The sequence below is a fragment of the Pleomorphomonas carboxyditropha genome (genome assembly GCF_002770725.1).
Classification (GTDB): domain Bacteria; phylum Pseudomonadota; class Alphaproteobacteria; order Rhizobiales; family Pleomorphomonadaceae; genus Pleomorphomonas; species Pleomorphomonas carboxyditropha.
The window spans coordinates 514422-571167 of sequence record NZ_NQVN01000002.1 but is presented as its reverse complement, the minus strand read 5'-3'; the positions used below and the strand labels follow the sequence as shown (position 1 = coordinate 571167).

Below are 56746 nucleotides of genomic sequence, written 5' to 3'. Positions count from 1 at the left end.
AAGATCAGGCCGAGGCGGATTTCGTCCATGCTCTTGAACGACGTGACGAGCATCACGTAGAGCGGCAGCAGGAAGAACAGCGCCAATACGCCGAGGAAGGCGTAGATGCCGGCGCGGCCCCAGACCTCCTGATAGGTGAGCGGGCGCTTGGCGGCGGCAGCCGGTTTTGCCTGGGGCATCATGCCGCCCTCCCGCTTTTCCGGAAATACTGGGAATAGATGACGGGAGCCATGACCAGCAGGACGGTGATCAGCATCACCGTCGACGCCGCCGTGGCGAGGCCGATGTTGGCGCGCTCGAACAGGTTGTCCATGATGAACTTGGCCGGCACCTCGCTGGCCGTGCCGGGGCCGCCGTTGGTCATGGCGACGACGACGTCGTACATCTTGACGATGCTGATCGACAGCAGCACCAGCGAGGTGATGATCATCGGCCTCAGCATCGGCAGGACGATCGACAGATAGACGCGCCAGGCCGGAATGCCGTCGATGCGCGTCGCCCGCCATATCTCGCCGTCGATGCCGCGCAGCCCGGCGAGGATCAGCGCCATGACGAGGCCGGAGCCGTGCCAGACCGTCGCCAGGATGACGGCGTAGAGCACCATCCTGGGATTGACCACCCAGTCGAGGACGAAGCCGGAGAAGCCGAAGCCGCGCATGGTCGCCTGGATGCCGAGGTCCGGATTGAGGATCCACTGCCAGATCAGGCCGGCCACCACGAAGGACATGGCGTAGGGGTAGAGGAAGACGGTGCGGAACAGGCTCTCGGCGCGCACGTTCTGATCGATGAAGATCGCCAGGAGGCAGCCGAGCACGAAGCAGATCAGCAGGAAGAAAAAGGCGATGACGGCGAGGTTGCCGAGCGAGGTCAGCCAGCGCGAGGTGTCGAAAAGGGTGACGTACTGGGCAAAGCCGACGAAGTCGTTCCTCGGCAGCAGCTTCGAGCTCGAGAACGACAGCCGGACCGACCAGGCCATGGTGCCGAGATAGGCGAAGATGACGACGGCGGCCATCGGTAACAGGGCGATATAGGCAACGAGGTTGCGCCTCACATGCCGGGTGAATTCGGCTCCCACGTGATCCTCCCGTATGCAGTGGCGGGAAGGCGGACGGCCACCTCCCCGCGTTCTTTCCCGAGGCGGGATCAGCCCTTCAGGGCCTTTTCGAAGCGGTCGATCGCCTGGTCGACGGTCATCGGGGTGTTCCAGAGCTCGGTGACGATGTCCTGCACCGAGCCGTAGACGAACTCCTCCATCATCTGGGAAGCGTCGGGCACCTGGCGGGCCGGGTCGGACATGATCTTCATGCCGAGCTGGGCGCAGGCGTCGAGGCTCGACACGTCGACGTCGGAGCGGATCGGGATCGAGCCCTTGAGATTGTTGAACTTCACCTGGACGTCGGGATCGGTCATGATCTCGACCAAGAGGTGCTGGGCCTTCACCTGCTCGGCGTCGTCGGTCTTGGGGAAGACGAAGACGTCGCCGCCGAGGACGTAGGGCGCATCGGGACGGAGGCCGGGAATGCAGCCGTAGTCCTTGCCGATCTCCTTGTTGGCCTGCTTGAACTCGCCCTTGGCCCAGTCGCCCATCACCTGGAAGCCGGCCTCGTCCTTGATGAGCAGCGCGGTGGCGTCGTTCCAGTTGCGGCCCTGCGAGGCCTGATCGACGTAGGGCTTCAGGCTGACGAAGGTCTCGATGACCTTGCGGAACTCCGGCGAGCGGATCGCCGCCTCGTCCTTGTCGCCGTAGACGGACGTCCACAGCTTGGCGCCGCCGACGTTGGTGAGCACGGCCGAGAACAGCGAGTTCTCCTGCCAGCGCTGGCCGCCGAGGGCGAGCGGGATGATGCCCGCCGCCTTGAGCTTGTCGAGGTCGGCGAGGAACTGCTCCATGGTTTCCGGCGGCTTGTCGATGCCGGCCTTGTCCAGGGCGGCGACCGAGTACCAGATCCACAGGGGCATGTGGATGTTCACCGGCGCGGCGTAATACTTGCCGTCGACCTTGACGGCGTTGGCGATCGGCGCCGGCAGCACCTTGTCCCAATCGTTCTTCGAGGCGACGGCGTCGATGTCGTTGAGCAGGCCCTCGCCGATGATCTCGTGATACTGGCGCGACGTGTTGAACAGCGCGGCGGTCGACGGATCGCCGCCGATGATGCGGTTGATGGCGGCGCTGCGGGCGGCCGAACCGCCGGCGACGGCATTGTCGACCCACTTGCCGCCGGCCGCGTTGAAGGCGTCGGCGAAGACGGCGATGGCGGCGGATTCGCCGCCCGACGTCCACCAGTGGATGACCTCGGCGTTGAGCGGCTCCTCCGCCCTGGCGATGCCCGTCGCGGCCGCAAGGGCGATCGCCGACACGGCGACCATTTGCTTCATTGCAATCATGGTTCCTCCCAAACGAGTAGCGCCGATCCCGACTCTCCAAATCGGATGGTCGACGGTTCCTGATCCAAAAGTGGGATCGGTTCCATTTTTGAACCGAGCGCCTTGATTTTGTCAATGCTCCTTGCGAGAAAAGCGGGGACGGCAAACCGGACAATCGGTGGGAATCATATTTCGATCATTTGAAAACAAAAGGATAAATGCTATCGTGCGGGAAATCAGGGTGAGCGGAGTTGCGAGATGGCAACCGTAAAGGATGTGGCCAAGCTGGCCGGCGTGGGGTCGGGAACCGTTTCGCGCTATATTTCTGGAACCGGTTCCGTCTCGCGCAAGTCGGCCGAGAAGATCGCGCGCGCCATCGAGCAGCTCAACTACCGGCCGAACAGCATGGCCCGGTCGCTGTCGTCGCGCCGTTCCGACTTGATCGGCGTCTGGGTGCCGTCGCTCGAAGGGCCCTACTACCACATGATGATCCGCACCATCGAAAGCGCGCTTCGCCTGCAGGGCAAGCACATGATCCTCGCCAATGCCGAGGATGCGCGATCGAACGACGACCGCCTCGCCCATCTCGACTACCTGATCAACCGCGACTGCGACGGCATCCTGATTTCCAGCTCGCTGCAGAGCGAATTCGAGCTGGCGCGCTACGCCGAGAAATTCCCCAACCTGGTGGTGATCAACCATCGCACCGACGAACTGGCCGGGCGCTCCTTCTCGATCGACCACGACCTCGGCGGCCGGCTGGCGGCCCGGCACCTCGCCGAACTGGGGCACAGGCGGGTGGCGACGATCACCGGCCGGCTGTCCGCGCAGGACGCCCGGCAACGCCACGTCGCCTTCCTGGACGAGATGGCCAAGCTCGGCCGCCCGGTGGCTCCGGAACGGATCATCGAGGGCGCCTTCTCCTATGCCGGCGGCGAGAGCGCCGTGGCGGCGCTGCTTGCCTCGGGCGCCGACTATTCGGCGGTGTTCTGCGGCAACGACAAGGTGGCGATGGTGCTGATCGCCGAGTTGCACAAGCGCGGCATCTCGGTGCCGGGCGAGGTGTCCGTCCTCGGCTACGACGACGTCGACTTCACGCCGTTCACCGCCCCCGCCCTCAGCACGATCCACGCGCCGATCGAGGAAATGAGCCAGTCGGCCTGTCACCAGCTCCTGAACCTCACCTACGGCTTCGACCTGCCCTACCGGGAGCGCTTCGAGCCGTCGCTGTCGGTGCGGCAGTCGACGGGGCCAAGCCGCTCCTAGATCGTCGTGCGCCCTAACGGACGCAAAGTGACGATCTAGTTTTTTGTTATCGCATCGGATTTTCCGAAAACCGGATTCCACTTTTCGGTCCGATGCTCTAGCCGAACAGTCCTATCCGAGAGACAACGATGCCCTCCTTCATCGACAACGGAACCCGGTTCCATCTGGACGATCCGACGCTGGCTCCCAACGCCGCCGGCTATCTGTGGAACCGGCGGATGATGATCCAGATGAACGGCCGCGGTTACGCGGTGAGCCAGTACATGGATCCGGAGCCGCGCAAATACGCCTATCCGCCGACGATCGCCGCCCAGACCTTCATGCAGCCGGAGCAGGGCTATTATCCCAATCACCCCGGCCGCTTCTTCTACGTCCGCGACAACGGCACGGGCGCGCTGTTTTCGGCGCCCTATGAGCCGGTGCGCGCCCGGCTCGACCGCTTCGCCTTCGAGCCGGGCCTGTCGGATATCCGCTGGCTGGTGGAAAAGGATGGCGTCCGGGTGGAGCTCCGCCTTTCCCTGCCGGTGGACGACGTCGCCGAGCTCTGGACGGCGAAGGTGACCAACATGACGACCGCGACGAAGAACCTCTCCTTCGTGCCGTTCTTTCCGGTCGGCTACATGTCCTGGATGAACATGGGCGGTCACTTCGACCCGACGCTCGACGCGGTGGTCTGCACGTCCGTTACACCCTACCAGAAGGTCGAGCAGTATTTCAAAAACCGGCACCTCAAGGACATCACCTTCCTTGCCGCCGATCGCCGCCCGGACCATTTCGAGGCGGCGCAGCAGGCGTTCGAGGGCGAAGGCGGCCTGCATGCGCCGTCGGCGCTCGCCGATGGCGGTCCTCTTCATGACGGCGAGGCGCTCTACGAGGTGCCGGCCTGCGTCATGCAGTGGGATCTGGAGATCGCCGCCGGCGCGAGCGAGGAGTTCCGCTTCGTGTTCGGCCCGGCCAAGGACGAGGCGGAGATCGCCGCGCTCCGGGCGAAATACATCGACGGCGACGCCGAAGCGGTGCGGCGGGCCTATCATGCCTACGTGACGGATGGCGGCCGCAGTTGCCTGGAGATCCGGTCGCCCGACGAGACGTTCAATCATTTCGTCAATCACTGGCTGCCGCGCCAGGTGTTCTACCACGGCGACACCAACCGCCTGACCACCGACCCGCAGACCCGCAACTACCTGCAGGATGCGCTGGGCATGCTGTTCATCCGGCCGGAAGCGACGCGCGAGGTCATCCTGCACGCCGCGAGCCAGCAATATGCCAGCGGCAAGATGCCGGACGGCATCCTGCTGAGGCCGGACGCCGAGCTGAAATACATCAACCAGGTGCCGCATACCGACCATGCCGTCTGGCTGGCGATCGTCACCAAGGCCTATCTGGACGAGACCGGCGACCGCGCCGTTCTGGAGGAAACGGCGGCCTGGGCCGACGACGACAGGCCGGCCGGCATCCGCGAGCACGTGACGCGGGCGCTGCGCTTCCTGGCGGCGGCCATCGACGAGCGCGGGCTGCCCTATATCGACCAGGGCGACTGGTGCGACCCGATGAACATGGTCGGCTACAAGGGCCGCGGCGTTTCCGGCTGGCTGGCCGAAGCGTCGAGCTATGCGATGTCGCTGTGGTCGGAGGTGTGCGCCGCCGAGGGCGACGGGGAGACGGCCGGCTGGCTGAAGGCGGAGGCCAGCGCCCTGATCGAGCGTATCAACCGCCATCTCTGGGACGGCGACTGGTACGGCCGCGGCATCACCGACGACGGCGTCGTCTTCGGCGTATCGACCGACAGGGAGGGCCGCATCTTCCTCAACGCCCAGAGCTGGGCGCTGCTCTGCGGCGCCGCCGACGAGGACCGCAAGGCGCGCCTGCTCAAGGCGATCGACGAGCAACTGGTCACGCCCTACGGGGTGGAGATCCATGCGCCGTCGTTCACGGCGATGCGCGAGGATGTCGGCCGCGTCACCCAGAAATGGCCGGGCAGCGCCGAGAACGGCGCCGTCTACAATCACGCCGCCGCCTTCTATGCCGCCTCGCTCTACCACGTGGGCGAGAGCGACCGGGGCTTCAGGGTGCTGCGCGCCATGCTGACCGAGGCCGAGCGGGACGATATCGCGACGCGCGGCCAGTTGCCGCTCTACATTCCCAACTACTATCGCGGCGCCTATCGCCAGTTTCCACGCACGGCCGGCCGTTCCAGCAACCTCTTCAATACCGGCACCGTCGCCTGGTTCTACCGCCTCGTAGTCGAACAGGTCTGCGGGCTGCGCGGCGACGGCGGCGGCGCGGTGATCGCGCCGCAGGTTCCCTCCACTTGGCAAAAGCTGGCCTTCACCCGCCGCCTGCGCGGCGCGACGTTCAACGTCAGCTTCACGCGCGAGGAGAGCATCGCCGAACAGATTATCGAGGTCGACGGCCGGCGTCTCGAAGGCGGACGGCTTGCCAGGATCGAGGCCGGTCGTATCTATGACGTCACGGTGAGAAGCCCGCGCTGAGGCGCGGCAGGGAGGACGCGATGATCGTCATCGTCATGGGCGTGTCGGGCAGCGGCAAGACCACGGTCGGCGAGTTGCTCGCCGAGCGTCTGGGCTGCGGTTTTTCCGACGCCGACGATTTTCACCCCGCCGCCAACGTCGAGAAGATGCGGGCCGGCATTCCGCTGACCGACGACGACCGCAGGCCGTGGCTTCAGGCGCTGCGGCGGGCCATCGACGGCTGGCAGGCGGCGGGGGAAAGCCGCGTCATCGCCTGTTCGGCGCTGAAGGCCGCCTATCGCGACCAGCTGTCGCCGCACGACGACGCGATTTTCGTCTTCCTCAAGGGCAGCGCCGAGACGATCGCCGCCCGGCTCAAGGCCCGCAAGGGCCACTACATGAACCCCGATCTGCTGGCGAGCCAGCTCGCGACGCTGGAGGAGCCGACCGACGCCATCGCCGTCGATATCGCGTCGCCGCCGGCGGCCATCGCCGACAAAATCATGGCCCGGCTCGACGCGCGCGGACTTCATTCGGAAAAGAGACGCACATGACCGTTCGCTCCATCGTCGCCGACGTCACCGAGCGGATCGAGCGACGCAGCCGGACGAGCCGCACCGCCTATCTCGACGGCATGGAGAGGGCGCGCGAAGCGATCCGCGCCTCCGGCCCGGCGCGTCGGCGCCTGCCCTGCTCCAACCTGGCCCACGGCTTTGCCGCCTGCCCGGCCGAGGACAAGCAGCGCCTTGCCGGCGGCGAGGCGGTCAATCTCGGCATCGTCACCACCTATAACGACATGCTTTCGGCGCACCGGCCCTACGAGCGCTATCCGGAACTGATCCGCGAGGAAGCGCGGCGGCTCGGCGCCGTCGCCGAGGTGGCCGGCGGCGCGCCCGCCATGTGCGACGGCATCACGCAGGGCCGCGCCGGCATGGAGTTCAGCCTGTTCTCGCGCGACGTCATCGCCATGTCGACGGGCGTCGCCCTGTCGCATGACATGTTCGACGCCGCGCTGATGCTGGGCATCTGCGACAAGATCGTGCCCGGCCTCGTCATGGGCGCCCTGGCCTTCGGCCACCTGCCGACCGTGTTCATCCCCTCCGGCCCGATGCCGAGCGGCCTCGGCAACGCCGAGAAGAACGCCGTCCGCCAGGCCTATGCCGCCGGCACGGCGACAGAGGCCGATCTTCTGGACGCGGAGGCCAAGTCCTATCATTCGCCCGGCACCTGCACCTTCTACGGCACCGCCAACACCAACCAGATGCTGATGGAGATCATGGGGCTGATGCTGCCCGGATCGGCCTTCGTGGCGCCCGACACGCCGCTGCGCGACGCGCTGACCCGCGCCGCCGTGGGGCGCGCCGTCGCCATCGCCGGCATGGGGGAGAACAGCCTGCCGATCGGCCGGCTGCTCGACGCCCGCGCCTTCGTCAACGGCATCGTCGGTCTTTGCGCCACCGGCGGCTCGACCAACCTGACCATCCACCTGATCGCCATGGCGCGGGCTGCCGGTCTCGTCATCGACTGGGACGACTTTTCCGCGCTGTCGGCGGCGACGCCGCTTCTGGTGCGCGCCTATCCCAACGGCAAGGCGGACGTCAACGGCTTCAGGGACGCCGGCGGCGTGCCCTTCCTGGTGCGCGAGCTCAGGCGCGCCGGGCTGCTCAACAACGACGTCCTCACCATCCTCGGCGCCGGCCTCGCCCCCTACGAGCGCACGCCCCGGCTCGACGCCGCCGGCGCGCTGGTATTCGCGGAAACGCCTGAAACCAGCGCCGACGAGAGCGTGGTCCGGTCGATCGCCTCGCCCTTCCAGCCGACCGGCGGCATCAACCTTTTGACCGGCAACCTCGGACGGGCGGTGATCAAGTCGTCGGCCGTCGCCGCCGAGCATCAGACGGTCGAGGCGCCGGCGCGCGTCTTCGCCTCGCAGGACGCGCTGCTCGCCGCCTTCAAGGCCGGGCTCGACGAGGATTTCGTCGCCGTCGTCCGCTTCCAGGGGCCGCAGGCCAACGGCATGCCGGAGCTGCACAAGCTGACGCCGGCGCTCGGCCTGTTGCAGGACCGCGGCCGCAAGGTGGCGCTCGTCACCGACGGCCGCATGTCCGGCGCATCCGGCAAGGTGCCGGCGGCCATCCACGTGACACCGGAAGCGGCACGCGGCGGACCGATCGGCCGCGTCCGCGACGGCGACCTCATCAGGCTCGACGTGGCGACCGGGCGGCTGGACGTGCTGGTCCCACCGGAGGAATGGGACGCCCGCCGCCAGGCGGCCGCGGAGACCTCGCCCAGCAACGACAGCAGCGACCGCCGCCTGTTCGCCGTGCTGCGGCGCGCGGTGGGCACCGCCGAGGAAGGCGCGACGGCGCTCGGCTGAGCCGACCGGCCTAGTAGCCGAGATCGTGCGAAACGCTGGCGCCGATGACCTTCAGTTGCTCGATGAACGATTTGAATTCGTCCATCGACACGTTTTCGACCACCGTCGAGATGGAAATGGCGGCGACGAGCTTGCGGTCGTGTCCCCACACGGGCACGGCGGCGCAGCGGCAGCCCCGGACATTTTCCTGCTCGTCGACGGCGAAGCCGTCCGAGCGCACCTTGGCGAGCGCCGCCTGGAAGCCGTCGCACCGGGTGATCGAGTTTTCGGTGACTGCCGTGAAGTCGTAGCCGTCGAGCGTTTTCTCGATGATGGCCGGCGCCTGGAAGGCGAGCAGAACCTTGCCGATCGCCGTGGTGTGGATCGGCATGCGCCGGCCGACCCGTGAATAGACGATGATCGAGCGTGTCCCCTCGACCTTATCGACGTAGACGCCGGATTTCCCGTCGAGCACGCCCAGATGAACGGTCTGCCCCGTCTCTTCCGACAGCTTCTCGATATACGGCCTGGCAACGGCGATGAAATCGCGCGAACGCTGCACGAGGTAGCCGCGCTCGAGAAGCTTCACGCCGAGGCGATAGGGAGCGTTGGCCTCGGTCTGCTCGATGTAGCCCTGGGCCTGCAGGGTTTTCAGGAGCGAATGCAGGGTGCTCTTGTGCAGCCCGGTCATCTGGCTGATCTCGGCGAGGTTGAGCTCGACCTTCTGCTCGCTGAAGAGCTCGAGAATGTTGAGGGCGCGCTCCACGGCCTGGATCAATGGCATTCACGGCGACTCCGGAAAGGCGGCAGGAGGTGACCCTGCGATTCTTGCACCCGTTCGATTAGTGCGCCGAGAGTCGTAATCCAAGAGCTGAAAGAAGGCAGGGGTGCAGATCCGGCATATACCCTCTTTGTCTTCCGCGACGGCCAGTGGTCGAAATTGCGCTTTTTCATCAGCCACGTAAATCGCCGCTCCTCAATCGCCTGCTCGCCAAGAAAACGCGGAATGCGGATCTTTGCCTACACAGCATCCCGGATTTACCGCCGCGTGCGCCACCGTTAACGTACGACATTATAAAACATCGTTCTATAATATAGAACGCAAGAACGAGGATCAGGAGTTTCCGATGGCAGCAGTGCGTTTTGAAGGCGTCATTCCGCCGGTGTCGACCATCTTTACCGAGGCGGGCGCCTTCGATCCGAAGGGCCAGGCGCTGGTGATCGAGAAGCTGATCGCCGCCGGTGTCGACGGCCTGTTCATGTGCGGCACCGGCGGTGAGTTCTCCCAGATGACCACGGCCGAGCGTAAGGCGGTTGCCGAATTTGCCGTCAGGCAGGTCGCCGGCCGCAGCAAGGTGCTGGTCGGTGTCGGCTCCAACAATCCGCGCGAGGCCATCGAACTCGCCATCCATGCCCAAGCCATCGGTGCCGACGGCATCGTCGTGGTCAACCCTTCCTACTGGAAGGTTACCGAAGCGCGCCTCCACACCTATTTCACCGACATCGCCGCTGCCACCAAGCTGCCGGTGCTGCTCTACAACATCCCCTTCCTGACCGGCCAGGATCTCACGCCCGCCTTCGTGAAGTCGGTGGTCGAGGCGGCGCCCAATGTGGTCGGCATCAAGGAGACGGTGGATTCCATCGGCCACATCCGCGAGATGATCAACGTCGTCGGCGCCGTGCGCCCCGGCTTCCAGGTGTTCGCCGGCTATGACGACCATCTGCTCACCACGCTGATGCTGGGCGGCGCGGGTGCCATCTCGGCCAGCGGCAACTTCGCGCCGCAGCTGTCCATCGGCATCTTCAAGGCTTTCCGCGCCGGCGATTTCGCCAAGGCCGTGGAGCTGCACAGCCGCCTGATCCGCCTGCCGTCGATGTATGGCCTCGACACGCCTTTCGTGAACGTGGTCAAGGAGGCGATGCGCCTCACCGGCCTCGACGTCTCCACCTACTGCCTGCCGCCCGCCGGTCCGCTGGCCGCCGATCAGATCGCCCGCCTCGCCGACCTGCTGAAACAGGCCGGTCTCGTCAAATAACCAAGCGCCGATCACAGGGAGGATCCTCATGTCCCTCAAGGAAATCTACGACGAGAGCAACGAAGCCGTCTATGTGGCGGCGACCAATGCTCCCGGCCCGGCCGGCAAGTTGCCGCTGACGCCCGAAATGCTGATCAACCGGCCGAGCGGCGACATTTTCGGCATGACGCTGAATGCCGGCATGGGCTGGGAACCGGAAAAGCTCACCGGCAAGGAAGTGCTGGTGATCGGCGTCACCGGCGGCATCCGCGGCGCCGACGGCAAGCCCGTGGCCCTCGGCCTGCATACCGGCCACTACGAGACGCCGCTTCAGTTCGAGGCGGCGGCCCGCGAGGTGGCCAAGGCCGGCGGCGTTCCCTACGCCGCCTATGTCAGCGACCCCTGCGACGGCCGCACGCAGGGCACCACCGGCATGTTCGACTCCCTGCCCTATCGCAACGACGCGGCCATCGTCTTCCGCCGGCTGATCCGTTCGACGCCGGTGCGCAAGGCGGTGATCGGCGTTGCCGCCTGCGACAAGGGATTGCCGGCGCTGATGATGGCGCTTGCCGCCCAGCACGACCTGCCGACCATTCTCATTCCCGGTGGCGCCACGCTGATGCCGACCAAGGGCGAGGATGCCGGCAAGGTGCAGACCATCGGCGCTCGTTTTGCCAATGGCGAACTGACGCTGGAGGAGGCAAGCGAACTCGGCTGCCGAGCCTGCGCCTCCGCCGGTGGCGGTTGCCAGTTCCTCGGCACCGCCGGCACCTCGCAAGTCGTCGCCGAAGGCCTCGGCATCGCCCTGCCCCATTCGGCCCTGTCGCCGTCCGGCCAGCCCGTCTGGCTCGAGGTCGCGCGCCAGTCGGCACGGGCGGTGCTGCAGCTCGAACAGCGCGGCATCACCACCAGGGACATCCTCACATCGAAGGCGATCGAGAACGCCATGGTGGTGCATGCCGCTTTCGGCGGGTCGACCAACCTGCTGCTGCACTTACCCGCCATCGCCCATGCGGCCGGGCTCGCCATGCCTTCGGTCGAGCACTGGACGGCGGTGAACCGGCGCGTGCCGCGCCTCGTCAGCGTCATCCCCAACGGACCGATCTATCACCCGACCGTTCGCGCCTTCATGGCCGGCGGCGTGCCGGAAGTGATGCTGCATCTGCGGGCTCTCGGGCTTCTCAACCTCGACGTTCTCACCGTGACCGGCGAGACGCTCGGCGCCAACCTCGACTGGTGGGAGACCTCCGAGCGTCGCCGCCGCTTCCGCGAGATGCTCGAAAAGCAAGACGGCGTCAGCCCCGACGACGTCATCATGCCGCCCGCCAAGGCGGCCGCCCGCGGCCTCACCTCCACCATTACCTTCCCGATCGGCAACATTGCGCCGGAGGGATCGGTCATCAAGTCGACCGCCATCGATCCCTCGGTGATCGGCGAGGACGGCGTCTATCGCCACAAGGCGAAGGCAAAAGTGTTCGTCTCCGAGGTCGATGCGATCCATGCCATCAAGAGCGGCAACATCGTTGCCGGCGACCTGATGGTGGTGATCGGCGCCGGTCCGTCGGGTACCGGCATGGAAGAGACCTATCAGGTCACCTCGGCATTGAAGCACCTCTCCTACGGCAAGCACGTGGCACTGATCACCGACGCCCGCTTCTCCGGCGTGTCCACCGGCGCCTGCGTCGGCCATGTCGGGCCGGAAGCGTTGGCCGGCGGCCCCATCGGCAAGTTGCGCGACGGCGATATCGTCGAGATGGTCGTCGACTGTCGCAAGCTGACCGGCTCGCTGAATTTCCTCGGCACCGAGGAAGCGCCCGCCACGGCCGAGAAAGGCGCCGCCATCCTGGCCGCCCGCCCGCCGCATCCTGACCTGGCGCCGCAGGCCGAGCTGCCCGACGACACCCGTCTCTGGGCGGCGTTGCAGGCGGCGAGCGGTGGTACCTGGCGGGGCTGCGTCTACGACGCCGACCGGATCATCGAGGTACTGGAGGCCGGCCGCGCGGCGTTGGCTGCCAAAAGGGACTGACGAAACCCCGGGGGAGAGGCAAAGCCTCTTCCCCCAGAGTCCGCCGGCGCTCCAAGCCGGCGCAAGTGGAGGGCACGGCGGCCGAGGGGGCTGGTCGTCCATCCGAACATCGCGGCAGGCAGCAACCACTGGATCGGCGGCGACACCGCCGACCCAGGGACGCGGTCTGTCGTCTTCGCCGGCCAAGCCGGCGCGCCAACCAAACCAAGGGAAGAGGAAATGCCTTTAATCATCGTCGTAGCCGGCATCGTGCTGCTGCTGCTTCTGATCATGAAGCTGAAACTGAACACGTTCGTTTCGCTGATCATCGTCTCCTTCTGCGTCGCGCTGGCCCTTGGCCTGCCGCTCGACAAGGTGGTGAAATCGATCGAGAGCGGCCTCGGTGGCACGCTCGGCCATATCGCCCTGATCTTCGGCCTCGGCGCCATGCTGGGCCGCCTGATCTCCGACGCCGGCGGCGCCCAGCGCATCGCCGTCACGCTGATCGAAAAATTCGGCGAACGGAACGTGCAGTGGGCGGTGGTCGTCGCCTCGTTCATCATCGGCATCGCGCTGTTCTTCGAGGTCGGCCTGGTGCTGCTGGTGCCGATCGTGCTGACCATGGCCAAGCAGATGAAGCTGTCGCCACTGCATCTCGGCGTGCCGATGTGCGCCGCGCTTCTGGCCACCCATGCCTTCCTGCCGCCGCATCCCGGTCCGACGGTGATCGCCGGCGAATACGGCGCCGACATCGGCCAGGTGCTGGTCTACGGCATTCTCATCGCCATTCCGGCCGTGATCGTCGGCGGCCCGATCTACAATGCCCTCGCCAAGCGGATCGTGCCGTCGGGCTTCGCCAAGCGCGCCGATCTCGACGCCATCGGCTCCTTCAAGACCTTCGACCTCGACAAGACGCCCGCCTTCGGCATCTCGGTGCTCACCGCCATGTTGCCGGTGATCATGATGTCGGTCGCCGCCATCATCGCGGTGATCCGCAGCGAGGCGGGCATCGCCGACAATACCGGCTTTGCCGTTATCCGCCTGGTCGGCGACGCGTCGGTCGCGATGGTGGTGTCGCTGCTGTTTGCCATGTGGACAATGGGCGTCAACCGCAACATCCCGGTCAAGGACATCATGGCCTCCTGCACGTCGGCGGCCAGCCACATCGGCATGATGCTGCTGATCATCGGCGGCGGCGGCGCCTTCAAGCAGGTGCTGATCGACGGCGGCGTCGGCAAGTATGTAGCCGACCTGTTCGCCGGCACCAACGCCTCGCCGCTGATCTTTGCCTGGGGTGTCGCCGCGCTGCTGCGCATCTCGCTCGGCTCGGCGACGGTGGCCGCCATCTCCACGGCCGGCCTGGTGATCCCGATGCTGGCGACGCATAACGTCAACCTCGCGTTGGTGACGCTGGCCACCGGCGCCGGCTCGGCGATCTGCAGCCACGTCAACGACGCCGGTTTCTGGATGTTCAAGGAGTATTTCGGCCTGACGATGAAGGAGACCTTCGGAACCTGGACGGTTCTTTCCACGCTCGTCTCGGTGATCGGCCTGATCGGCGTTCTCGTTCTGGAAGGTTTCGTCGGCTGACGACGAACCCCACCTGAAAATACCGGCGGTCGCGGCAATGTCGCGGCCGCCTTTCGATTCCGATCGAAGTGTGGCAGCGTCCCGACCGGAGCGGAATTTCCACCCAGGGCCTGGCGCAACGGGCGGTTCCTTTGGGTAACCTGGTGCCTCGAAAGTGCCTGCTTGCCAGGCGGCAAACGAACCGCGATGTAATTGTCCATTGAGACCAGCACGAAAGAGGTCGCCATGACATTCAAGCCTCGGATCGCTCTCATCATCGGTTCCACGCGGCCGACCCGCTTCGCCGACAAGCCGGCGCAATGGATGCTCAAGCAGGCCCAGGCCCGGGATGACCTGGAGGTCGAAGTGGTCGACCTGCGCGATCATCCCCTGCCCTTCTTCGCCGAGAAGGCATCGAACCTGTGGATGCCAAGCCAGGATCCGGAAGCGATCCGCTGGCAACAGACCATCGGCCGCTTCGACGGCTATATTTTCGTCGTCGCCGAATACAATCGTTCGATTACCGGCGCGCTCAAGAACGCGCTCGACCAGGCTTACGTCGAGTGGAACCGCAAACCGTTCACCGCCATCGGCTACGGCGGCCTGGGCGCGGCGCGTGCCATCGAGCATTTGCGTCTGATCGGCGTCGAGTTGCAGATGGTGCCGACCCGCAGCGCGGTTCATATCGGCGGCGGCGACTTCATGGCCGTGGCGCCGATGGGCGGCAACAAACCGATCGAGGATATCGAGGCCAACCTGTTGCCATCGGCGAAGGCGGCCCTCGACGATTTGGTCTGGTGGGCCAAGGCCGCCAAGGCGGCGAAAGCCGCGGAGACTTGATCGCCGGCCGGAAACGGTCCCGACGTTATCAAGACTTTGGAATACCACCGGCCCGCCGAAGCAGGACGGCCGGTGGTATTTGGCGTCGGCGAAGGATTTCCCGCCGGGGCGCGTCGACAGCGGCCCGCCGCTCAGCCCTTGACGCCGGTTTGGCGTGAATGCGCCGCCTCGCCGGGATAGGTCACGCCGATCTGCTTTCTGATGTCGTCGAGCGTCTCCATGATGGCGACGCTCTGTTCGAGCGGCAGGATGGGACTGCTCCGCTCGCCGGCGGCGACCAGCCGTTCCAGTTCGACGGCCTGGAAGTGCATGCCGCGACCCTTCATTTCGGTCGGTTTGAACTCCTCCAGCAGGTTCTTCTCGCTGTCATAGATCCGGAAGCCGGTCGGCGTGTACCAGATGCCGTCGATCTCGACATGGCCTTCCGTGCCGTTGATCTCGGCGCGGTTGCTGCCGGGCGCGTCGCTGGCCGACACCGTCAGGGCGCTGGCGCCATTGGCGTAGCGGAAGATGGTGGACACCTCGGCGTCGGCGCCGGTCGCCTTCAGGCGGCCCGAAGCGAGAACCTGCGTCGGCTCTCCCAGAATGTCGAAGGCAAAGGAGATCGGATAGATGCCGAGATCGAGCAGCGCGCCGCCGCCGAGTTCCAGCGCGTTGAGGCGGTGGCCGGGATCGTCCGGCAGGTCCTGGGTATGCGTGGCCACCAGGGTGCGGATCTCGCCGATCATGCCGCCGGCCAGCGCCTGGCGCAGCCGGACCATGTGCGGCAGGAAGCGCGTCCACATGGCCTCGAGGACGACGACGTCGTGCTTGCGCGACAGGTCCAGGAGATGCCGGGCTTCCGCCCCGGTCAGCGTGAAGGACTTTTCGACGAGGACGTGCTTGCCGGCGGCGATGCACAGCTCCGCGGCGGCGGCGTGGAACGGGTGCGGCGTGGCGATGTAGACGACGTCGACCTCGGGATCGTCGGCAAGCGCCTGATAGCTGCCGTGCGACCGCGGAATGCCGTGCTTGGCGGCAAAGTCGACCGCCTTCTCGATGGAACGCGAGCCGACGGCGCTCACCGTCATGCCGTTATCCAGCAAATCCTGCACAAAGAGGTCGGCGATCCATCCGGTCGCCAGAATGCCCCAACGCAGCTTAGTCATCGGCTGTCCTCTCCCCTTCGCCATTCAGGCGCTGTCCGTCCGATAGCAGTAGTCGATTTCCCGGGGCGCGGCCACCGATGATCCGACACGCCCGATAAAGCCGGCGCGGCCGGCTTCATGCCTCGCCGGTATCGATGACGACCGACGATGCCGAGCGGCGCGCCGGACCGTGGAAAACGGCCTCGATGTTGTTGCCGTCCGGGTCGAGCAGAAAAGCCGCGTAATAGCCGGGATGATAGGATCGCTCGCCGGGCGCGCCATTGTCCCGGCCGCCGGCGGCCAGCCCCGCCTGATGGAACAGCCGGACCGCTTCGCGGTCCTTGGCCTGGAACGCCAGATGCACGTGCGTCGCCGCGCCGCTCTCCTCTCCCAGCGCGTCGATCCAGAGTTCGTCGCAGGCAAGATGTCCTTCCTCGTCCGCCAGGAGCGGAATGCCGAGCACCCCGAGCACCGCCCGGTAGAAGGTCGCGGTGGCGGGAAGATCCCTCGCCCTGAGGTGGATATGGTCGATCAGGCGACCTTGATGCAGTTTCATGCGCAACTCCTGCCTTTCTCCCGAAGCGTTCGCCGGTCAGGACGCATACTGCCGCATCATCCTGACGGCATCCGTCACCAGTTGGGCATTGTTGCGCGCCACATCGCCCTGAGCGCGATGGCAACCGTCCTCCAGGCCGACGCGGGTGGACCAGCGGCGCTGCCGCGCCAGGTCGACGAAATGCCAGACGGTCGCGTCGAAGCCGTGCAGGAGAATCGGCCGGGCAAGGCCCGCTTCGGCGAGAACGGCGGCTATGCCGTCGGCAATTCTGCCGGCCGTCGAAAGCTCCTGTTCGTCGATTTCGATGAGGATGCGGAAGACGCGCTGGCAATCGGCAAGCGCGACCAGCCGTCTGGCGTCCTCCACGCTCGCCAGCCCGGCCTCGACGCCGACGCCTATGCCGTGCAGCAAATCGATCACCGCGGGCGCGTCCGCCTCGGACAGGTTGACCGAGGCGTAATCCGGCAGGACGCGCCAGGCGGCGATATAGTCGCGCGTCCTGCGCTGATCGCCTTCGATCCAGGCGCCGGTCGACACGCCGACCAGGGTGCCCGGACAGGCGCGCCGCACCAGCCGGATCGTCTCGTCGACGGCGGCAAGGCTCTCCTGGCCGTCCGCCGCGCGCGGATGCAGATGGATCTCCGCCGCGCCGGCGGCAACGCAGGCGGCGCTGTCCCGCGCCATCGCCTCGACGGTCAGCGGCAGTGCCGGATGGTAATCGAAAGGGCGTGCGCCGTTGATACAAGCCTGAACGATCATCAGGATCTCCCAATTTCTCGAGACGGCAGCCGCTTATTTCAAGGGAAGAATATGGTCATAAATCGTCAGCCGGGATGCGACGCAACATGCGCTTCACACGGCCGACGAAACCGACTGCCTTTACCCGGCAATCGGAGGGCTGAGACGAGCAAAGCCTTCCTGCCGCCTGTATGGAAAATGCGGATAGGGAGCGGCAACGGTGCTGGCATTGTCGAGTTTGGCGATTTGCTCGGGCGAAAGCGCCCAGCCGATCGCGCCGAGGTTCTGGCGCAACTGATCTTCATTGCGGGCGCCGATGATGATGGACGACACGGTCGGCCTTTGGGCCAGCCAGTTGAGCGCCACTTGCGGCACGGTTTTGCCGACTTCCGTGGCGACCGCCTCCAGCGCCTCGACGACGCGATAAAGATGGTCGTCCTCCACCGGCGGGCCGTAGCTCGCCGTGTCGTGCAGGCGGCTCCCTTCGGGCAGGGGCATGCCTCGCCTGATCTTGCCGGTCAGCCGTCCCCAGCCGAGCGGGCTCCAGACCAGCGCACCGAGCCCCTGGTCGGCGCCAAACGGCATCAGGTCCCATTCGTAGTCGCGGCCGATCAGCGAATAATAAACCTGATTGGCGACGTAGCGCGGCCAGCCGTAGCGGTCGGCGACGGACAGCGCCTTCATGATCTGCCAGCCGGAGAAGTTCGACACGCCGACGTAGCGAACCTTGCCGGCGCGCACGAGCATATCGAGCGTCGATAGCACTTCCTCCACCGGCGTTGCCGCATCGAAGGCGTGCAGTTGCAGAAGGTCGATGTAGTCGGTGCCAAGTCGCCTCAGCGCGTCCTCGACGGCGCGGATCAGCCGAAACCGCGACGAACCGGCATCGTTCGGGCCGTCGCCCATCGGCAGGCTGGTCTTGGTCGAGATGAGGGCTTCGTCGCGTCGTCCCTTGAGGGCGGCTCCCAACACCTCCTCGGACGCGCCGGAGGAATAGACGTCGGCGGTATCGAACAGGGTGACGCCGGCCTCCAGACAGATGTCGACGAGACGGCGCGCCTCTTCGACGTCGGTATTGCCCCAGGCGCCGAACAACGGTCCGGTGCCGCCGAATGTGCCGGTCCCCAGGCTCAGGACCGGAACCTTGAGGCCCGAACGGCCGAGAAAGCGATAGTCCATGGAGTGATCCTTTCCAAGAATTGGTCTGAGTTGAGGGGGCAAGCGACCGGTTCGCGGCCGTCTGCGACTTCGGTCGACTTGAAGGCTCTTTCGTCAGGCCGACCGGCAAACCCTGGCTTGGCGACGGCTGGTCGTTGCGGCCATGAGAGCGACGGCAACCGCCGCGATAGGAAACAAGCTTGCCATCAGCGGCACGAAGGCGAGGCCGGGACCGTGGTCGATGGTCATCCCGCCGGCCCAGGCACCGATGGCGTTGCCGAGATTGAAAGCAGCGATATTCAAGGACGAAGCCAGATTCTGGCCCGCGCCCTCGGCCTTGGACAGCACCCACATCTGAAGCGGCGCCACGGTGGCAAAGCCGGCTGCGCCGAGCAGCCCGGTGAGCAGAACCGCCGCGACGGGCGAGCGAAGGCCGGGCGTCATCGATGCCAGCACCAGCGCCAACGCGGCCAGCGTACCGAACACGGCGGCGAGAACGCTGCGATCCGCAAACCTGCCACCGACGAGATTGCCGACGACGAGGCCGCCGCCAAATACGAGCAGGATGGGCGACACCGCGGCCGCATCGAAACCACTGATGCGGGTCAGCATCGGGGCGATGTAGGTGAAGACGGCGAAGACGCCGGCATAGCCGAGAACCGTGGTGACGAGACCGAGCAGCACGGGCGCGCGGAGAATGGCGGCGAGGTCGGCCCGCCAATCTTCGGCGTCGGATGGCCGGCCGTCCCTGGGCACGAAGATCGCAATGACGGCAAAGGCGGCGAGTCCGACCAGCGTGACGGCGCCGAAGGTCGCCCGCCATCCGAACTGCTGGCCGATCCATGTTCCGAGCGGTACCCCAAGGACGTTGGCGACCGTCAGTCCGGTGAACATGACGGCGATGGCCGACGCCTTGCGATCCGGAGAAACAAGGCCTGTCGCCACCACCGATCCGACGCCGAAGAAGGTGCCGTGCGCCAGCGCGGTGAGTACACGTGCGGCCATGAGGAAGCCATAGCCCGGGGCCAGCGCGCAAGCCGCGTTGCCGGCGACGAAGATGGCCATCAGAGCGAGCGGCACGCTCTTGCGCGGCCAGCGGGCGGTCAGGACCGTCAGCACCGGCGCGCCAACGACGACGCCGAGCGCGTAGCCGGAGATCAGGAGGCCCGCCGCGGCGATCGACACGGCGAAATCGGCGCCGACCTCCAGCAGCAAACCCATGATGACGAATTCCGTGACGCCGATGCCGAAGGCGCCGGCGGTCAGGGCGTAAAGAGCCAAAGGCATGTGCTGTCCCACAAGGTTGATGTCAGTGGGACGGAAGATAGACGCCGCCATCGAGGTGATATAGAATGCCGAAAGTAATATCACTTATGAAATGAATGACCAATGGCGCGTTCCGAAATCAACCGGTCGGGCGAGATGGAAGTCTTCGCCAGCGTCGTCGAGCAGGGAGGCTTCTCCGCCGCCGCCCGTGCATGCCGCATGACGCCGTCGGCCGTCAGCAAGCTGGTCGCCCGCTTGGAAACGCGCCTCGGAGCGCGGCTCGTCAACCGCTCGACCCGTGCCTTCCAGCTCACGCCGGAGGGATGCGCCTTCTACGAACGGGCGACGCGCATTCTGGCCGATATCGAAGACGCCGAACGCGGGGCCGGCGCCGGCGAGCAGCCGGTCGGCCGCATCCGGCTCAATACGAGCGCGTCCTACGCCAGCCATGTGCTTGCGCCGATCCTGCCGGAATTCCTGGAACGCCATCCCGGCGTAACGCTCGACCTGATCCAGACCGACATGGTGGTCGATCTGTTGTCGGAACGTACCGACGTGGCGGTTCGCGCGGGGCCGCTCAAGAGTTCCAGCCTGGTCGCCCGCAAGCTCGGCGACACTCCGATGGTCGTCGTGGGGGCGCCCGCCTACCTTGCCCGCTTCGGCGAACCGAAGACGGTCGACGACCTCGACGGCCACAACCGCCTGGGCTTCGGCTATGTCCGCACGGTCGACGGCTGGCCGATGAAGGCAAACGGCGAAGCGGTGGTCATCCCCACCGTCGGGCGCGTGACGGCAAGCGACGGCGAAGCTCTGCGGCGGCTGGCGCTCGGGGGAGCCGGACTGGCGCGCCTCGCCGGCTTCACGGTTCGCGACGACATCGCCGCCGGCCGCCTTGTACCGGTGCTGGAAGATCTGAACCCCGGCGATCGGGAAGCCTTCCACGCCATCCATACCGGCCAGGGCGGTCCTCTGCCTTCCCGGGTGCGCGCCCTGCTCGACTTCCTCGCGGAACGGGGAAAGGTTTCCTAGCCTGATATCCCAGCGCGGTAGCGATGCCTTTTAGCCGGATCGAGCGGCTGGCCGGCGCCGAGGCCACCGCCGAGGTCGGACAGGATCGGGCAGTCGGGCCGATCGTCGCCATGGCAGCAGGCGACCAGCGTCGACAGGGTGTCGACCATGCCCTGCAACTCGGCAATGCGCGTCCGCAGGGCTTCGATATGGCCGCTCGCCACGCGATGCACGTCGCGGCTGGCCCGGTCGCGGTCGCGCCACAGCGACAGGAGCTCGGTGATCTCGGCCATCTCGAACCCCAACCCGCGGGCGCGCCGGATGAAGCGCAGCTCATGCACGTCGACGGCGCCATAGTCGCGGTAGCCGTTGTTCCGCCGCGCCGCCGGCCGCAGCAGGCCGGTGGATTCGTAATAGCGGATCATCTTGGCCGTGACGCCCGACGCCCTGGCCGCCTCGCCGATGTTCATGGAATGCCCTTTCCGCTCAACGGGCCGGAACCGGCCACCTTCGCATCGGTTGACCGTTCGGCACCTTCGGTTCGCCGACGATTATACGCTTGACCTTACCATGATGGGAAGGTCGATCCTCGGTGGCATCAATACCGCCGCCCGACTTGGCGGCGACGAACCGATACGGGAGCGCGACATGTCGCACGATCATCACCACGGCTCTTCCCCGCACGACCAGGACCGCGAGTCCCTGGGGCACGAAGAGCACGGCCATCATCATCACGCCGCGCCGCAGGGCGACGCCCGCACGGTCAAGGATCCGGTCTGCGGCATGACGGTCGATCCGGCAACCGCCAGGTACCGAACCGAACACGCCGGCAAGACCTACCATTTCTGCTCGGAAGGCTGCCTCGGGAAGTTCATGGCCGATCCCCGGCACTACCTGGCGCCCGCCTCAGCCGAAGCGCACGACGACGCGCCGAGGGGCACGATCTATACCTGCCCGATGCATCCGGAGATCCGCCAGACCGGACCGGGAAGCTGCCCGATCTGTGGCATGGCGCTGGAACCCGAGGTCGCCTCCCTCACCGATCGGCCTAACCCGGAACTGGTCGACATGACCCGCCGGTTCACGGCGGGACTCGTCATGGCCATTCCCGTCGTCGTGCTGGAGATGGGCGGGCATTTCCTCGGCCTCGACCGGGTCATCGGGCCGCGCCTTTCGGCCATCCTGCAGTTCCTCATGGCAACGCCGGTGGTGCTCTGGGCCGGCTGCCCATTCTTCGTGCGGGGCTGGAGATCGCTGGTCAACGGCGCGCTCAACATGTTCACGCTGATCGCCATGGGCACCGGCATCGCCTGGGTCTACAGCGTCGTCGCCACCTTCGCGCCGGGGCTGTTCCCGGCGGCCTTCCGGACTGCGGACGGCGCCGTCGCGGTCTATTTCGAGGCGGCGGCCGTCATCACCGTGCTGGTGCTGCTCGGGCAGGTCCTCGAACTCAGGGCGCGCGAGCGGACGTCCGGCGCCATCAAGGCGCTGCTCGACCTCGCGCCGGCGACCGCCCGCCGGCTGGAGGACGACGGCGGCGAGAAAGACGTCGACCTCGGCGATGTTCGGGTCGGCGACCGGCTGCGCGTCCGTCCCGGCGACAAGGTGCCGCTCGACGGCGAGGTGCTGGAGGGCCGGTCCAACGTCGACGAATCCATGGTGACCGGCGAGCCCCTGCCGGTGGCCAAGGCAGCCGGCGCCAAGGTGATCGGCGGCACGCTCAACGGACAGGGCAGCTTCGTCATGCGCGCCGACCGCGTCGGCGCCGACACCATGCTGGCGCAGATCGTCGACACCGTGGCCAGGGCGCAGCGCTCCCGCGCGCCGATCCAGCGGCTGGCCGACCAGGTCTCCGCCTGGTTCGTGCCGGCGGTCGTCGCGGCGGCCGCGCTGGCCTTTGTCGCCTGGGCGCTGTTCGGCCCGTCGCCGGCCCTGTCCTACGGCCTGGTCGCCGCCGTCAGCGTGCTCATCATCGCCTGTCCCTGCGCGCTGGGCCTTGCGACGCCGATGTCGATCATGGTCGGCGTCGGGCGCGGCGCCAGCGAGGGCGTGCTGATCCGCGACGCGGAGGCACTGGAACGCATGGAAAAGGTCGACGTGCTCGTCGTCGACAAGACGGGAACGCTCACCGAGGGCAAGCCGAAGGTGACGGCCGTGAAGCCCCTGCCGGGCACCGACGAAGCCGAGCTCCTGACCCTGGCCGCCAGCCTGGAGCGGGCGAGCGAACATCCGCTGGCCAACGCCATCGTCGCGGCGGCCGAGGAGCGGGGACTGCGGCTGAAGCCGGCCGACGATTTCGATGCTCCCTCGGGCAAGGGCGTCGCCGGTACGGTCGACGGCCGGCGCCTCCTGCTCGGCAACAGGCGGCTCCTCGAGGAAGCGGAGGTCGAGGTCACCGAGGCCGACGCCATCGCCGCCGCGCTCCGGGCCGAGGGCGCGACCGCCATTCTGGCCGCCGCCGGCGGCCGCGCCATCGGCGTCATCGCCATCGCCGACCCGGTGAAGGCTTCGGCGCCGGAGGCGGTCCGCGCCTTGCAGGCCGACGGCATCCGCATCGTCATGCTGACCGGCGACAACGGCGCCACCGCCGGAGCGGTTGCCCGCCGCCTGGGCATCAACGAGGTCAAGGCGGAGGTGTTGCCCGCCGAGAAGGGCGACGTCGTCGCGGCGTTGCGCCGGCAAGGCAGCATCGTCGCCATGGCCGGCGACGGCGTCAACGACGCGCCGGCGCTCGCCGCGGCCGATGTCGGCATCGCCATGGGCACGGGAACCGACGTGGCCATCGAGAGCGCCGGCGTGACGCTGCTGCGCGGCGATCTCGGCGGCATCGTCGAGGCGCGCCGGCTGAGCCGGGCGACGATGCGCAATATCCGGCAGAACCTGTTGCTGGCGTTCGTCTACAACGTCGCCGGCATCCCGATCGCCGCCGGCGTGCTCTATCCCGCCTTCGGATGGATGCTGTCGCCGATGGTCGCCGCCGCCGCCATGGCGCTGTCGTCGGTCAGCGTCATCGCCAATGCGCTGCGGCTCCGCCGGGCGGCTTCCCGATGACGTGCGCATGAAAAAGGGGCGGGAAAATCCCGCCCCGAAGTTGATCGGTCACTCCGTCAATTACTTGATGGCGCCCGACTTCTTGTGGATCTCGATGAACTCGGCCACGTTGTCCTTGGTCACCAGCGGGCAGTCGATGTCGGTGTCGATCTGGGTGATCTTGCCGGTCAGCAGGTCATGGGCGACGCTGATGTTCTTGGCGGCGAGGTCGTAGGCGTTCTGAAGCGCCGTCGACGTCATCTTGCCGGACTGGATCAGCAGCATCGCTTCGGCGGTGCCGTCGACGCCGTAGGCGAGGATATTTTCGAACTTCGGGTCGTCCTTGATGACTTCCAGGGCGCCGGCGGCCATGTTGTCGTTCATGGAGACGATGGCGTCGATCTTGTCGTTGGCCTGGACCCAGTCCTCCATGAAGCGCATGGCTTCTTCTTTGTTCCAATGGGCGATCTGCTCACCGACGATCTTGACGTCCGAACGCTTGTCGAAGAATTCCTTCTGCCAGGCGTCACGGCGCATGTCGGCGTGCATGTTGCCCGAGGGACCGTTCAGCACGACGACGTTGGCGCCCTGCGGGATCTGCTCGAGGGCCAGACGGGCATTGACGGCGGCCTGCTCATACGGATCGGCGTCGACCGACGACGAGCCGGGGATGTCCTTGATGCGGGCATTGGTCGTGATGACCTTGACGCCATCCTTGACGGCCTGCTCGACATAGGGACGCTGAGCCTCGCCGTTGTTCGGCTGGACGATGATCAGGTCGTACTTGTTGGCGACGGCGTTCTCGATGAACGCGTTCTCCTTGGCGTCGTCGGCCTGGGAGTCCATGACGTCGACCGTCATGTCCGGGTACTTCTTGACTTCGTCCATGATGCCGTTGGCCAGCCAGGCGGCGAAGGAGTCGGCCTGGGCGCGGGCGATGAAGGCAATCTTGTAGTTCTGAGCCTGGGCAACCGTGGTCGCAGCCAGACACAGGGCGGCGACAGCCGTAACGGTGCGGATGGATTTCATAAACTTCATTTGTATCTCCTCCAAGATATCTGCCAAGGGGCGATTATCGATCGATACGAGCCCCGCGTTTCCTCCAAAGCGAACGTACTAAGCTCTAGCCTCCTTTCGCTCGGTTGGTAGCTTCGCGGCACCAAGCGTCTTCCTGGTGCGATTGACCTTGGCCCACATGTCGTATCCGACGGCCAGGGCAATGATGGCGCCCTTGATGACCTGCTGCAGATACGAGTCCACGCCTGCCAAATTCATGATGTTGTTGAGGAAGCCGACGATGAACGCGCCGGCGAGGGTCCCTCCGGCCGTTCCAAGGCCACCGGAGAAGCTGGTGCCGCCGATGATCGCAGCCGTCAGCGCCTCGAACTCGTAGCCCTGGCCCGAGTTGGGAGCGCCGACGTTGGTACGGGCCATCAATATGATACCGGCAAGGCCCACGAAGACGCCGTTGATCAGATAGGCACCAACCTTGATCCGGCCGACGTTGATACCGGAGGCGCGGGCCGCCTCCTCGTTGCCACCCACCGCGTAGAGCGAGCGACCGAAGCTGGTATGGCCAAGAATATACCACGTCAGAATGCCGATAATGATCATGAACAAGACGGGGATCGGAATAAATCCAATGCTTCCCTGCCCGAACCAGACATAATCGCCGATTTGATAAATGTTCTGGCCCTTCGTGAAGAGCAAGGCGATGCCTCTGGCCACTGTCATCATCGCCAGAGTTGCGATGAACGCCGGAATATTGAAGCGCCGGACGAGGATGCCGTTGACGAAGTTGCAGAGCACGCCGACGATCAGGCCGACAGCGAAGGCAAGGGATAGCGAGCCCGTCTCCTTGAAGACGTAGACCGACAAAACGCCGGCCAGTGCCAGAACCGAGCCGCAGGAAAGGTCCAAGAGACCACCGATGATGAGGATCGTCTCGCCGAAGGCCAGGATCGTCGTGACGGAAATCTGAACCGAGATGTTCGATATATTTCGCGCGGATAGAAAATTCGGGCTTAGCAGATTGCAGACGATGATCATGGCGATAAGGACCAAATAAATGGAATATCGCGACTTGATCGTCTGCCACTTCTCCCTTGTCATCAGGTTGTTCATCTTCCTCCCCTTTGCATCTCGCCAAATCTCAACTGATCAGACCGCTTTCCTGGCCATGTTCATCGCGTAGCGCATGATCGTCTCTTGAGAGAATTCGGCTCTGTCGAGTTCCCCCGTTATCCGTCCCTCGGCCATCACATACATGCGGTCGCACATGCCGATCAGCTCGGGAAGCTCGGAAGACACCATGATGATCGACTTGCCTTCCTTCACGAGGCTCGTCATCAGCTTGTAGATCTCGAATTTCGCGCCCACGTCGATGCCGCGCGTCGGTTCGTCGAGGATGAGAATGTCGGGATCCTGCAGCATCCACTTCGACAGCACGACCTTTTGCTGGTTGCCGCCGCTCAACGTGCTGACCTGCACGTCGATGGACGCCATCTTCACGTTGATCTTGCTGCAGATCTCCTCGACCCGGCTTCTCTCCCTGGCGCTATGCAGGCGCCCCTTCTGGAAGAACTGCTCCATGGAGGCCAGGGTGACGTTTTCCTTGACGTCCCGGATCGGCACGATGCCGTAGCGTCGCCGGTCTTCGGACAGCATCACCACGCCGTTCCTGATGCTGTCCTGAACGTTCCGGACCTTGACCGGCGCGCCGTGGACTTTCACGGTGCCGCCGAAATGCGGATCGAGGCCGAACAGCGCCCGCATCACTTCCGTGCGGCCGGCGCCGACGAGGCCGGCGAAGCCGACGATCTCGCCTTTCCTGACGTTGAAGGAGATATCGCTGAACCCGGTCGGCCCGCTGAAGTTCTCGACTTCCAGAACGACGTCGCCTCGCGGAACATCCTCCTTGGGATATCCCTGCCCGAGCGCGCGGCCGACCATCAGCGCGATCACCGAGTCGATGTCGAACTTGTCCTTCGGCCGCGTCTCGACCACCTTGCCGTCGCGCAGGATGGAGATTTCGTCGGCGATGCGGAAGATCTCGTCCATCTTGTGCGAGATATAGACGATGCCCTTGCCGCGGGCGCGCAGGTCGGCGATCTTTTCGAAGAGGATTTCGATTTCCTTGTTGGTGATGGACGAGGTCGGCTCGTCCATGATGATGATGTCGGCATCCCGGGAAATCGCCTTCAGAATTTCCAGCATCTGAAGGTTGGAGATCGACAGGTCCTTCAGCTTGGTTTGCGGATCGTAGGAAAGGTTTTCCTGCTTGAGGAGCTGGAGCGTCTTCTGGCGGATGGTCTTCCAATCGATCTGCCCGAACCTCTTCTTCGGCCAGCGGCCGGCGAACAGGCTCTCCTCGATGGTCATCTCGGGCGTGTAGTTCAGTTCCTGAAAGATCATGGAGATGCCGAGCTCGCCCGCCCGGATCGGGGAGTTGATCTCGACCTTCTCGCCCCGGATCAGCGTCTCGCCGCCGTCGGGCTGGTAAATCCCGTTGATGATCTTCATCAAGGTCGATTTGCCGGCGCCATTTTCGCCGCACAGCACGTGAACCGAACCTTCCTTCACAGAAAAGCAAACGTCTTCCAGCGCCTTCACGCCGGGAAACGACTTGCTTATATTTCTGACCTCAAGAAGATTATTCTGCATCGAGTGGGTCCTTGATCGGCCGGATGGCGGAATATGGGTCGGCTTGGCGCGCGCTCGTCAGCTCACGCCATGAACCTGGGCAAGCCGCGCCCGATAAAGCCCGAAAGCCTCGTCGTAGGCGGACTTGCGGCCGGCGGCCGGCGTCGTCGTCTTGTCGGCGTCGAGGGTGACGCAACGGTCGGCGATGGCGGCGATGTCCTCGCCCGCGCCGGTGTGCCGGCCGTAGGCCCAGATCGCCTGGATCGCCGCGCCGAGGCAGCCGGCCTCGTCGCCCGAGGGCACCACGATCTCGGCGCCGGTCATGTCGGCGACCATCTGCCGCCAGGGCTTGCTGCGGGCGCCGCCGCCGATCATGAACACGCGCTCGGCCGCCTTGTCGCCGCGGATGCGACGGAGGCCGGCCAGCACGCCGAAGGTCACGCCCTCGACCATGGCCCGCATCAGGTTGTCCGGCGTCATGTTGACGGCGGACAGGCCGAGAATGCTGCCGCGGGCGGTCGGCAGGTCGGGCGTCCGCTCGCCGTTGAGGAACGGCAGCATGGTGATGCCGCCGGCGCCCGGCGCGGTCGCCTCCAGCGCTTCGGAGACGAAGCCGATGTCGCGGCCGAACAGGTGGGCGCCGCCGGAGGTGACGTTGGTGGCGTTCATGGTGCAGACGAGCGGCAGCCAGCCGCCGCTCGACGAGCAGAAGGGCGCGACGGCGCCGCTCGGATCGAGCACCGGGGTGTCGGAATAGGAGAAGACCGTGGCCGAGGTGCCGAGGCTGATGGTGACCACGCCCTCGCGCACGTTGCCGGTGCCGATGGCGCCCATCATGTTGTCGCCGCCGCCGGCCGCCACCAGGCAGTCGGTGGTGAGGCCGAGCGCTTCAGCCGCCGTCGGCGTCAGATGCCCGACGATGGCGTCGGGCGCCACGAGCTGCGGCAGGGCGGCGGCGAGACGGCCGCTGCCGCCATCGATTTGCGACAGCACCTCGGGCGCCCAGGCCCGCTTGCGGACATCGAAGAACCCCGTCCCCGAGGCATCGCCGTATTCGGCGACGAAGCGGCCGGTGAGCCAGTGGTTCAGATAGTCGTGCGGCAGCAGGATATGGGCGATGCGGGCGAAGTTGTCGGGCTCGCGGGCGGCGAGGAAAGCCAGCTTGGAGATGGTGTAGCCGGTGAGCGGAATGATGCCGACCTTGTCGAACCAGGCCGCCGGCCCGCCGAGGGCGGCGACGATCCGCTCGTTGTCGGGAGCCGTCTCGGTATCGTTCCAGAGCTTGGCCGGGCGGATCACCGCCCCCTCGGCGTCGAGAACGGCGAGGCCGTGCTGCTGGCCGGAAACGCCGAGGCAGCGGATCGCCTCGGCCGGCAAGGCCGCTTCGCCGAGCGCCATGCGCACGGCGGCGACCATGGCGTCCACCCAGATCGAAGGATGCTGCTCGCGGGCGCCGCTGTCGCGCTCGATCAGGCTGTGGGCGGCATGACCGCGGCCGCGCACCCGCCCATTGTCATCGATGACGAGCGCCTTGGTCCCCTGCGTTCCGCAGTCGACTCCGATAAACATTGTCCTCTCCTCCCCTCGCCCACCTGCCGGTCGGCCGGCGGACAGCCCGATCGGCGGGCTTCCTCCGCCCGAACGCCGATTGCGTCTTCCGTCTTCCCCCGAAGGCCGTCAGCCCTCTAAAACCACCGGCGGGTCCTGTATGCGAAGCCATTCAACTTGCCGGATCGTTCGTCCCCGGGTGGTTGATCTTCCCTTCATCCACCGGGTTGCCTTGCGGCGCGACGATTTCGAACGATTGAGATTCTCCCCGCATCGAACGGGCGAGACATGGTCGTCGGCCTGGACGCGGAACACCCGCTGGGGCGCCTCCGGGATCGTCTCGGAGAGGGCTTGCATTCATCATGCATGCCTTGCAGACTTCCGAGCGGCGTCCCGCGTCCTTATTGCGATCAGAACGTGATCTGGACCTTGACGTCCGACGGGTTCTGCCGGGCGGCGCGCTCGAAAGCCTCGACCGACTTGTCGAACGGATAGCTCGCCGAGATCAGCGGCTTCAGGTCGATCTTGCCCGAGCCCAGCAGTGCCAGCGTGCGATCCCAGACGTTGGCGTAGCGGAAGATGCCGGTCAGGCTGATCTCCTTGACCTCCAGCGCCACCACGTCGAGCGGCACCCGGTCCTGCGGCATGCCGACCAGCACCACCCGGCCGCCCTGGGTGACCACCTCCAGCATGTCGTCGAACGCCTTCGGGCTGCCGCTCGCCTCGAAGAACAGGTCGGCGCCCTTGCCGGCCGTCCGCGCCGCCACCACGTCGGCGAGCTTCTCCTTGGTCAGATCGACGGCGACGACGCCGGGAACCTTGGCGATGATGTCGAGCTTGGCTCTGGCGACGTCGCTGACGATCACCTCGGCGCAGCCGGAGGCCAAGGCGGCGAAGGCCACCATCATGCCGATGGTGCCGGCGCCGGCCACCACGGCGATGTCGCCGGGACGGATCGCCCCCTTGGCGGCGGCGTAGACGCCGATGGCCAGCGGCTCGACCATGGCGCCCTCGGCAAACGACACGCTGTCGGGCAGCTTGTAGGTCAGCGCCGCCGGATGCACCACCTCCGGCGTCAGGCAGCCGTGGATCGGCGGCGTCGCCCAGAAGCGCACCGCCGGGTCGAGGTTGTAGTGGCCTTCCAGCGTCTGGCGCGAGCCGAAGTCGGGAATGCCGGGCTCCATGCAGACGCGGTCGCCGACCTTGAGATGGGAGACCTTGGCGCCGACCGCCGTCACCACGCCCGACGCTTCGTGACCCAGCACCATCGGCTCGTTGACGATGAAGTCGCCGATGCGGCCGTGCTTGTAATAGTGGACATCGCTGCCGCAGATGCCGACCGCCTTGATGGCGACCCGAACCTCGCCGGCCACCGGTTCCAGCGTGCCGGGAACCTCGATATCGCGCAGACGAATCTCGTCAATGCCCTCGAGAACGACGGCTTTTATCTTCATAGCTTTTCCTCCCGAGCCGCTGACCTACATTCTCGGACAGGCTTGCGCGGCTCTCGATGAGGGAGAGTATGAAGGCAAGAAGCTATTGCCGCTAAGCCAAATCAACAAATCTGTGTGCATTATTTTACATTTTGAAACCTAGACGAGTTCCAAGCCCGTCTACCGAACCGAAGATTTCCCGACCGGCGTCCCCGAGCGGCGCGCGTTTTTCTCGCCGCAGCCCGGCGGTCAGCGCCTCGGCCCGGGCGGAACCATTCCCGCCGCAGCAGGTTTCACGACCACCGAGTGTGGTCTCACCGTCCCTCCTGCCGAGCTTTCCCTTTCGCATGGCTCTCCAATTCGAAAAATTATCAGACGCCCCCAGCCATCGCGACAGGAGGCTGCGCTATCATGGCGCCGCGCGGAGGTATGCGCCGGCGCCATGCTCATCCGGGCATCGCTTGACGGGCCGGCGCAAAAGAGGCGAGGACTGCCCTTCCATCACCGCCCGGGAGATCGTTTGAATGCGTAAGGTGCTGCCTGGCTCGGCTTTTCCGCTGGGCGTGACGGTCGACGACAAGGGCGCCAACTTCGCGCTTTTTTCCGACAATGCCAGCGGCGTGACGCTCTGCCTGTTCGACCGCTTCGGCGTGACCGAGATGGAGCGGATTCCCCTCAGGGAATGCACCAATGGCGTCTGGCACTGCTACCTGCCGGGCGTCGGGCGCGGCCAGGTCTACGGCTGGCGCGTCCATGGGCCGTGGGCGCCGGAGGCCGGCCATCGCTTCAACCCCAACAAATTGCTGCTCGACCCCTACGTCCGCCAACTGGTCGGCGACATCCGCTGGAACGACACGCTCTACGGCTACCAGATCGGTGCGGGCGACGACGCCGACCTGATCATGGACGAGCGCGACAGCGCCACCTTCATGCCGAAGGCGCGGGTGGTCGCCGGCACGCCGATGGTCACCACCCAGCATCCGCACGTCTCCTGGGCGAAGACGGTGATCTACGAAGGGCACACGCGCGGCCTTACCATGCTCCATCCGCTGGTGCCGCAAACGATCCGCGGAACCTTCTCCGCGCTCGGGCAGCCGGAATTCGTCGACTACCTGGTACGGCTCGGCATTACCGCGCTGGAGCTGCTGCCGGTCCAGGCGTTCCTGCAGGACCGGCATCTCGTCGACACCGGGCTCTCCAACTACTGGGGCTACAACACCCTCGGCTTCTTTGCGCCCGAACCGCGCTATCTCGGCGACAACGGCCTCGAATCGATCGGCGAGGCGGTCGACCTGCTGCACCAGGCCGGCATCGAGGTCATTCTCGACGTCGTCTACAACCACACCTGCGAAGGCAACCACCTGGGGCCGATGCTGTCCTTCAAGGGCATAGACAACGCCTCCTACTATCGCCTTCTGCCGGACAACCGGCGCTACTACGACAACTTGAGCGGCTGCGGCAACGCGCTGAACACCGATCATCCGCGCGTGCTGCAGATGGTGCTGGACAGCCTGCGCCTGTGGGCGTCGGTCTACGGCATCGACGGCTTCCGCTTCGACCTCGCCACGACGCTGGGCCGCCGCCCCAACGGCTTCGACCCGGGGCACGCCTTTTTCAACGCCATCCTGCAGGACCCGTTGCTGGGCGGCCTGAAACTGATCGCCGAACCCTGGGACGTCGGGCCGGGCGGCTACCAGCTCGGATCGTTTCCGCCGGGCTTTTCCGAGTGGAACGGCGATTACCGCGACAAGGTGCGCGGCTTCTGGTGCGGCGAGGAAGGCCTGCTGCCGAGCTTTGCCACCCGCGTCGCCGCCTCGCAGGACATATTCGCCGAAGGACGCCGCCGGCCGTGGTCGAGCGTCAACTTCATCACCGCGCACGACGGCTTCAGCCTGCACGACCTCGTCACCTACAACCACAAGCACAACGAGGCGAACGGCGAGGACAACCGGGACGGCCACGACGACAACAAGAGCTGGAATTGCGGCGTCGAAGGGGAGACCGACGACCGGGCCGTCAATGCGCTGCGGCGCCGGCAGAAGCGCAACCTGCTCGCCACGCTGTTTCTCAGCCAGGGCGTGCCGATGGTGCTCGCCGGCGACGAATGTTCCAATTCGCAGGACGGCAACAACAACGCCTATTGCCAGGACAACCGGATCGGCTGGGTCGACTGGTCGGACGACGATCCGACCTTGCCCACGTTCGTCGCGCGGCTGGCCGACCTCAGGAAAAAGCATTCCGCCCTGTCGCGGCCGGAATTCCTGACCGGCGCCCGCAACGAGATGGGGCAGCCCGACGTCGTCTGGTTCAACAACCACGGCGAACGCATGACCGAGCAAGACTGGGAGAACCCGCATTCCAAGTGCCTCACCCTGCGCCTGGCGCCGGTCCTGGAAAGCGAGGCGCCGCTGCTGATCATGCTGAACGCCTCGCATGTCGCCGTCCGCTTCCAGATCCCGCCCGGGCATCCAGGAGACTGGGAGGTGGTCCTCGCCACCGATGAAGGCCTCGAAGATGTCCGGCTCGGCGGCGAAGCTCGCTTCGCCATGCCCGCCCGCACCGTCGTTCTGGCGGAATGGCGGGAACAAAGCCCGACCAGCGCCGTTGCGGGAGGGATTCTGCGCGCATCCGGCTACGGCTGATGTTCGGCGAGCGTCTCTGCCGGCCGGACTTCTTCGCCTGGCCTTGACGGGCCGAGCGAGGTCATCGATCCGCTCGCCTTCGAATGGACGGACCTCGGATGGCGTCGTCTACAATCACTTCGGGCCGAGGGGGAATTATATCCCGCTCTGCGCCGCCAGGGCAGGGATGATGAAGCTCGAAGATGAAAAGGCCAGGCCGCGAAGCCGGAGCCTTCCTCAATAGCCCAATGGCAATCACGGTCCCCTTGGTCGGGGGACCGTGACTGGGAAAGGGCGGTGGCTCAATGCTGACCACCCTTGCGGCCGGCTTGCGCGGCCCGCCCGGGATCGTTCTTGAAGTTGCCACCGGACTCCTGACCGCCCTTTCGGCCGGCTTCCGCAGCCCGCCCGGGATCGTTCTTGAAGTTGCCGCCGGACTCTTCGCCACCCTTGCGGCCGGCTTCCGCGGCCCGTTCGGGATCGTTCTTGAAGTTGCCGCCGGATTCACGGCCGCCCTTGGATGCAATTTCGCGCTGCTTGTCCTCGTCCATCGAGGCAAACCCACGGCGGGACGTGTCGCCAGTCTGTTGGTTAGGCATTGCTTTTCTCCATAAAGGGGTCTTGCTGCCTTGTTGGTAGCGACACTCAAACCCGCGGCCCACCCAATTGTTCCTCATGCATCAGCGCTTTTTGCCTGTCATCACGAAATGATGGCAGCCAAACGAGCCGGACAATATGTTTTTTTAAAGTTCCAATCGGACAAAATTATAATTTTTATATGGATTATATTTTTAACTTGACGAAAAATTCTTCATCACCCGCATCATTTTGGAAATTTACTCTATAAATAAACTTAATATAGATGGGAACAGATGAAGAAATGAGCGCCATGAACACCAGCTTCATTGGTAAGCATAGGCCCGTGCCCGACCCGGCGCGTCGGCGAATTTCTGGAACCTTGATGATGCCCGCTGGTTTGGACGGTACGGCCTGTCCGTCGAAAAGGCCGCGCCGAACGCCGCCATCGAGCGCGGCGAACGGCATCCGGTCGCAGCGCTCGTTCGGCAAGAACCTATCCTGGCCGGGCCCAACCGAGGGAGATCACGATGACCATCAAGGTGAAGGAGATAACGCCGCTCGAGGACGGTCAATATCGCGTCGAATTCAGCATGGCCGGTGGCGTCGTCGTCGCCGTCACCCTGCCGGCCGACGGGCGCATTTCGTCTCCGGAGGACTCGGCCGGCCGGGCCGAAGAGGCGATCAGGATCCTCTGCGACGCCGTTTCGTCCGGTCCTCGGGAAGAGATTCCAACCGCCAACGACGCCCGTGAGAACCAGGACCGGGAGGCGCTGGAAGAGCAGCTCGACGAGGGGCTGGAAGACAGCTTTCCCGCCAGCGACCCGGTGTCGATCAGCGTACCGTCGACCCTGCCCAAGACGGCGGGAAAGAGCTGAGCGCCGGATCATAGGGACCGGGGCCGGCGGGTTCGCCGCGGCATGTCGCCCGCTGGCCTCCGGATATTGGGCTTGCGGCGCCGTTCACTTCTGCACCCGCGGCTCGATGCGGAGGTTGACGATGTCGGTCCGCTCCGGCCGCGTCAGCATGAAATGGATGGCATCGGCGATGTCCTCGGCATGGAGCATCTCGTGGCGATCGATCGCGGCCTGCATTTCCTCGTCGCCGCTTCCCTGCATTGGCGTCGCGACCGAGCCCGGCTGTATCACGCTGACACGGATGTTCTTGTCTTGCACCTCCTTGCGCAGCGTTTCGGCGAAGGCCTGCAGGCCGGCCTTGGTCGCCGCGTAGACGCTTTCACCTGCCGATTTGTTTTCGGCGCTGATCGAGCCGACGAACAGCAGGTGGCCGCCGCCTTGCTCGATCATGCGCAGGATCGCCTGCCGCGCGCCGGCGAAAACGCCGGTCAGGTTGGTGTCGACGGCGTAGCGCCATTCGTCCTCCTCGCTTTCGTGAAGCGGCTCGGCGCTCACGCCGGCGTTGGCAACCAGCACGTCGATGCCGCCGAGCTTCTCGTCGACAGCGGCGAACACCTGATCGATGCCGTCCCTGGTGGCGACATCGGCGGTCAGCCCGTCGGCGCTGCCTCGGCCGCCGCCCGCCTGGGAAAGCGCCTCGTCGAGTTCTTGCCGATGCCGGCCGAAGGTGAGCACGCGGGCACCTTCCCGCGCCAGCAAGGCGACGGTGGCACGGCCGATGCCGGTGGTGCCGCCGGTGACGAGGATCCGCTTGCCTTCAAGGCTGGTTTGATTTCGCATGATGTCACTCCCAGGTCAGAAGGAACCGGCCGTTTGCCGGGATGCGATGGGTCTTGCCCGCAAGTCGGCGGTGCCGCCGTTGCTCCGCTCAGGCCGGCGAACCGATCCTGCGAACCTCCCTGAGGTCGTTGACGAAGGCGGCGAAGGCGGCGTGCTTGGCCTCGGAATCCGGGATGCGCAGCAGATAGGAGGGATGGACGGTCAGGTAGCCGCGCCTGTTGCCGAAGGCCATCGGCCCGCGCTCGCGCATGACGGCGACGGGACGCTCGGCGAGCGCCAGCCCGGCCGTGGCGCCCAGCGCGACGACGACGGCGGGGCGCACCAGATCGATTTCCCGCCACAACCACCAGCGCTGATGGGCGACCTCGGTATTGCGCGGCTTGCTGTGCATCCGCCGCTTGCCGCGCTCCACGAAGTGGAACTGCTTCACCGCATTGGTCAGGTAGGTCCGGCTGCGATCGATGTCCGCCTCGGCGAGGGCGCGGTCGAGCAGTTGGCCGGCCGGACCGACGAACGGCCTGCCGGCCTGGTCCTCGACATCGCCCGGCTGCTCGCCGACGAAGGCGATGGCGGCGGGCGTCGGCCCTTCGCCCGGCACGACGCGGCCGATACCCGGTCCGGGCGTCAGCTCCTGCCGCATGGCGTCGTTGAGCGCGTCGATCGAAGCGAAGTCCTGTTCGGTCATGGCATGCCTCGGGAGCGGCCGGCCTTCGTCGCCGAGCAAGTTCGCTCCACGTCATGAACATCCGGAAGCTGGCGGAGGTTCCCGTTCCGTCAGGCGGCCGGCGCGTCGGCGTCGTGGCGCCACTCGACGCCCAGCTCGCGCATGATCGCCAGCGCGTCGTCGGGAGCGTGGAAGCCATCGGTATTGTCGAAGAACAGGAAGACGTCGCGCGGCCGGTCCGGCGCCTTGCGCGCGCCGACGAAATTGCCGTCGTCCATCGGTTCGCCCCGCGACCAGGCGGCGATGCGCCGCGCCCACCGGTGGCGCTCGGCATCGTCATAGCCGGAGCGGTAGAGCTCGCGCGAGCCGTGCAGGCGGCAATAGACGAAGTCCGAGGTCACATCCATCAGGCGCGGCCACTCCACGGTGTCGGCGCAGACCAGGGCGACGTCCTGTTCGCGCAAGAGCTCGATGAAGGCCGGATCCCGGAAGCTGGCGTGGCGGATCTCCAGCGCATAGCGGATGGGCTGTTTGGCGGGGCGCGTCTCGTCGGGATGGCTGATGTGATCATCATGCTCACGGGCCAGGTCGGCGGCGGCCTCGGTATTGCGCGGCAGCAGCGCCAGGAAGTCGCGCAGCCGCTCGACGTCGAACGGGAAGCTCGGCGGAAATTGCCAGAGAACCGGGCCCAGCTTTTCGCCGAGCCGCAACGGGCCGGAGGCGAAGAAATTGGCGAGCGGCGCCTCGATGTCCCTGAGCCGCTTGACGTGGGTGATGAAGCGCGGCCCCTTGACGGCGAAAATGAAATCGGCCGGCGTCTCGGACGCCCAGCGGTCGAAGACGCGCGGCTTCTGCAAGCCATAGAAGGTGCCGTTGATCTCCAGCGAGGAAAACCGCGAGGCGGCGTAGGCAAGCTCCCGGCTCTGTCGCAGCCCCTTCGGATAGAAGCGGCCGCGCCATGGCGCGTAGGTCCAGCCGGATATGCCGATGCGGATAACGCCGACCCTGGACTGCATGTTGCCTCCAAAAGTGCTCCCTGTGAGAACGTCGCGTCCGGAGGCCGGTTCCTCAATCATCCGTCTCTACGGGATTCCCCTTGTTGACGCTAAGCTGATCGGGACGGTAGGCAATTGGGGTTTCAGAACGGTGGGCAGCATGGCCTTCGGAAAGACAGCGCGATTGGTGATCGTCGGCCTCTATGTGCTGGCGATGCTCGTCGTCGCCGTCATGCCGGCGTCGGCCATGGCGCCGATGCCCGCCTCTCCGACCGTTACCTCGGCCGCGGACTGCGGCCCGGAAATGAACGGTATGCAGCACGCTTCGCATGGCGCCAAGGCCGCCGGCGGGGCCTGTAGCCTGTCGGATCATCAGGGCGGTGGTAGCGCGCCCTGCATGCTCGGCAGCATCTGCGCCGATCTGCCGAGCGGCGTGTTCGTCAGCCTCCTGCCGGCTCCGGTCGCGACGGAGAGCGAACAGCCCGTCATCGTCCCGGCGGCGCCCCTGCCGGGGCTCGATCCCGACCCGGGGCTTCGCCCACCCAGCCTTTCCGCCTGACGGCCACACCGATCAACTGCCCTGCCGCCTGTCGCGACCGGCGGCGGATCGTTGTCCCTCATGGCTGTCACGTCCTTGCCGAACCGTAGCGCCGCGCCACCGCGACGCCCCGTTCCATGCCCTCCGCCACCGTCCACGCCGATGGACCGGCAGGGCAGCAAGGCCGGCATCGTCATCGCTTGATGCCGGCGGAAAGTTTCCGGACCCATGTTTTCACCTGCTTTGCCCCGCGCCGCCGGGACTTGGCTCGCCGTGCCGATCGCCGGCCTGCTGGCTTTCGGCGCCCAGGCCGCCGAGCCGAAATCCGAACTCGCCGATCTCCTGGCGATCGCCCGCCGGATGAATCCGGAGGTCGCCGCCACGGCGCTCGACGCCGACGCCGCGAGGGCGCGCGTCGACTATGCCGGCGCCTGGGACGACCCCAAGGTCAAGATCGAGCTGACGAGCCCGCGCCACGACTTCGGCTCGCTTTCCGAGGAGACCTACCAGATCCGCCAGATGCTGCCCCTCTGGGGACAGACGGCCCTGAAGCGCGAGATCGCCGAATGGGAGGCGAGCAAGGCGACGGCGTCGGTAAGGGACGTCGAGATCCAGATCGCCTACCGCGTCAAGGTCGCCTATGCCGAGTATCACTCGGCGCATCTGGCGCTCGACGAGACGCAGAAGCTGACCGTCCTATTCGATCGCCTGGCCGGCATCGCCCGCGCCCGCTATGCCGAAAATGCCGCGCCGCTGGCCGATGTCACCGGCGTCCAAAGCGAGGCCGGCGCGCTCAGGGCCGACATCGCCCGTCTCTCTGCCGAGAAGAAGGCCGCCGCCGCCCGCCTCAACCGGCTGCTCGGACGCAACGCCGACACGCCGCTCGCCGCCCGCCCGTCGCCGCGAGCGATGCCGCCGCTGCGGGCGATCAACACGGAGGAGCTGGTCGGCCGCGCCAACGCCGGCTCGCCGCGCGTTCGGATGGGGCTTGCCGAGGTGGGGGCCGCCAACAGCGAACAGCGCCTCGCCGAGCGCAATTTCCTGCCCGGCGTCGAGCTCGGCGCCAGCGCCATGCGCGAAAACGACCGCTTCGAGGGTGTCGAGGTGATGGTCGAGTTCTCCGTGCCCTTGCAATGGAACGCCAAGCGCGCCGAACAGCGGGAGGCGGCCGCCAAGGCGGCGGCGGCGCGCGTCAGGCTCGACGCCCTTAGGCTCGACAACGACGCCGATATCCGCGCCGCCTTCTCCGACCTCACGGCGCTCGGAACACGCCGGAAGGTGATCGCCGGCACCACGCTGCCGCAGGCCCGCATCGCGCTCGACGCCTCGACCAAGGCCTATGCGCTCGGCAAGGCCGATTTTCCGACCGTTCTCGCCGCCGAACAGGCGCTGCGCCGGGCGCTGGTCGACAGCATCGAGGCCACCTTCAAGGAACAGCTCGCGCTCGCCGAGATCGAACGCATCGTCGGGGAGGATTTCTGATGACGAGATCGCATTTTCTGGTCGCCGTCGCCGCGGTGGCGATCCTCACCGCCGCCGGCCTGCCGTTCGCCATCGACGCCCTGGCGCAATCCGGGCATGCGGGACACGGCGCCGCCGCGCCGACGCCGCCCGCCGCCGGCGAACCCACCGCCGGACCGGCACCGGTTGCTCCCGCGCCGGGCGCCCGCCGCGTGCTCTACTACCGCAACCCCATGGGCCTGCCCGACACGTCGCCGGTGCCCAAGAAGGATGCCATGGGCATGGCCTACGTGCCGGTCTATGCCGACGAGGATACGTCCGGCATCGTCACGGTCAGCGCCGACAAGATCCAGACCCTCGGCGTCCGCACCGAACCGGCGGCTCTGAGGGCGATGACCCGCTCGGTCAGGGCGGTCGGCGCGGTCGCCGTCGACGAGCGCAACGAGTACCAGGTGGCGCCACGCTTCGAGGCGTGGATCGAACGCCTCGTCGCCGACACCACCGGCGCCACGGTCCGGCGCGGCGACGTGCTGATGGAGGTCTACAGCCCCGAGCTCGTGCTGGCGCAGGAGGAATACCTGTCCGCCCGTGGCGATGCCGGCCTCGCCGAGGCGGCGCTCGCCCGGCTGAGGAACCTCGGCATCGCCGACGAGGAGATCGCCCGCCTGAAGGCGACGGGGAAAGCGATGCGGACGCTGCCCTATCGGGCCGAAGCGGACGGCATCGTGCTGGAGAAGCTGGCGGTGCGCGGCATGCGCTTCATGCCGGGCGAGACGCTCTATCGCATCGCCGATCTTTCCGAGGTCTGGATGCTCGCCGAGGTGTTCGAGCAGGACCTTCCGGCCGTCCGCGTCGGCGAGACCGCCGAGGTGGCCATCAACTCCATGCCCGACCGGCGCTTCACCGGAACGGTGGACTTCGTCTATCCGACGCTGGCGGCCGAAAGCCGCACCGCCAAGGTGCGCATCGAGCTTGCCAACCCGGATGGCCTGCTGCGGCCCAACCTCTACGGCACCGTCCATCTGGCCGCGGCCTCCGGCCTGCCGGCGCTTGCCGTGCCGGACTCGGCGGTGCTCGACAGCGGCACGCGCAAGGTGGTGCTGGTCGAGAGCGGCGACGGGCGCTTCGCGCCGCGCGAGGTCCAGACCGGCCCGCGCGCCGACGGCTACATCCGCATCGACGGCGGCCTCGATGCCGGCGAGAAGGTGGTGACCCGCGCCAACTTCCTCATCGATTCCGAAAGCAACCTGCGCTCGGCGCTCGCCGCCTTCGCGCCGGCTGCCGCCGACGCCGGGGAGAAGTAACCGCCATGATCGCCAGTCTCATCCGCTGGTCGGCGCGAAACGTCGTCTTCGTGCTGATCGGCACCGTGCTGCTCGTGGCGGCCGGCGTCTACTCGGTGGCGCGCATTCCGCTCGACGCCCTGCCCGACCTCTCCGACACCCAGGTCATCCTCTACACCGACTATCCCGGCCAGGCGCCGCAGGTCGTCGAGGACCAGGTGACCTATCCGCTCACCACCGCCATGCTGTCGGTGCCGAAATCCAAGGTGGTGCGCGGCTTCTCGTCGTTCGGCGTTTCCTTCGTCTACGTCATCTTCGAAGACGGCACCGACATCTACTGGGCGCGCTCGCGCGTGCTCGAATACCTGAGCTTTGCCGCCAAGCGGCTGCCCGAGGGCGTGACGCCGACGCTGGGGCCGGACGCCACCGGCGTCGGCTGGGTCTATCAATATGTGCTGAAGGCGAAGAACCGGACGCTGGCCGAGCTCCGGACGCTGCAGGACTGGTTCCTCCGCTACCAGCTGACCAAGGCCGGCGGCGTGTCGGAAGTGGCGAGCGTCGGCGGCTTCGTCCAGCAATATCAGGTGGTGGTCGATCCGCAGAAGCTGCAGGCCTACGGCATTCCGCTCTCCAGGCTCAGCCAGGCGATCCGCGCCAGCAATCAGGACGTCGGCGGCCGCGTCGTCGAGATGGCCGAAACCGAGTTCGTGGTGCGCGGCCACGGCTACCTCAAGTCGCCGGCCGACATCGAGACCGTCGTGCTGAAGTCGGACGGCGGCACGCCCGTCCTGGTCCGCGACGTCGCCCGGGTCGAGATCGGCCCCGACGAGCGACGCGGCCTCACCGAGCTCAACGGCGAGGGCGAGGTGGTCAGCGGCATCGTGCTGCAGCGGTCGGGGGAGAACGCCCTCCAGGTGATCGACAACGTCAAGGAAAAGATCGCCGAACTCTCTTCGGGCCTGCCCGAGGGCGTGTCGATCGAAGCCGTCTACGACCGGTCCGAACTGATCCTGAAGGCGGTCGAAAACCTCAAGGGCACGCTGATCGAGGAAAGCATCATCGTCGCCCTCGTCTGCATCGTCTTCCTGCTGCACGTGCGCTCGGCGCTGGTCGCCATCGTCACGCTGCCGATCGGCGTGATGATCGCGGTGATGATCATGAACGCCATGGGCATGACCTCCAACATCATGAGCCTCGGCGGCATCGCCATCGCCGTCGGCGCCATGGTCGACGCCTCGATCGTGATGATCGAGAACGCCCACAAGCGGCTGGAGCACGCGCCGCCCGGCGCGTCGCGGGTCCAGACGCTGATCGACGCGGCCGTCGAGGTCGGGCCGGCGCTGTTCTTCAGCCTCCTGGTGATCACCGTCTCCTTCCTGCCGGTGTTCGCGCTGGAGGACCAGGAAGGGCGGCTCTTCAAGCCGCTCGCCTTCACCAAGACCTTCTCGATGGCCGGCGCCGCCTTCCTGTCGGTGACGCTGGTGCCGGTGCTGATGCTGATCTTCGTGCGCGGCCGCATCCTGCCGGAACAGAAGAACCCGGTGAACCGGGCGCTGATCTGGCTCTACCGGCCGATCATCCACCTGGTGCTGAGGGCGAAGCTGCTGACCATCGTGCTGGCGCTCGTCGTCCTCGGCGGCTCGGTGATCCCGGCAAGCCGGCTCGGCAGCGAGTTCATGCCGGCGCTCAACGAGGGCACGCTGCTCTACATGCCGACGACGCTGCCGGGCCTCTCGATCACCAAGGCGGCCGAGCTGATCCAGGTGCAGGACCGCATCATCAAGAGCTTTCCCGAGGTGGCGAGCGTCTACGGCAAGGCGGGCCGGGCGGCGACGGCCACCGATCCGGCGCCGACCGAGATGTTCGAGACGGTCATCAACCTCAAACCGCAGGAGGAATGGCGGCCGGGGCTGACCACGGACGGCCTGATCGCCGAGATGGACAGGGCGCTGCAACTGCCGGGCGTCTCCAACGCCTGGACCATGCCGCTCAAGGCGCGCACCGACATGCTCTCCACCGGCATCCGCACGCCGATCGGCATCAAGGTGTTCGGCCGCGACCTCGGCGAAATGGAGCGGATCGCCAAGGAGGTCGAGGCGGTGGTGAAGACGGTGCCCGGCACCACCTCGGCCTATGCCGAGCGCATCGGCGGCGGCTACTATCTCGACATCGAGCCGAGGCGCGACGAACTCGCCCGCTACGGCCTCACCGTCGGCGACATGCAGGAGGTGATCCTGACCGCGCTGGGCGGCGAGATGGTGACCACCACCGTCGAGGGCCGCGAGCGCTTCTCGGTCAACGTGCGCTATCCGCGCGACCTGAGGTCCGACCCGGACGCCATCGCCCGCGACGTGCTGATCCATCCCGAGGGCGGCGGCGCCATCCCGCTCGGCCAGTTGGCCGACGTGAGCCTCGCACGCGGGCCGGCGACCATCCGTACCGAGAACGCATTGCTCTCGGCCTATATCTTCGTCGACATCCGCGACCGCGACATCGGCAGCTATGTCGCCGACGCCCGGGCGGCGGTGGACGCTCAGGTGAAGATGCCGCCGGGCTATTACGTCACCTGGAGCGGCCAGTTCGAATACATGGAGCGGGCCAAGGAGAAGCTGAAGGTGGTGGTGCCGGTCACCATCGCCCTGATCTTCCTCCTCCTCTACATGAACTTCCGCCGCATCACCGAGACGCTGATCGTCATGGCCTCGCTGCCCTTCGCGCTGGTCGGCGGCGTCTGGTACATGGACCTGCTCGGCTTCAACCTGTCGGTGGCCGTCGCCGTCGGCTTCATCGCGCTGGCCGGCGTCGCCGCCGAGACCGGCGTCGTCATGCTGATCTACCTCGACCATGCGTTCGAGGCGATGAAGGCGAAGCGGGCGGCCGAGAACCGGCCGCTGACGCGCGACGATCTCAACGCCGCCATCATGGAGGGCGCGGTCGAGCGCGTCCGCCCCAAGATGATGACTGTGGTGGCCATCATGGCCGGCCTCCTGCCGATCATGTGGAGCCACGGCACCGGCTCGGAGGTGATGCAGCGCATCGCCGTGCCGATGATCGGCGGCATGGTCTCCTCCACCGTTCTCACGCTCCTCGTCATTCCGGCGATCTACGCGCTGGTCAAGGCTCGCGGCCTCAATCGGGCCGCGTCACCGGCCGCCACGGCGGCGGCACTCCCCGCAAACACCGTCACCACGAAGGACTGATCCCATGAAAAATCTCATCGCCATGGCGGCCGTCGTCGTCGCCCTCGCCTCCCCGGCGCTGGCCGGCGACGCCGGCACCACCGGCAAGGTCAACGCCATCGACGCGGCGGGCCGCACCGTCAATCTGACCCACGGCCCGATCGAGGCGCTCGGCTGGCCGGGCATGACCATGGATTTCGCCGTACTGCCGTCGATCGACCTCGACGCCCTCAAGCCGGGCGAGACCATTGCCTTCACCGTCACCCAGACGCCGGAAGGCACCTATGCGATCGACAGCGTGACGCCGGCGGAGTGACCTCAGGCCGACCCATACCGACAAAGCGGCCCTCGCTTTCGCGAGGGCCGGCGGTCCGAAAGGAAAAGCCCGTTGGAAGCTGGAAAGCTCAGTCGGAGAGGCCGAGGTCGCCGAGATCGGGGCCGAGCGGCACGATGCGCTGCGGGTTGAGGGCCTTCATCGAATAGTAGCCGTGCTTGATGTGGTCGATGCTGACCGTTTCGCGAATGCCCGGAAAGGCGAGGACGCGCTTCAGATAGCCGGTGAGGCCGGGATAATCGGCGATGCGGCGGAGGTTGCACTTGAAGAGGCCGTGATAGGCGGCGTCGAAGCGGATCAGCGTGACGAACAGGCGGACGTCGGTTTCGGTGAAGCGCTCGCCGTGCAGGAAGGTTCGGCCGTCGGCGAGCCGGCCCTCCAGTTCGTCGAGCATGGCGAACACGTCGGCGAACGCCTCCTCGTAGGCGACCTGGGTGGTGGCAAAGCCGGCCCGGTAGACGCCGTTGTTGAGGCGTGGATAGATGCGGTCGTTGAGCGCGTCGATCTCGGCCGCAAGATCGGCCGGGTAAAGGTCGAGATCCGATTTCGCCAGATCGCCGAAGCCGGCGTTGAACATCCTGATGATGTCGGCCGATTCATTGTTGACGATGGTGCCGCGCTGCTTGTCCCACAGCACCGGCACCGTGGCGCGGCCGGTGAAAAGCGGATCGGCCCTCGTATAGATCTCATGGAGATAGGTGGCGCCGTTGACCGTGTCGGGGATCGAACCGGGATAATCGCCGAAGCGCCAGCCCTCATCCGACATCGCCGGCTCGACGATCGACAGCGAAATGACGTCCTCGAGGCCCTTCAGCCTGCGGGTGATCAGCGTGCGCGACGCCCAGGGACAGATCAGCGCTATGTAGAGGTGATAGCGGCCGGCCTCGGCCGCAAAGCCGGCCGCGCCGGTGGGACCCGCCGCGCCGTCCGGCGTCACCCAGTTGCGAAAGCTCGATACCGGACGGACGAAACCGCCCTTCTCGTCGGTCTTTTGAACCGGTTTCCACTCCGCGGTCCACTTGCCTTCGACGAGCATGGGAAATCTCCTGACAGACCGGATGCATGGACGCGGGCAACAGCGCCCGGCCGCTCCGGCATTGGCGGCGATATGGTGGGATAACCGGCTGTCGCAATCAAGGTTCCGCCCGAATGGCGTCGGGCGCCGCCCTTTGCCTGTCATCGGCCTGTAACGATCACCGTCTATCGGAAGAGACAACGACGGGATCGGTTGCGGGGACGTTTGCACAGCTGTGCAACGCATAAACTATGAGTGACGACGCCTACCTCAGCCTCAAGGACATCGACGCCGGCTACGGCCGGACGCGAGTGCTCGAAGGCATCGACCTGATGATCGGCAAGGGCGAGTTCGTGGCGCTGCTCGGTGCGTCGGGCTGCGGCAAGACGACGCTGCTGCGGACCATCGCCGGCTTCGCCCTGCCGAGCGCCGGCAGCATCCGCGTCGGCGGCCGCGACGTCACCCGCCTGCCGCCGGACAAGCGCGGCATGGCCATGGTGTTCCAGTCCTACGCCCTCTGGCCGCACATGACGGCGGCGCGCAACATCGGCTACGGCCTGCGCCTTAAGGGCTGGCGGCGCGAGGCGATCGCCGCCCGCGTCGCCGAGATGGAAGCGCTGCTTGGCCTCGGCGGGCTCGGCGGCCGCAAGCCGTCGGAACTGTCCGGCGGCCAGCGCCAGCGCGTGGCGCTCGGGCGGGCCTTGGCGGTCGATCCCGACATCCTGCTGCTCGACGAGCCGCTGTCCAACCTCGACGCCCGCATCCGCCTGACGGTGCGCCACGAGATCCGCGCCCTGCAGCAGCGGCTCGGCATCACCACCATTCACGTCACCCACGACCGCGAGGAGGCCATGGTGATGGCCGACCGCATCGTCATCCTCGACAAGGGCCGCATCGCCCAGCTCGGCACGCCCGAGGCGATCTACACCCGGCCGGCATCGGCCTTCGTCGCCGCCTTCATGGGCGCCGAGAACGTCGTCCCCCTCGACGCCGCCTGCTCCGGCCATCGCGTCGACATCGCCGCCGGGCCGCTCAACCGGGCGGCCGGCCTCATGCTCGACCGGCCGGCGCCGCCGAGCGGCCGGCTCGAAGCACGCTTCCGCTCCGAGCGGCTGGAGCTCAGGCGCCTCGACGTGCAATCGGCCGCGGACGGCGGCGCCATCGAACTGATCGGTCGCGTCGAGGCCGTCGTCTATCCCGGCGGCGAGTGGCGCCACACCGTCCGCATCGGCGACGGCTCGGTGCTCGTCGACTGCCCCGAGGCCCTGCCGCCCGGCAGCGACGTGCTCGTCCGGGTGCCGGCGAGCGGCCTGTTCCTGTTTGCCGCGCCGGCCGATGGGCCGGCCGGCGCATCGCCATCCGCAGCCGACGAAAATTCGCCGGCTCGGGAACGACTGACCGCCTGACAACCAGAATCCGACGACCGAAATGGGAGACGCGTCATGAAAAAGTTGCTGCTCAATTCCACGATGGCGCTTGCCGTCATTGCCTCGCCGGCCGGCGCCGCCGAGCTGACCGTGATCACCGCCGGCGACCAGAACATGGTCGACTACATCAACGACTACCTCGGCCCGTTGTTCGAACAGCAGAACCCGGGCAACACCGTCCGCGCCGTCGGCACCGGCCCGGGCGACGCCGGCTCGCAGAAGATCCTCGAGCGCTTCGACGCCCAGGCCAAGGCCGGCGCCGCCACCTGGGACACCGACGTCGCCGTGGTGCACGAGAAGTTCGCCGGTCCGATGGTCGAGGCCGGCTATCTCGAGGCCTACCGCGACAAGATCGCCACCGGCAAGCTGGTGACCCGCGCCAACGCCGACAACGCCCTGGGCACCGACGTCAAGGGCTACGTCATGCCGATGTTCAACAGCCAGACGGCCCTCGCCTACAATCCGGCCCTGGTTCCCAACCCGCCCAAGAGCTATGCCGAGCTCGCCGACTGGGCGAAGGCCCATCCCGGCCAGTTCGGCTACAACGGCATCAAGGGCGGCGCCTCGGGCGTCAGCTTCGTGATGGGCTGGGTCTACGCCTTCTCCGGCAGCGATGCCCAGAAGCTGATGTACGGCCCGTTCGATCAGGCCGAGGAAGCCAAGTGGGACGGCGCGCTCGACAGCCTCAAGGAGTTCACCAAGTCGGCCACCCTGACGCCGGGCAATGCCGGCACGCTCGACCTGCTGTCGCGCGGCGAGATCGCCCTCGGACCGGTGTGGGTCGACATGTTCTACTCCTGGCAGGCCGACGGCCGCCTGCCGCCCGACCTGAAGCTGGTGCTGCCGGCCCCCGGCATGCCGGGTCAGCCGATGCACTACGTCGTCCCGGCCAAGGCGCCGAACAAGGAACTGGCCGAGAAGTTCGTCGAGCTGGCCACCTCGCCGAAGGTGCAGGCCGAGGGCATCGTCAAGAAGTTCAACTGGTATCCGGGCATCGACGCCGACCAGGTCAAGGCCGAGCTCGACGACGCCACCTGGAACAAGCTGTTCGTCGACATCACGCCGGCCGACCTCGCCGACAAGGGCAAGCCCTTCCCGCTCGCCCCGTACAACACGGCGATCCTCGAGGCCTACGAGGCCAAGGTCGCCAACTGATCGGCCAATGCATCAGGGACCGCCCGCCCTTATTCCTAGCGGGCGGTCCCGTCCTCCCTGCCTTTTCCGGATATGCCGATGGCACGTCTTCTCGGCCCGCTGCTGGTCTCGCCGGCGCTGATCGTCATCCTGCTTCTCTTCATGGTGCCGCTCACCGCTTCGGTGATCGGCGCCTTCGAGGTGGAGGGAGCCTACGGCCTCGGCAACTTCACCAAGGCCTATGATTTCTATACCCAGGACATCGTCTTCACGGCGGTGATCGTCGGCCTCTCGACGGTCCTGACCGGCCTGCTCGCCATCGCCATCGGCGGCTATCTGACGCTGGGCGAAAACCGCGCCGCCGTCGCCATCCTGCGCTGGCTCTACCGCTGGCCGATGTTCATTCCGTTCATCGTCGTCGGACAGGTGCTGCGCACCTTCCTCGCCAAGAGCGGCCTTCTCAATTCGACGCTGGTGGCGTTCGGCCTACTCGATCCGCTGACCGCCACCAGCTACCTCGACTGGCGCGGCGTGGTGGTGGCTTTCGTCTGGAAGCAGACGCCTTTCGTGGCCCTGATGGTATCCGGCGCCATGGCCTCGCTCGACCGCGGCACCATCGAGGCGGCCCGCAACCTCGGCGCCTCGCGCCTTCGCATCCTCGTCGAGATCGTCGTGCCGCAGGTGACGACCACGCTGCTGGTCGGCCTCGTCCTGTCCTTCGTCACCATGATGGGCGTGCTGTCGGTGCCGCTGATGATCAACGCCCAGGCGCCGACCATGATCACCGCCGACATCGCCTTCCGCCTGAGCACCTATCGCGACTACGGCGTCGCCAACGCGCTCGGCCTGATCTCGCTGGCGATCAGCGCCGTCGCCGCCTGGTTCTATCTCCGCGTCAACATGAGGCAGGGCCGATGAGTGCGCCGACCGCTTCCCTTGCCGCACCGCGCGACCTCGGGTTCGTTCGGAACCTTCTTTGGTGGCTGCCGCGCGCCGCCGTGCTCGGCGCGCTCGCCTTCGTCATCTTCGGCCCGCTTCTGAACCTTTTGATCTGGACCGTGGCCGAGCGCTGGTACTTCCCGCATGCGCTGCCGATCGATTACGGCTTCAGCTACTGGGGCCGGGTGTTCGCGCCGCGCGGCAACGCCGTGCAGTCGCTCGTCGCCTCGATCAGCATCGCGGTCTTCACCGTGGCGGGTTCGCTGGCGCTCGCCATTCCCGCCGGCTATGCGCTCGCCCGGTTGAAGCTGCCGCTCAGAAACTTGATCCTCCTTGCCTTCCTGCTGCCGCAGGCCTTTCCCAACCTGCCGGTCTACGTCAACATCGCCCGCCTGTTCTACGAAATCGGCCTCAACGGCACCGTTCTCGGCGTCGTGCTGGTGCATGTGACGCACGGCCTCGTCTACGCCGTCTGGATCGCCGCCGCCGCCTTCTCGGCCGTCGACCGCGATCTCGAGCTCGCCGCCCGCAACCTCGGCGCCTCCGGCCTCAAGGCCTTCGCCGACGTGACGCTGCCGCTCGCCGCGCCCGGCCTGATGGCCAGCGCCATCTTCGTCTTCCTGGAATCGCTCGACGAATTCACCGGCAGCTATTTCGTCGGCGCGCCCGACGTGACGACGCTGCCGCTGCTGCTCTATTCCGCCGGCGCCGGCGGCAACTACCAGATCGCCTCGATCACCGCGCTGCTGCTGCTCGTTCCGTCGATCGCCTTCATGCTGGTGGTGGAAAAGTTCCTGCGCGCCGATGTGCTCGCCAAGGTGGGACAGTAGGCTTTTCTCATGACCGGCGATATCAACGGCAAACCGCAATCCGCCCCGCGTTTCGTGAGCGCCCGCGACGTCGCCGAACTGGCCGGCGTGTCGCGATCGGCGGTCTCCCGCGCCTTCACGCCCGGCGCCTCGGTGGCGCCGGACACGCGCGAGAAGATCATGACGGCCGCCGCCCGCCTCGGCTATCAGGTCAACGACCTGGCGCGCGGCCTGCTCGCCAATCGCAGCCGCATCGTCGGCCTGGTCGCCACCAAGCCGGAAGTCGGCTTCCGCGCCCATCTGACCGCCGCGCTGGCCGCCGTGCTGATCCGTCGCGGCTCGGTGCCGGTGCTGATCAACGCCGGCGAGACGGCCGAGGAAACCGAAGCGGCGCAGCGGACGCTGTTCGGCCATCGGGCCGAGGCGGTGATCGTGCTGTCGGGATCGCCGCCGTCGTCCTTCATCGAGCTCGCCCGGTCGAACGGCCTGCCGCTGGTCGCCATCGGCCGCGAGGCGCCGGAAATCGACCGCGTGCAGACCGACAACGCCGGCGCCGCCCGTCGCATCGCCGCCGCCTTCGTCGCCGCCGGCCATCGCCGCCTCGCCTTCGCCGGCTCGCAGAGCGGCACGCCGGCCATCGTCGAGCGCGAACGGGCTTTCGTCGACGAAGCCGCCCGCCTCGGCATCGCGGCGGCGGTGGCGCGCGGCCCCGACACCGACTATGCCGGCGGGCTTCTGGCGGCCGAGCGCCTGTTCGCGGAGGAAGAGCGGCCGACCGCCGTGTTCGCCGTCAACGACCTCGTCGCCTTCGCGCTGATCGATCACCTGAAGAGCCGGCTCGGCCTCGGCGTCCCGGCGGACGTGGCAGTGGTCGGCTTCGACGACTTGCCGGAAGCCGCCTGGCTCGGCTACCGCCTCACCACCTTCCGGCAGGACCCGCTGGAAATGGCCGAACGGGCGGTGGCGCTCCTCGAAGACAGGGCCGCCGATCCGCTTGCCGCGCCGGTCAGCCTGCGCATCGCCGCCCGGTTGATGATACGCGACACTTTCCGCCCGCTGGACGACGGAGCGCCTCTCCCATGACTCTCGCCGACGACGTCCGCCTTCGTCTCGACCTCGCCCGCGCGCTGATAAATGAAGCGGGCCGCCTGGCGCTTTCTCACTTTGCCGACCGCGCGCACCTCGGGATCGACGCCAAGCTCAACGGCCAGGACGTCGTCTCCGCCGCCGACCGGGATGTCGAGGCGCTGATCCGAACGGGCATTGCCGCCGCCTTTCCCGGCGACGGCTTCCTCGGCGAGGAAAGCGGCCTTGCCGAGGGCCATTCCGGCTGGCGCTGGATCGTCGATCCGATCGACGGCACCAGTTGCTTTGTCCACGGCCTCGCGAGCTGGTGCATCTCCATCGCGCTGTCGGATGCCGAGAGGCAGACGCGTTTCGGCCTGATCCTGGCGCCGGTCAGCAGCGAGCTCTACGAAGCCGTTGCGGGCGAAGGCGCCCGTCTCAACGGCAAGCCAATCCAGGTCGACCGGCAAACCAGCCTCGAAACCGGCTTGGTCGGGCTCGGCGCCAGCCATCGCATCGCCGCTGTCGATGTGGCGTCCGTGCTGGAAGCTCTGCTGACCAAGGGCGGCATGTTCGTCCGGTCCGGCTCCGGCGCGCTGTCGATCGCCGAGGTGGCGGCCGGCCGGCTCGCCGCCTATTACGAGCCGCATATCAACGCTTGGGACTGCCTCGCCGGATTGCTGATCGTCCGCGAGGCCGGCGGCTTCACCGCCGATTTCCCCGGCAGGGGACGTTCGCTTCTCGCCGGAGGACCGGTGCTGGCGGCGGCGCCGCAAATTGCCGGGCCGCTCAACGAGCTGATCGCCGGCGCCCGTCGGCGCAGCCCTTGAGGAGACAGGCGTGAAACTGATCCAGGTCACCGATCCGCATCTGCGCCGGCGTGGCGAACTGGTCTGCGGGCTCGATCCCGCGGCAAACCTTGAAGCGGCAATCGCCGACATCAACCGCTACCACGCCGATGCCGATCTGGTGGCGATCACCGGCGATCTCTCCGACGACGGCTCGGCCGCTTCCTACCGGTTGCTCGCCGAGACGATCGGGCCGCTGGTTCCGCCCTCCCGCCTGCTGCTCGGCAACCATGACGGCCGCGCCGCTTTCTCCGCCGTATTCCCGGATGCACCGGCCGAAGACGGCTTCGTCCAATCGGCAACGGATGTCGGCAACCACCGGCTTTTGTTCCTCGACACGCTCGATGAAGGTGCCGTTGCAGGGCGGCTCTGCGAACATCGTCTCGCCTGGCTCGATAACCGTCTTGCCGAAGCGCCGGCTTCGGCGCTGGTCTTCATGCACCATCCGCCGTTCGACATCGGCATGCCGCCGCTCGACGGCGTGAAGCTCGCCGATCCCCGGGCCTTTGCCGACGTTCTCCGCCGCCACGGCAATGTCCGCCACATCTTTGCCGGCCATGTGCACCGCCTGTGCTCGGGCACCTGGAACGGCATCGCCTTCAGCACCGGACGCGGCACCAACCACCAGACCGCGCCGCTGTTCGGCGCCAAGGACTTCGCCGTCGGCTTCGATACGCCGGCCTACAACGTGATCCTGGTGGATGGGCCGGACATCGTCGTGCACGCCCAGGAAATCGGTCGAGCCTGACGAGACCGGCCGCTATTCCTCCGGCGACCAGTCCGGACCGGTGCTGCGCATCCAGGGATAGGCGAAGCTCGCGAATTTCTCCGCCACCTCGGGCGCGCCGGGGCGCTGACGCGCCACGGCGGCGATCAGGGCCTCGATGAGCGCCAGGATCGCCGTGTCGGAGGGCGGGTGCATGGAATGAAAGGCCGTGACGAACAGCGTGCGGTCGGCGAGCGGCACCAGCGGCGAATCGAGGAAATCGGTGATGGCCAGGATCGGGATGCCGGCCCGCCTCGCATAGCGCGTCATGATGATGGTGTCGCGCATGTAGAGCGAGAAGGCGATGGGAATCAGAAGGTCGTTCGGTCCGAACTTGAACAGCTGGCGCGCCACGCCGACCATGCCGCCGCCGTTCTCGGGGCTGCGCGTCGGCACGCCGGTCATCTCCAGCCCGCAGGCGAGCATGCCGGCGAGCTGGGCGGCGTTTTCGAAGCCGAGGACGAACACCTTTTCGGCGCGGGCGATCATCTCGACGGCCCGCTCGGTGGTCTCCGGATCGAGCGACCGCAGCGTCGCCTCGATGTTGGCGATGTCCTCCCGGAGCGAGGCTTCAAGCACCTCGAAGGCGCTGCCCGCTTCGGCCCGGTGCCGCTTCATCGCGTCGACCGGCTCGAACAGCTTCTCGAAGCCCCGGATGAGCTCGGCGCGGAACTCGGCATAGCCGGAAAAGCCGATGAGATGGGCGAAGCGATTGGCGGTGGCGACCGAGACGTCGGCGCCCACCACGGCCTCGTGGATGCTCATGCGCGCCACCTTCAGCGGCTCGGCCTTCACCAGATCGGCGAACCGCCGCACGGCGCCGGTCATGTCAGCGTATTTCTCGGCGATGCGCCGGGCGACAATCGTGCTGTCCGGCAGGCGCCCCGAGGGATTTGACTGAAATTGCGGCATGCTTGCCTTTTCATCGTGCTTGGAAGTGTAGTAACATATGCTAGCCTCCGATGTAACAAAAAATACAAACCTCGCGCTGCCGCCAGTCTGCCAATTCAGGAAAGGATGCCGCCTCGATGCCCGCCGATCCCATTTTTTCGCCGATGTTGAGCCGCCGCCAACTGCTGCGCGCCTCCGCGGCCGCCGGCCTGGCAACGGTGCTGCCGGCCTCGCTGGCCTTCGCCGCCACGCCGCTCAAGCTTGCCATGGGCTGGGTGCCCAATGTCGAGCACGCCGGTGTCTGGATCGCCCTGGAGCAAGGCTATTACGCGGCCGAGGGGATCGACTTCAGCTACAGCCCGGGCGGGCCGAACGCCCCCGATCCGCTGGTGGTCCTGGAATCGGGCAAGGCGCAATTCGCCGCCAGCGACTGGCTGCCGTTCATCGACGCCTACGGGAAGAACAGCGATCTCGTCATCCTCGCCTCGGCCTTCCCTACCAGCCCGGCCGCCCTGCTGTCGCTTGCCAAGAAGCCGGTGCGCGAGCCCAAGGACCTGGTCGGCGCCCGCATTCTCGGCCAGACGCCCGCCAACAAGACGATCGTCGAGATCATCCTGCGCAACGCCGGACTGCCGCTCGAATACACCATGGTGCCGACCGGCTTCTCGCCGGAGCCGCTGCTGGCCGGCGACGGCGACGCCTATTTCTGCTTCGCCACCAACCAGCCGATCACCCTCGAGAAGATGGGGCTTACCGAAGGCAAGGACTTCTTCGTCACCTTGCAGGACAGCCTCGGCTACAAGGCGCCCGGCGGCGTGCTGGTGGCCCACAAGTCGTTCGTCAAGGAAAACCGCGCCGCCATCGTCAGCTACTTCAAGGCCTACATCAAGGGCTGGCAGGAAAACGCCAAGGATCCGAAAGTGGCGGCCGAGCTGGCGGTCAACAAGTTCGGCGCCGACCTCGGGCTCGATCTCGACCAGCAGATCCGCCAGAACGAATTGCAGATCCCGCTGACCAAGGCCGCCGGTTCGGACAAGCTGTTCTGGTTCGATCCCGCCCTGGTCGACGGCCCGATGGCCGAGGTCGCCCGCCTGTCGGGCCATAAGGATGTGCCGCCGGCCAAGGATCTGATCGATCTCGGCCCGCTCGAAGAGGCGCTCGCCGCCAGTTGACACCACGTCCCGTCGGCACGGCCGCCGCCGGCCCTGTATCGGGGTCGGCGGCGGGTGTTCGCAGGTCACAGGATTCCATGCCCGAAAAGCCCGCCATCCGCATCGATCGCGTCAGCAAGACCTTCCGCCTCGGCGACGGACGGGAGCTGACGGCGCTGACCGATATCGACCTCTCGATCGCCTCCGGCGAATTCGTGGCGCTGCTCGGCCCGTCGGGCTGCGGCAAGAGCACCATCCTGCGCCTCGTCGCGGCGCTGGAAGCGGCGACGGCCGGGCGCGTCACCATCGAGGGCCGGGCGCCGGCCGAGCTTTGCCAAAGCCACCGGCTCGGCGTCGCCTTCCAGGATCACGCCCTGCTGCCATGGCTCGACATCGAAGCCAACGTCGCCCTGCCGTTCCACCTGGCCGGGCGGCCGGTCGACGGCGCCCGCGTCAGGGACCTGATCGCCCTCGTCGGTCTCACCGGCTTCGAGAAGGCGCGGCCCAGGCAACTGTCGGGCGGCATGCGCCAGAGAGCGTCCATCGCCCGCGCCCTGGTGCTGGAGCCGGAGGTGCTGCTGCTCGACGAGCCGTTCGGCGCCCTCGACGCGGTGACGCGCCGGCAGATGAACGTCGAGTTGCAGCGCATCTGGAGCCGCCACCGCATTACGACGCTGCTGGTCACCCATTCGGTGGACGAAGCGCTGTTCCTGGCCGACCGCGTGGTGGTGATGAGTGGCCGGCCGGGCCGCGTCATCCTCGACCTGCCGGCTCCCTTCGCCCGCCCGCGCGCGCCCTCGGTGATGCGCGAGCCGGCGTTCCACGATCTGGTCGACCAATTGACCGAAGCGCTGGAACCGGAGGGCGCCCACGCATGACCTCCGCCCGCAGCCAGTCCTTCGTGCTGGGCCTGATCGGCGTCTCGCTGTTTCTGGCCGCCTGGGAGGTGATCGGCACCTATCGCCTTGCCGGCCTCACCTGGCCGCCGCTGTCCACGGTGCTCGCCTTCCTGTCGACGCCGGCCAGGCTGCCGCTGTTCGGCCGGGCCGCCGCCGCCAGCTTCACGTCGGTCGCCATCGGCTACGTTTGCGGTGGCGTCGGCGGGCTGGTCCTGGCGCTCGCCAGCCACCTGATCGCCCCGGTCCGGCCCGGCCTCGACCGGCTGGTGGCGGTGATCCACGCCATCCCGTCGATCGCGCTGGCGCCGCTGCTGATCGTGCTGGCCAGCGCCGACGCGACGCCGCCGATCATCTCGGGGCTTGGCGTCGGCTATATCTTCTACGTCGCGGCGACCTCGGGTCTGGCGACGGCCGGCGCTTCCCATCGCGACCTGTTCGCCGTGCTGGGCGCGAGCCGGCTTTCCACCGCGCTGCGGCTCGACCTGCCGTCCGCCCTGCCGGCCATCGCCTCGGCGATGAAGCTGTCGGTGCCGATCGCCTTCATCGGCGCCATCATCGGCGAGTGGTTCGGCGCCTCGCGCGGCCTTGGCCTGTTGATCGTCTCGGCCATGCAGAACTTCCAGATCCCGCTGTTATGGAGCGCCGTGCTGATCACCGCCGTCGCCTCGCTGTCTATGTTCGCCCTGTTCAGCCTGTTCGAGCGTCTGGTGCAGGAGCGCATGCGATGAGTTCCGCCGCCCTCGCCTCGGTCTCTCACGTGGTACGGCGCTACTGGGCCGTGGCGCTGGTCGTCGCCGGCTGGCAGATCTGGGTCTCGGCGGCCGGCCTGTCGTCGATCGTCCTGCCGGGGCCGCTGGCCGTCCTGAAGGATTTCGCCGGCGATCCGCTGAGCTACGCCGAGCCGGCCGGCCGCACCTTCGCCGTCGCCCTCGCCGGCCTGCTGCTCGGCTTCGCGCTGGGAGGGGGGCTGGCGGTGCTCAGTTGGTCGTCGCGCATCCTGAACGGCCTCCTGACGCCGCTCGGCCTGATCTTCACGTCGATCCCGGTCGTGACGCTGATCCCGATCATCGCGCGAATGCTCGGTTACGACGTCCGGACGGTGATCGCCATCGTCGCCCTGATCTGCTTCTTCCCGGCCTTCGTCTATGTCGGCGCCGGCCTCAGGGCGCTGCCGCCCGGCAGCGACGACCTGTTCCGGGTGTTCGGCGGCTCGCGGCGCCAGCGCTTCCTGCGCCTCGTGCTGCCGTCGTCGATCCCCAACCTGATGCTGGCCTTCCGCCTGACGGCGCCGGAGGCCGTGCTCGCCGCCGTCGTCGCCGAGTTCCTGATGGGCACCGACGGCCTCGGCTACATGTTCCGCAAGGCGGCCGGCGAATTCGACACCGAACGGGCGCTGGCCACCTCGCTGATCGCCACCATCACCTCGGTGGCCTGTTTCGGCCTGGCGCTCGCCGCCGAGCGCCGCGTTCTCCGCCGCTGGACTTAAGCCCGGCGCGGCATCAGATCATCCGGACACCGCTTTGACACAACGGGCGCTGGATCGAGCCGCGGGCGGTTTCGACCTCCCGCATCAAGACAGTGAAAGGACAACATGATGGTCAAGGTTCAGCAGCCCCCCGATCCCTGGCAGCGCACTACCACCGAGCACGGCTTCTTCGCCGACGAGGTCATTTCCGCCCTGCAGAAATGCACGCGGCGCGGCATGACCGACAACGTGCTGCTGCTCGGCTGGGAAATGTTCATCACCAGCCCGGAAATGGAGGAGATGATGTGGTCCCGCCTGTGCGTGATGGCGGTGGAGGACATCGGCCTCGGCAATCCCAACGCGCCCATCCTCGTCGAGACGCTTTACCAGCAGCACAAGCGCTATCCGCGCCCGGCCGGCGATCGTTTCCTGTTCGCCGCCCACGCCATCCGCGTTCTGACCAAGAGCGAGAAGGACCGCACCTCCGACGACATGGTCAACTGGGCGAAGCGCTCGATCGAACTCGGCGACACCCTGCCGGAAATCCCCGACGTGGCGCTCGACATGCATACCCGGCGCGGCCAGGAGATGGGCCGC

The 56746-nt window shown here is 66.8% G+C and carries 51 protein-coding genes (2 of these 51 only partly in view); 29 read left to right on the top strand and 22 right to left on the bottom strand.

Annotated features, from left to right (window positions below; all coding sequences use genetic code 11):
- The 3 genes from CJ014_RS07055 to CJ014_RS07045 form a co-directional block, all read right to left on the bottom strand.
- Positions 1 to 179, bottom strand: partial view of a carbohydrate ABC transporter permease gene (locus CJ014_RS07055; RefSeq protein WP_207765696.1) — the 5' portion only. 718 nt of this gene lie to the left of the window's left edge; 179 of the gene's 897 nt are visible here — the first part of the coding sequence; its start codon is at positions 177 to 179; its stop codon lies off the left edge, out of view.
- Positions 179 to 1075: a carbohydrate ABC transporter permease gene (locus CJ014_RS07050; protein ID WP_245427150.1), complete on the bottom strand. Its 897-nt coding sequence runs from the start codon at positions 1073 to 1075 to the stop codon at positions 179 to 181. The genes CJ014_RS07055 and CJ014_RS07050 overlap by 1 nt, the downstream gene beginning before the upstream one ends.
- A 68-nt stretch (positions 1076 to 1143) precedes the next feature.
- Entirely contained in the window at positions 1144 to 2385 is a 1242-nt protein-coding gene (locus CJ014_RS07045) for an ABC transporter substrate-binding protein (RefSeq protein WP_100079811.1), read from the bottom strand.
- Positions 2386 to 2622: 237 nt separating this feature from the next.
- Here CJ014_RS07045 and CJ014_RS07040 point away from each other — a divergent pair, with 237 nt between their 5' ends.
- From CJ014_RS07040 to edd, 4 genes are all read left to right on the top strand, one after another.
- The gene (locus CJ014_RS07040; RefSeq protein ID WP_100079810.1) at positions 2623 to 3630 is read left to right on the top strand and encodes a LacI family DNA-binding transcriptional regulator; all 1008 of its coding nucleotides are present in this window, start codon (positions 2623 to 2625) and stop codon (positions 3628 to 3630) included.
- A gap of 128 nt (positions 3631 to 3758) precedes the next feature.
- On the top strand, positions 3759 to 6122 hold the full coding sequence (locus tag CJ014_RS07035; RefSeq protein ID WP_100079809.1) for a GH36-type glycosyl hydrolase domain-containing protein: 2364 nt from the start codon (positions 3759 to 3761) through the stop codon (positions 6120 to 6122).
- 20 nt (positions 6123 to 6142) lie between these two features.
- Positions 6143 to 6655, top strand: coding sequence for a gluconokinase (locus tag CJ014_RS07030; RefSeq protein ID WP_100079808.1), 513 nt, complete (start codon positions 6143 to 6145; stop codon positions 6653 to 6655).
- Positions 6652 to 8478, top strand: coding sequence for a phosphogluconate dehydratase (gene edd, locus CJ014_RS07025; protein WP_100079807.1), 1827 nt, complete (start codon positions 6652 to 6654; stop codon positions 8476 to 8478). Before CJ014_RS07030 ends, edd begins: the two co-directional genes overlap by 4 nt.
- Before the next feature lie 10 nt (positions 8479 to 8488).
- Here the strand turns inward: edd and CJ014_RS07020 are convergent, their stop codons facing one another.
- Positions 8489 to 9241 (bottom strand): IclR family transcriptional regulator, encoded by a 753-nt coding sequence (locus CJ014_RS07020; protein WP_100079806.1) that lies wholly within the window; start codon positions 9239 to 9241, stop codon positions 8489 to 8491.
- A 343-nt stretch (positions 9242 to 9584) separates the two neighbouring features.
- On the opposite strand from CJ014_RS07020, the gene CJ014_RS07015 reads away from it, so the two are divergent.
- The 4 genes from CJ014_RS07015 to CJ014_RS07000 all read left to right on the top strand — a co-directional run bounded on the left by CJ014_RS07015 (position 9585) and on the right by CJ014_RS07000 (position 14886).
- Positions 9585 to 10493, top strand: coding sequence for a dihydrodipicolinate synthase family protein (locus CJ014_RS07015; protein ID WP_100079805.1), 909 nt, complete (start codon positions 9585 to 9587; stop codon positions 10491 to 10493).
- Positions 10494 to 10521: 28 nt separating this feature from the next.
- A complete protein-coding gene (locus CJ014_RS07010; RefSeq protein WP_100079804.1) occupies positions 10522 to 12498 on the top strand; it encodes a YjhG/YagF family D-xylonate dehydratase in 1977 nt (658 codons plus the stop codon).
- A gap of 219 nt (positions 12499 to 12717) precedes the next feature.
- Complete coding sequence (locus CJ014_RS07005) at positions 12718 to 14067, top strand: gluconate:H+ symporter (RefSeq protein ID WP_100079803.1); 1350 nt, start codon at positions 12718 to 12720, stop codon at positions 14065 to 14067.
- A 225-nt stretch (positions 14068 to 14292) separates the two neighbouring features.
- Positions 14293 to 14886 (top strand): NADPH-dependent FMN reductase, encoded by a 594-nt coding sequence (locus CJ014_RS07000; protein WP_100079802.1) that lies wholly within the window; start codon positions 14293 to 14295, stop codon positions 14884 to 14886.
- 131 nt (positions 14887 to 15017) lie between these two features.
- Here the strand turns inward: CJ014_RS07000 and CJ014_RS06995 are convergent, their stop codons facing one another.
- The 5 genes from CJ014_RS06995 to CJ014_RS06975 form a co-directional block, all read right to left on the bottom strand.
- Positions 15018 to 16034 (bottom strand): Gfo/Idh/MocA family protein, encoded by a 1017-nt coding sequence (locus CJ014_RS06995; protein WP_100079801.1) that lies wholly within the window; start codon positions 16032 to 16034, stop codon positions 15018 to 15020.
- A 115-nt stretch (positions 16035 to 16149) separates the two neighbouring features.
- Complete coding sequence (locus tag CJ014_RS06990) at positions 16150 to 16569, bottom strand: VOC family protein (protein WP_100079800.1); 420 nt, start codon at positions 16567 to 16569, stop codon at positions 16150 to 16152.
- Positions 16570 to 16605: 36 nt separating this feature from the next.
- Positions 16606 to 17328, bottom strand: coding sequence for a 3-keto-5-aminohexanoate cleavage protein (locus tag CJ014_RS06985; protein ID WP_100079799.1), 723 nt, complete (start codon positions 17326 to 17328; stop codon positions 16606 to 16608).
- A 120-nt stretch (positions 17329 to 17448) separates the two neighbouring features.
- Positions 17449 to 18486: an aldo/keto reductase gene (locus CJ014_RS06980; protein WP_100079798.1), complete on the bottom strand. Its 1038-nt coding sequence runs from the start codon at positions 18484 to 18486 to the stop codon at positions 17449 to 17451.
- Between the two features lie 93 nt (positions 18487 to 18579).
- Positions 18580 to 19752, bottom strand: coding sequence for an MFS transporter (locus tag CJ014_RS06975; RefSeq protein WP_100079797.1), 1173 nt, complete (start codon positions 19750 to 19752; stop codon positions 18580 to 18582).
- A 102-nt stretch (positions 19753 to 19854) separates the two neighbouring features.
- Between CJ014_RS06975 and CJ014_RS06970 the strand changes: the two genes are divergently transcribed.
- Positions 19855 to 20760, top strand: coding sequence for a LysR family transcriptional regulator (locus CJ014_RS06970; protein WP_100079796.1), 906 nt, complete (start codon positions 19855 to 19857; stop codon positions 20758 to 20760).
- On the opposite strand, the gene cueR is transcribed toward CJ014_RS06970, so the two are convergent.
- Entirely contained in the window at positions 20757 to 21209 is a 453-nt protein-coding gene (gene cueR, locus CJ014_RS06965) for a Cu(I)-responsive transcriptional regulator (RefSeq protein WP_100079795.1), read from the bottom strand. The genes CJ014_RS06970 and cueR overlap by 4 nt on opposite strands.
- Before the next feature lie 178 nt (positions 21210 to 21387).
- Between cueR and CJ014_RS06960 the strand changes: the two genes are divergently transcribed.
- Positions 21388 to 23790: a heavy metal translocating P-type ATPase gene (locus CJ014_RS06960; protein ID WP_100079864.1), complete on the top strand. Its 2403-nt coding sequence runs from the start codon at positions 21388 to 21390 to the stop codon at positions 23788 to 23790.
- Positions 23791 to 23850: 60 nt separating this feature from the next.
- Here CJ014_RS06960 and CJ014_RS06955 read toward each other — a convergent pair whose 3' ends face one another.
- The 5 genes from CJ014_RS06955 to CJ014_RS06935 all read right to left on the bottom strand — a co-directional run bounded on the left by CJ014_RS06955 (position 23851) and on the right by CJ014_RS06935 (position 30407).
- Entirely contained in the window at positions 23851 to 24807 is a 957-nt protein-coding gene (locus CJ014_RS06955; RefSeq protein WP_207765688.1) for a sugar ABC transporter substrate-binding protein, read from the bottom strand.
- A 78-nt stretch (positions 24808 to 24885) separates the two neighbouring features.
- Positions 24886 to 25893: an ABC transporter permease gene (locus tag CJ014_RS06950; protein WP_207765687.1), complete on the bottom strand. Its 1008-nt coding sequence runs from the start codon at positions 25891 to 25893 to the stop codon at positions 24886 to 24888.
- A 36-nt stretch (positions 25894 to 25929) separates the two neighbouring features.
- Positions 25930 to 27432: a sugar ABC transporter ATP-binding protein gene (locus CJ014_RS06945; RefSeq protein WP_100079794.1), complete on the bottom strand. Its 1503-nt coding sequence runs from the start codon at positions 27430 to 27432 to the stop codon at positions 25930 to 25932.
- Positions 27433 to 27489: 57 nt separating this feature from the next.
- The gene (gene xylB, locus CJ014_RS06940) at positions 27490 to 28980 is read right to left on the bottom strand and encodes a xylulokinase (RefSeq protein ID WP_100079793.1); all 1491 of its coding nucleotides are present in this window, start codon (positions 28978 to 28980) and stop codon (positions 27490 to 27492) included.
- A 389-nt stretch (positions 28981 to 29369) separates the two neighbouring features.
- Complete coding sequence (locus CJ014_RS06935; protein WP_165790783.1) at positions 29370 to 30407, bottom strand: NAD(P)-dependent alcohol dehydrogenase; 1038 nt, start codon at positions 30405 to 30407, stop codon at positions 29370 to 29372.
- Positions 30408 to 30916: 509 nt separating this feature from the next.
- Here CJ014_RS06935 and glgX point away from each other — a divergent pair.
- The gene (gene glgX / locus CJ014_RS06930) at positions 30917 to 33034 is read left to right on the top strand and encodes a glycogen debranching protein GlgX (protein ID WP_100079791.1); all 2118 of its coding nucleotides are present in this window, start codon (positions 30917 to 30919) and stop codon (positions 33032 to 33034) included.
- Positions 33035 to 33315: 281 nt separating this feature from the next.
- Here glgX and CJ014_RS28365 read toward each other — a convergent pair whose 3' ends face one another.
- Together CJ014_RS28365 and CJ014_RS27505 are read right to left on the bottom strand one after the other, a co-directional pair.
- Positions 33316 to 33612 carry a con-10 family general stress protein gene (locus CJ014_RS28365; protein ID WP_100079790.1) on the bottom strand — a complete coding sequence of 99 codons (297 nt, stop codon included), beginning with the start codon at positions 33610 to 33612 and terminating at the stop codon, positions 33316 to 33318.
- 184 nt (positions 33613 to 33796) lie between these two features.
- Positions 33797 to 34081 (bottom strand): hypothetical protein, encoded by a 285-nt coding sequence (locus CJ014_RS27505; protein ID WP_133121815.1) that lies wholly within the window; start codon positions 34079 to 34081, stop codon positions 33797 to 33799.
- A 38-nt stretch (positions 34082 to 34119) separates the two neighbouring features.
- Between CJ014_RS27505 and CJ014_RS06920 the strand changes: the two genes are divergently transcribed.
- Positions 34120 to 34467 carry a hypothetical protein gene (locus CJ014_RS06920; RefSeq protein ID WP_100079789.1) on the top strand — a complete coding sequence of 116 codons (348 nt, stop codon included), beginning with the start codon at positions 34120 to 34122 and terminating at the stop codon, positions 34465 to 34467.
- Between the two features lie 84 nt (positions 34468 to 34551).
- Here the strand turns inward: CJ014_RS06920 and CJ014_RS06915 are convergent, their stop codons facing one another.
- The 3 genes from CJ014_RS06915 to CJ014_RS06905 all read right to left on the bottom strand — a co-directional run bounded on the left by CJ014_RS06915 (position 34552) and on the right by CJ014_RS06905 (position 36966).
- Positions 34552 to 35286 carry an SDR family oxidoreductase gene (locus CJ014_RS06915; protein WP_100079788.1) on the bottom strand — a complete coding sequence of 245 codons (735 nt, stop codon included), beginning with the start codon at positions 35284 to 35286 and terminating at the stop codon, positions 34552 to 34554.
- A gap of 88 nt (positions 35287 to 35374) precedes the next feature.
- Entirely contained in the window at positions 35375 to 35971 is a 597-nt protein-coding gene (locus CJ014_RS06910) for a UdgX family uracil-DNA binding protein (protein WP_100079861.1), read from the bottom strand.
- An 89-nt stretch (positions 35972 to 36060) separates the two neighbouring features.
- The gene (locus CJ014_RS06905; protein WP_100079787.1) at positions 36061 to 36966 is read right to left on the bottom strand and encodes a DUF72 domain-containing protein; all 906 of its coding nucleotides are present in this window, start codon (positions 36964 to 36966) and stop codon (positions 36061 to 36063) included.
- Between the two features lie 139 nt (positions 36967 to 37105).
- Between CJ014_RS06905 and CJ014_RS06900 the strand changes: the two genes are divergently transcribed.
- The 5 genes from CJ014_RS06900 to CJ014_RS06880 all read left to right on the top strand — a co-directional run bounded on the left by CJ014_RS06900 (position 37106) and on the right by CJ014_RS06880 (position 43722).
- Positions 37106 to 37504, top strand: coding sequence for a hypothetical protein (locus CJ014_RS06900; RefSeq protein WP_133121814.1), 399 nt, complete (start codon positions 37106 to 37108; stop codon positions 37502 to 37504).
- A gap of 207 nt (positions 37505 to 37711) precedes the next feature.
- Complete coding sequence (locus tag CJ014_RS06895) at positions 37712 to 38965, top strand: TolC family protein (RefSeq protein ID WP_100079785.1); 1254 nt, start codon at positions 37712 to 37714, stop codon at positions 38963 to 38965.
- The gene (locus CJ014_RS06890) at positions 38965 to 40248 is read left to right on the top strand and encodes an efflux RND transporter periplasmic adaptor subunit (RefSeq protein ID WP_100079784.1); all 1284 of its coding nucleotides are present in this window, start codon (positions 38965 to 38967) and stop codon (positions 40246 to 40248) included. Before CJ014_RS06895 ends, CJ014_RS06890 begins: the two co-directional genes overlap by 1 nt.
- A 5-nt stretch (positions 40249 to 40253) precedes the next feature.
- On the top strand, positions 40254 to 43427 hold the full coding sequence (locus CJ014_RS06885) for an efflux RND transporter permease subunit (protein WP_100079783.1): 3174 nt from the start codon (positions 40254 to 40256) through the stop codon (positions 43425 to 43427).
- Positions 43428 to 43431: 4 nt separating this feature from the next.
- Positions 43432 to 43722, top strand: coding sequence for a copper-binding protein (locus CJ014_RS06880; RefSeq protein ID WP_100079782.1), 291 nt, complete (start codon positions 43432 to 43434; stop codon positions 43720 to 43722).
- Between the two features lie 88 nt (positions 43723 to 43810).
- On the opposite strand, the gene CJ014_RS06875 is transcribed toward CJ014_RS06880, so the two are convergent.
- Complete coding sequence (locus CJ014_RS06875) at positions 43811 to 44776, bottom strand: glutathione S-transferase family protein (RefSeq protein WP_100079781.1); 966 nt, start codon at positions 44774 to 44776, stop codon at positions 43811 to 43813.
- 230 nt (positions 44777 to 45006) lie between these two features.
- On the opposite strand from CJ014_RS06875, the gene CJ014_RS06870 reads away from it, so the two are divergent.
- The 7 genes from CJ014_RS06870 (at position 45007) to CJ014_RS06840 (ending at position 51725) form a co-directional block, all read left to right on the top strand.
- Positions 45007 to 46161, top strand: coding sequence for an ABC transporter ATP-binding protein (locus CJ014_RS06870; RefSeq protein ID WP_100079780.1), 1155 nt, complete (start codon positions 45007 to 45009; stop codon positions 46159 to 46161).
- A gap of 36 nt (positions 46162 to 46197) precedes the next feature.
- Positions 46198 to 47337 carry an ABC transporter substrate-binding protein gene (locus CJ014_RS06865; protein ID WP_207765686.1) on the top strand — a complete coding sequence of 380 codons (1140 nt, stop codon included), beginning with the start codon at positions 46198 to 46200 and terminating at the stop codon, positions 47335 to 47337.
- A 78-nt stretch (positions 47338 to 47415) separates the two neighbouring features.
- Positions 47416 to 48234 (top strand): ABC transporter permease, encoded by an 819-nt coding sequence (locus CJ014_RS06860; RefSeq protein ID WP_100079779.1) that lies wholly within the window; start codon positions 47416 to 47418, stop codon positions 48232 to 48234.
- A complete protein-coding gene (locus CJ014_RS06855; protein ID WP_100079778.1) occupies positions 48231 to 49085 on the top strand; it encodes an ABC transporter permease in 855 nt (284 codons plus the stop codon). The genes CJ014_RS06860 and CJ014_RS06855 overlap by 4 nt, the downstream gene beginning before the upstream one ends.
- A 9-nt stretch (positions 49086 to 49094) precedes the next feature.
- The gene (locus CJ014_RS06850; protein WP_100079777.1) at positions 49095 to 50147 is read left to right on the top strand and encodes a LacI family DNA-binding transcriptional regulator; all 1053 of its coding nucleotides are present in this window, start codon (positions 49095 to 49097) and stop codon (positions 50145 to 50147) included.
- Positions 50144 to 50959 (top strand): inositol monophosphatase family protein, encoded by an 816-nt coding sequence (locus tag CJ014_RS06845; RefSeq protein WP_100079776.1) that lies wholly within the window; start codon positions 50144 to 50146, stop codon positions 50957 to 50959. Before CJ014_RS06850 ends, CJ014_RS06845 begins: the two co-directional genes overlap by 4 nt.
- 10 nt (positions 50960 to 50969) lie before the next feature.
- Positions 50970 to 51725, top strand: coding sequence for a phosphodiesterase (locus CJ014_RS06840; RefSeq protein WP_100079775.1), 756 nt, complete (start codon positions 50970 to 50972; stop codon positions 51723 to 51725).
- Between the two features lie 12 nt (positions 51726 to 51737).
- Here the strand turns inward: CJ014_RS06840 and CJ014_RS06835 are convergent, their stop codons facing one another.
- Positions 51738 to 52655 (bottom strand): MurR/RpiR family transcriptional regulator, encoded by a 918-nt coding sequence (locus CJ014_RS06835; protein WP_100079774.1) that lies wholly within the window; start codon positions 52653 to 52655, stop codon positions 51738 to 51740.
- 116 nt (positions 52656 to 52771) lie between these two features.
- Between CJ014_RS06835 and CJ014_RS06830 the strand changes: the two genes are divergently transcribed.
- The 5 genes from CJ014_RS06830 to CJ014_RS06810 form a co-directional block, all read left to right on the top strand.
- On the top strand, positions 52772 to 53806 hold the full coding sequence (locus CJ014_RS06830; RefSeq protein ID WP_100079773.1) for an ABC transporter substrate-binding protein: 1035 nt from the start codon (positions 52772 to 52774) through the stop codon (positions 53804 to 53806).
- 77 nt (positions 53807 to 53883) lie between these two features.
- On the top strand, positions 53884 to 54663 hold the full coding sequence (locus CJ014_RS06825; RefSeq protein WP_100079772.1) for an ABC transporter ATP-binding protein: 780 nt from the start codon (positions 53884 to 53886) through the stop codon (positions 54661 to 54663).
- Entirely contained in the window at positions 54660 to 55412 is a 753-nt protein-coding gene (locus CJ014_RS06820; RefSeq protein ID WP_100079771.1) for an ABC transporter permease, read from the top strand. Before CJ014_RS06825 ends, CJ014_RS06820 begins: the two co-directional genes overlap by 4 nt.
- Positions 55409 to 56170 (top strand): ABC transporter permease, encoded by a 762-nt coding sequence (locus CJ014_RS06815; RefSeq protein WP_100079770.1) that lies wholly within the window; start codon positions 55409 to 55411, stop codon positions 56168 to 56170. Before CJ014_RS06820 ends, CJ014_RS06815 begins: the two co-directional genes overlap by 4 nt.
- Before the next feature lie 105 nt (positions 56171 to 56275).
- Positions 56276 to 56746, top strand: the 5' portion of a protein-coding gene (locus CJ014_RS06810; protein WP_100079769.1) for an AAA family ATPase. 114 nt of this gene lie beyond the right edge of the window; only the first 471 of its 585 coding nucleotides appear in the window; its start codon is at positions 56276 to 56278; its stop codon lies beyond the right edge, outside the window.

Bases quoted from the DNA above. Each gene is read 5' to 3' on its own strand.
- CJ014_RS07045 (WP_100079811.1), bottom strand. From the start codon at position 2,385: ATGATTGCAATGAAGCAAATGGTCGCCGTGTCGGCGATCGCCCTTGCG.
- CJ014_RS07040 (WP_100079810.1), top strand. From the start codon at position 2,623: ATGGCAACCGTAAAGGATGTGGCCAAGCTGGCCGGCGTGGGGTCGGGA.
- CJ014_RS07035 (WP_100079809.1), top strand. From the start codon at position 3,759: ATGCCCTCCTTCATCGACAACGGAACCCGGTTCCATCTGGACGATCCG.
- CJ014_RS07030 (WP_100079808.1), top strand. From the start codon at position 6,143: ATGATCGTCATCGTCATGGGCGTGTCGGGCAGCGGCAAGACCACGGTC.
- edd (WP_100079807.1), top strand. From the start codon at position 6,652: ATGACCGTTCGCTCCATCGTCGCCGACGTCACCGAGCGGATCGAGCGA.
- CJ014_RS07020 (WP_100079806.1), bottom strand. From the start codon at position 9,241: ATGCCATTGATCCAGGCCGTGGAGCGCGCCCTCAACATTCTCGAGCTC.
- CJ014_RS07015 (WP_100079805.1), top strand. From the start codon at position 9,585: ATGGCAGCAGTGCGTTTTGAAGGCGTCATTCCGCCGGTGTCGACCATC.
- CJ014_RS07010 (WP_100079804.1), top strand. From the start codon at position 10,522: ATGTCCCTCAAGGAAATCTACGACGAGAGCAACGAAGCCGTCTATGTG.
- CJ014_RS07005 (WP_100079803.1), top strand. From the start codon at position 12,718: ATGCCTTTAATCATCGTCGTAGCCGGCATCGTGCTGCTGCTGCTTCTG.
- CJ014_RS07000 (WP_100079802.1), top strand. From the start codon at position 14,293: ATGACATTCAAGCCTCGGATCGCTCTCATCATCGGTTCCACGCGGCCG.
- CJ014_RS06995 (WP_100079801.1), bottom strand. From the start codon at position 16,034: ATGACTAAGCTGCGTTGGGGCATTCTGGCGACCGGATGGATCGCCGAC.
- CJ014_RS06990 (WP_100079800.1), bottom strand. From the start codon at position 16,569: ATGAAACTGCATCAAGGTCGCCTGATCGACCATATCCACCTCAGGGCG.
- CJ014_RS06985 (WP_100079799.1), bottom strand. From the start codon at position 17,328: ATGATCGTTCAGGCTTGTATCAACGGCGCACGCCCTTTCGATTACCAT.
- CJ014_RS06980 (WP_100079798.1), bottom strand. From the start codon at position 18,486: ATGGACTATCGCTTTCTCGGCCGTTCGGGCCTCAAGGTTCCGGTCCTG.
- CJ014_RS06975 (WP_100079797.1), bottom strand. From the start codon at position 19,752: ATGCCTTTGGCTCTTTACGCCCTGACCGCCGGCGCCTTCGGCATCGGC.
- CJ014_RS06970 (WP_100079796.1), top strand. From the start codon at position 19,855: ATGGCGCGTTCCGAAATCAACCGGTCGGGCGAGATGGAAGTCTTCGCC.
- cueR (WP_100079795.1), bottom strand. From the start codon at position 21,209: ATGAACATCGGCGAGGCGGCCAGGGCGTCGGGCGTCACGGCCAAGATG.
- CJ014_RS06960 (WP_100079864.1), top strand. From the start codon at position 21,388: ATGTCGCACGATCATCACCACGGCTCTTCCCCGCACGACCAGGACCGC.
- CJ014_RS06955 (WP_207765688.1), bottom strand. From the start codon at position 24,807: ATGAAGTTTATGAAATCCATCCGCACCGTTACGGCTGTCGCCGCCCTG.
- CJ014_RS06950 (WP_207765687.1), bottom strand. From the start codon at position 25,893: ATGAACAACCTGATGACAAGGGAGAAGTGGCAGACGATCAAGTCGCGA.
- CJ014_RS06945 (WP_100079794.1), bottom strand. From the start codon at position 27,432: ATGCAGAATAATCTTCTTGAGGTCAGAAATATAAGCAAGTCGTTTCCC.
- xylB (WP_100079793.1), bottom strand. From the start codon at position 28,980: ATGTTTATCGGAGTCGACTGCGGAACGCAGGGGACCAAGGCGCTCGTC.
- glgX (WP_100079791.1), top strand. From the start codon at position 30,917: ATGCGTAAGGTGCTGCCTGGCTCGGCTTTTCCGCTGGGCGTGACGGTC.
- CJ014_RS28365 (WP_100079790.1), bottom strand. From the start codon at position 33,612: ATGCCTAACCAACAGACTGGCGACACGTCCCGCCGTGGGTTTGCCTCG.
- CJ014_RS06920 (WP_100079789.1), top strand. From the start codon at position 34,120: ATGACCATCAAGGTGAAGGAGATAACGCCGCTCGAGGACGGTCAATAT.
- CJ014_RS06915 (WP_100079788.1), bottom strand. From the start codon at position 35,286: ATGCGAAATCAAACCAGCCTTGAAGGCAAGCGGATCCTCGTCACCGGC.
- CJ014_RS06910 (WP_100079861.1), bottom strand. From the start codon at position 35,971: ATGACCGAACAGGACTTCGCTTCGATCGACGCGCTCAACGACGCCATG.
- CJ014_RS06905 (WP_100079787.1), bottom strand. From the start codon at position 36,966: ATGCAGTCCAGGGTCGGCGTTATCCGCATCGGCATATCCGGCTGGACC.
- CJ014_RS06900 (WP_133121814.1), top strand. From the start codon at position 37,106: ATGGCCTTCGGAAAGACAGCGCGATTGGTGATCGTCGGCCTCTATGTG.
- CJ014_RS06895 (WP_100079785.1), top strand. From the start codon at position 37,712: ATGTTTTCACCTGCTTTGCCCCGCGCCGCCGGGACTTGGCTCGCCGTG.
- CJ014_RS06890 (WP_100079784.1), top strand. From the start codon at position 38,965: ATGACGAGATCGCATTTTCTGGTCGCCGTCGCCGCGGTGGCGATCCTC.
- CJ014_RS06885 (WP_100079783.1), top strand. From the start codon at position 40,254: ATGATCGCCAGTCTCATCCGCTGGTCGGCGCGAAACGTCGTCTTCGTG.
- CJ014_RS06880 (WP_100079782.1), top strand. From the start codon at position 43,432: ATGAAAAATCTCATCGCCATGGCGGCCGTCGTCGTCGCCCTCGCCTCC.
- CJ014_RS06875 (WP_100079781.1), bottom strand. From the start codon at position 44,776: ATGCTCGTCGAAGGCAAGTGGACCGCGGAGTGGAAACCGGTTCAAAAG.
- CJ014_RS06870 (WP_100079780.1), top strand. From the start codon at position 45,007: ATGAGTGACGACGCCTACCTCAGCCTCAAGGACATCGACGCCGGCTAC.
- CJ014_RS06865 (WP_207765686.1), top strand. From the start codon at position 46,198: ATGAAAAAGTTGCTGCTCAATTCCACGATGGCGCTTGCCGTCATTGCC.
- CJ014_RS06860 (WP_100079779.1), top strand. From the start codon at position 47,416: ATGGCACGTCTTCTCGGCCCGCTGCTGGTCTCGCCGGCGCTGATCGTC.
- CJ014_RS06855 (WP_100079778.1), top strand. From the start codon at position 48,231: ATGAGTGCGCCGACCGCTTCCCTTGCCGCACCGCGCGACCTCGGGTTC.
- CJ014_RS06850 (WP_100079777.1), top strand. From the start codon at position 49,095: ATGACCGGCGATATCAACGGCAAACCGCAATCCGCCCCGCGTTTCGTG.
- CJ014_RS06845 (WP_100079776.1), top strand. From the start codon at position 50,144: ATGACTCTCGCCGACGACGTCCGCCTTCGTCTCGACCTCGCCCGCGCG.
- CJ014_RS06835 (WP_100079774.1), bottom strand. From the start codon at position 52,655: ATGCCGCAATTTCAGTCAAATCCCTCGGGGCGCCTGCCGGACAGCACG.
- CJ014_RS06830 (WP_100079773.1), top strand. From the start codon at position 52,772: ATGCCCGCCGATCCCATTTTTTCGCCGATGTTGAGCCGCCGCCAACTG.
- CJ014_RS06825 (WP_100079772.1), top strand. From the start codon at position 53,884: ATGCCCGAAAAGCCCGCCATCCGCATCGATCGCGTCAGCAAGACCTTC.
- CJ014_RS06820 (WP_100079771.1), top strand. From the start codon at position 54,660: ATGACCTCCGCCCGCAGCCAGTCCTTCGTGCTGGGCCTGATCGGCGTC.
- CJ014_RS06815 (WP_100079770.1), top strand. From the start codon at position 55,409: ATGAGTTCCGCCGCCCTCGCCTCGGTCTCTCACGTGGTACGGCGCTAC.